The following is a 56,635-nucleotide window of genomic DNA, read 5'->3' as shown; positions in this document are numbered from 1 at the left end:
GGGGCGACGTGGCTGACCAAGGCCCTCTTCCCACGCCGGCTGCACGGCATCAGCGACCCGATGAGCGGCTTCTTCGCGATCCGCCGCAGCGCGGTCACAGCAGAGGTGCTCCAGCCGCTCGGCTACAAGATCCTCCTCGAACTCGCCGTCCGCAGCCGCCCGCGCAACATCACCGAGGTGCCCTTCGTCTTCCAGGACCGGTTCGCGGGGGAGTCCAAGTCGACCACGCGGGAAGGCTTCCGCTTCCTGCGCCACCTGGCCGGGCTGCGCGCCGCCTCACCGGTCGCGCGCATGGTCGGCTTCGGCCTGATCGGGCTCACCGGCTTCCTGCCGAACCTGCTCGGCCTGTGGGCGCTGACCGCCGCCGGCATGCACTACGTACCGGCGGAGATCCTCGCCAACCAGCTCAGTGTCGCCTGGAACTTCGTGCTCATCGAGCACCTGCTGTTCCGCGAGCGGCGCCGGCACCGCCGCTGGTGGGACCGGGCCGGGCGGTTCGCGCTGCTCGCCAACGCCGACCTGGTGCTGCGCATCCCGCTGATCGCCCTGTTCGTCCACCAGTTCCAGCTGGGCGTGCTCTCCGCCACCGCGCTCGCGCTGGTGACGACGTTCGTCCTGCGCTTCGCGGCCACCGAAGCGCTGGTCTACCTGCCGCGCCGGGGCCGGGAGAAGCCCGTGCGCGACAGCCGCACCATGGACCGGAACGGGGACGGGATCGCCTGCGGCAAGGGAGATGTGAGCAAGGGCGTGAGAAGGAGTTAGCCGCCGAACTCGGCGAGGGCGCGCTCCACGATGGCCTCCAGCTGCTCGTGGTGCGCGCCCTTCCAGTACGCCCGGCCGCACGCGGCGCACCGCGCGAACACGTCGTACGTCGCGTGCGTGCCGTGCTTGAGCTGGTCCGCCACCTCGTCCTTGGTCGCCTTGCGCAGCAGCCCGTTGCAGGCCGTGCACCGGGTCCAGGGCCGCAGTTCGGGCTGGAAGCGGTCCAAAACGTCCCGGAGTTGCTCCTCCGGCCGGGTGCTGTAGACGAACGCCCCCGCCCACAGCTCGCGACGCCGCAGCAACCCCCGGTCGCGGCTCAGCATCACCCGCTGCTCCGCCGCCGAACGCGCCGCCAGCGCCGGGTCGCCGATGTCGGTCGACTCGTACGCGGTGTCCACGCCGAGCAGCCGCAGGCGGCGGGCCAGAGTGCCGAGGTGCACGTCGAGGAGGAACCGCAGGGGAGCGCCCGGCACCCGCTGGGGGCGGGCGACGGTCCGTACGGTCACCGACTCGCCGGCCGCCGGGACGTGCGAGACGGGCACCTCGCGGCCGTCCACGACCAGCGCGCCCACCTCCGTCAGCGGTACGCCCAGTGACTCGACGACATGGCCCAGGCTGGAGGCGCCGTCCGTGGTGGCCCGCAGGGTGTCCGCCCGCCGGGCCTGGGGGACGAAGACATGCAGCTCGGGGGCGAACTCGACGCGGATCTCGGGACCGTTCACCCGGTCAGGATGTCACGGGGGCCTCTGCGGCGGGTGGCCGTTTCGGCAGGTCCTTGAGGGTGTCGAGGGTGCGGTCGACCAGGTCCGGCAGGTCGTCCCGGAAGTCCCGTTCGACCCAGTAGATCATCGCCTCCAGCAGGGCGCCCATCAGTCCCATCGCGTAGACCCGCACTTCGAGCTCGTCCTCGTCGCGGCCGCTGCGCTCCGCCAGCGCCCGGCACAGCAGGCGGCCGGTGACGGACATGCTCTCCATCAGCCGCGCGCGCAGCGCGGGCACCTCGACCATCAGCCGGATGCGCAGGATCATCTCGTCCTGCTCGGAGTCCGCGGTGTCGGCCAGGGCCATGGCCATTCCCTGGCGGATCGACCAGCGCAGCGACTCCAGGACCGGTTCGTCCCGGGGCCGTGCCCGCAGCAGGTCCTCCACCAAGGGGTCGTACTCGTCCGTCAGGACGATGTCCTCCTTGGTGGGGAAGTAGCGGAAGACGGTACTCGGCGAGACCTCGGCGCGCTCCGCGATCTGCTCGACCGTGGTGGCCTCGTACCCCTGCTCCTTGATCAGGGCGTACGTGGCGTCCCTGATCGCGATCCGCGTCTTGATCTTCTTGCGCTCCCGCAGGCTCAGATGCCGCGCGGCCTCGGGAACAGGGGTCCGTGCCGTGGTCATACGGCTCATTGTCGGTCATCGGCCTCCAGCCGGGCCACGTCCGGGCCCGGTGCCGGCTCGGCCTGTGGCTTCCCGGGCTCCTCGGGCTCCCATGGCTTCCCGGGGTCCTCGGCCTGTCCGTGCTTCCCGGCCTCCCCAGCTCCTCCGGCCTCCCCGGGCACGCCGAGCTTCCCGGGCCCTCCGGCCTCCCCGGGCCCTCCGGCCTCCCCGGGCCCTCCGGCCTCCCCGGGCCCTCCGGCCTCCCCGGGCACGCCGAGCTTCCCGGGCTGTCCGGCCGGGGCGGCGGCCCGCGGGTCGGGCAGCAGCAGCGCCGTCAGTGCCGCCGTCACCAGGGCCGCGATGCCGCAGACCACGAGGACCGTGGACATGCCGTCCACGTACGCGGCGTCGGCGGAGCGGGCGAGTGCCGGCAGCTCCAGCCGCTCGGCCACGGCGTGGGCCCCGCTGAGCGAGTCGCGGGCCGCGTCCGCCGCCTGCCGGGGCAGTCCGGCGGTGTCGAGCCGGTCGTCGTAGGCGCCCGCGACGAGGCTGCCGAGCAGCGCGATGCCGATGGCGCCGCCCACCTGGCGGAGCGTCATCAGCAGTCCGGAGCCGCTGCCCGCCTCCTCGGCGGGGATGCCGCCGAGCGCCGCGTCCATCGCGGGCACCATCGCCAGGCCGAAGCCCAGGCCCGCGATCGTCAGCCACAGGGCGGTGAAACCGTAGCCGGAGCCGGGTTCCGTGCGGGAGCCGAGCAGCGCGGCGAAGCACAGCACCACCAGGCCCGTGGTGACCACCGGGCGCGGTCCCGCGCGCCGCACCAGCAGGGTGCTCAGCCGCGCGGAGACCATCAGCCCGCCCATCATCGGCAGCAGCCGCAGCCCGGTCCCGAAGGCGTCGCTGCCGCCGACCTCCTGCAGATACGCCGGCAGCATGAACAGCAGCCCGGAGAAGACGAACGTGCCGAGCGTCGCGGCCAGGCTGTTGAAGAGGAACCCCCGGTGGCCGAGCAGTCTCAGGTCCAGCATGGGCCGCACCGCGCGGCGCTCCCGTGCGACGAGGGCGGCGAGCAGCACGGCGGACATCGTGAACGAGCCGAGCACCGGGCCGCTGCCCAGCCGCGCCCGGGCGCCTCGATGATGCCGAAGACCAGGGCGCCGAGCCCCAGCGCGCTGCACGCGGTCGACAGAGCGTCCACCCGGGGTGAGGACGGGTCGCGGGACTCGGGAAGCAGGAGCAGACAGGCGGCGATGCCGATCGCGGCCATGGGGATGTTGATCAGGAAGATCGAGCCCCACCAGTAGTGGTCGAGCAGCAGCCCGCCGACCAGCGGCCCGAGCGGCATCCCCGCGGCCATGGACGCGGTGACGGCGGCGACGGCCTTGCCGCGCTCCTCCTCGCCGAACATCGACGGCAGCACGGACAGGCCGAGCGGAATCACCAGCGCGGCGCCGAGACCCATCAGGGAGCGGGCCGCGATCACCAGCTCCGGGGTGCCGACCACCGTGCCGGCCAGCGACCCGGCGAGGAACACCACCAGGCCCGTGACCAGCATCCGGCGCCGCCCGAACCGGTCGCCGAGCAGTCCGGCGGGCAGCATCAGCGCCGCGAACACCACGACGTAGGAGTCCACGATCCACTGCAGCTCGCCGGTGCTCGCGTCCAACTGCGCGGCCATCGTCGGCAGCGCCACGTTGAGGATCGTCAGATCGAAACCGAGCGCGAGCATGCTCGCGACGAGGGCGCCGAGCGCCCACCACCGGCGGGGGTCCCCGCGCCCCGGGTCCTGCTGAGTGACAGTAGCCATGAAATGAGAGTTACTCTCAAAAAAGTCACGCTGTCAATGTATGAGGACATGAGAAAGGGCCACGGCGTGGAAAGCCGTGGCCCTGTGTGTGGTGCGGCAGCCGCTACGCGTGCTGGTACGCCACCAGCGAGATCCCCACGTAGTGCGCGATGAAGGCCGCCAGGGTCAGGGAGTGGAACACCTCGTGGAAGCCGAACCAGCGCGGGGACGGGTTCGGGCGCTGGATTGCGTAGACCACGCCGCCCGCGCTGTAGAGCAGTCCGCCGACGACGACCAGGACGAGGACGGCGACGCCGCCGGTCCGCATGAAGTCCGGCAGGTAGAAGACGGCCGCCCAGCCCATCGCGATGTAGCACGGCGTGTAGAGCCAGCGCGGGGCGCCGACCCAGAAGACGCGGAAGAGGATGCCCGCCGCCGCGGCGGCCCAGATGCCCCACAGCAGCCACTGCCCCTTCGCGTCCGGCAGGAGCAGCATGGTCAGCGGTGTGTACGTGCCCGCGATGATCAGGAAGATGTTGGCGTGGTCCAGCCGGCGCAGGACACCGTCCATGCGCGGGGTCCAGTCGCCCCGGTGGTACAGCGCGCTCACGCCGAACAGCAGGCAAGCGGTCAGGGCGTAGATGCCGCAGGCGATGCGTCCTCTGGTCGAGTCGGCGAGGGCGGTCAGCACCAGGCCCGCGACCAGGGCGGCCGGGAACATGCCGAGGTGCAGCCAGCCGCGCAGCTTGGGCTTCACCGGGTGTGGCAGGGAGAGCGCCACGGGACCACTGCCGTCGGCCGGCGTGTCCGAGGGCGCGTCGGGGGCGAACGCAGTCATGGCCGAATGGTAGCTACGGAACCATAAGTGACCTATCAGTCCCACGGATTGCCGACGAAGAGTGGCCAGTCTCTCACTCCGGCCGAACGATGGTTACGCAAATGAACGGTCAGGTGAACGCAATGTGCGCGCAAAGCGGATGCGAGAAACCGTGGCGATCCTCACGTTGCTCACTTGTGCGCTCCTCTGGACAGATGGGCGCACGCGTCGGATGATCAAATGAGTGCGGTCGGCACCGGATGAGCGCCAAGGTTCCACCGTGAAGCATCCGGGTCGCAGCCCCCACGGGGCCTCCACATCTAAAAATCCCTCATTTAGGAGCAATCGTGGCGCGCGACATCGCGGCTCCCACCGTTCCCACCACCCATCAGGGGCTGATCTCGTGGGTCGACGAGATCGCAGAACTGACGCAGCCGGACAGCGTGGTCTGGTGTGACGGATCCGAGGCCGAGTACGAGCGACTGTGCGAGGAGCTCGTCCAGAAGGGCACCTTCCGCAAACTCGACCCGATCAAGCGCCCCCACTCCTACTACGCGGCCTCCGACCCCACCGACGTCGCCCGCGTCGAGGACCGGACGTTCATCTGCTCCGAGAAGGAGGAGGACGCGGGCCCGACCAACCACTGGAAGGCCCCCGCCGAGATGCGGGAGATCTTCCGGGGCTCCGGGGGGCAGGGCGGCCTGTTCCGCGGCTCGATGCGCGGCCGGACCATGTACGTCGTGCCCTTCTGCATGGGCCCGCTCGGCTCGCCGCTGTCCGCGCTCGGCGTGGAGATCACCGACTCGGCGTACGTCGCCGTCTCCATGCGCACGATGACGCGCATGGGCCGGGCGGTGCTGGACGAGCTCGGCTCCGACGGCTTCTTCGTCAAGGCCGTGCACACCCTGGGCGCCCCGCTGGAGCCCGGCCAGGAGGACGTCCCCTGGCCCTGCAACCAGACCAAGTACATCTCGCACTTCCCCGAGGACCGCGAGATCTGGTCCTACGGCTCCGGCTACGGCGGCAACGCCCTGCTGGGCAAGAAGTGCTACGCCCTGCGTATCGCCTCCGTCATGGCGCGCGACGAGGGCTGGCTGGCCGAGCACATGCTCGTCCTCAAGCTGACCCCGCCGCGCGGTGAGGCCAAGTACGTCGCCGCCGCCTTCCCGAGCGCCTGCGGCAAGACCAACCTCGCCATGCTGGAGCCGACCATCCCCGGCTGGACCGTCGAGACCATCGGCGACGACATCGCCTGGATGCGCTTCGGCGAGGACGGCCGGCTCTACGCCATCAACCCCGAGGCCGGATTCTTCGGCGTCGCGCCCGGAACCGGCGAGCACACCAACGCCAACGCGATGAAGACGCTGTGGGGCAACTCGGTCTTCACGAACGTCGCCCTCACCGACGACAACGACGTGTGGTGGGAGGGCATGACGGAGGAGTCCCCTGCCCACGTGACGGACTGGAAGGGCAACGACTGGACGCCCGAGTCGGGCGTCCCGGCCGCCCACCCCAACGCCCGCTTCACCGTGCCGGCCTCGCAGTGCCCGATCATCGCGCCGGAGTGGGAGGACCCCAAGGGCGTGCCGATCTCGGCGATCCTCTTCGGCGGGCGCCGCGCCACCGCCGTGCCGCTGGTGACGGAGTCCTTCGACTGGAACCACGGCGTCTTCCTCGGCGCCAACGTGGCCTCCGAGAAGACCGCCGCCGCCGAGGGCAAGGTCGGCGAGCTGCGCCGCGACCCCTTCGCCATGCTGCCGTTCTGCGGCTACAACATGGGCGACTACATGGCCCACTGGGTCGACGTGGCCAAGGACAAGGACCAGTCCAAGCTGCCGAAGATCTACTACGTCAACTGGTTCCGCAAGGACGACGAGGGCAAGTTCGTCTGGCCCGGCTTCGGTGAGAACTCCCGTGTCCTGAAGTGGATCGTGGAGCGCCTGGAAGGCAGGGCCGAGGGCGTCGAGACCCCGATCGGCATCCTGCCGGCCAAGGACGCCCTCGACACGGACGGCCTGGAACTGGCCGACTCCGACCTGGAGTTCCTGCTCACGGTCGACAAGGAGGTCTGGCGCGAGGAGGCCGCCCTGGTCCCCGAGCACCTCAACACCTTCGGCGACCACACGCCCAAGGAGCTGTGGGACCAGTACCGCGCGCTGGTGGAGCGCCTGGGCTGAGCCTCACCCCGAACTCCGCGGCCGGTCAGGACCGGGATGTGCCCTGACCAGCGATCGTCACGTCTGACCGGCCGCGGGACACACCGGCGGGGCCCGCACAACGGCGTGCGGGGTTCCGGGCCGGTCGCCGCCCTCCGTCCGCCCCGACGGGATCCGGCGGCGACAGGCTCATTCCCGCCCGCTTCGGCACGGCCCGCCCCGCGGGCTCACGAACGTGCCGATGGATGACTGAGCGCTCCGGTCGGCTTTTCCGAGCCGACCGGAGCGCTCGGCCTGTACCGGCGCCCGGCCGGCCCTTGTACGGCGGGCCGGTAGACGCGTGCGCCCCCGGCTGCCACTCAGGCTGCGTCGGTGCCGTGAGCGGTGAAGATCACGTGGGGGTCGTCGTTGTCCAGGGCGATGTTCAGCGTCGCGTCCAGAGCCTTAGCCAACTTGGCGAGAAGCGGCAGCGTGGGGACGGTGTCGGAACCCTCGATCCGGGAGATCTTGGCCTGGGTGAGTCCGGCGCGCTCGGCCAGTTCGGTCTGGGTGAGCCCGAGCTCCGTACGCCGGTCGTAGACAGCCTTGGCCAGCACCATGGACAGCCGGATCTCTCGCCGCGCCTCGGTGACGTCGTCGGGCTCGGTGAGGCCCTCCGTGAGCTTCCGTTCGCGCAGGCTCTTCCACTGGCTGTGGCTCATTTCTCCACCTCTCCTTCGTCGATGATGCGAATGAACTCCTCGTGGGCCCGTTCGTGTTCCGCCTCGCAGACCTTCTGCGCGAGTTTCGCGCGCCTGACTTCGGCGTCCTCCCGCATCCTCGTCTTGCGGAAGACGGTCAGCAGGACTGCGGTGCGGCTGGGGGCGAGCCAGTACGTGATGCGTATGGCGGCGCCATCAATCGTCGGGCGCAGCTCCCGGACTCCGTCGCCGAGGTGTCGGGCGTAGGGCTCGCCGAGCTCGGCAGCGTGCTCCGCCAGCAGTCCGACATACTCGTCGATCTTGAGGAAGTGCCTGGCTGGAAGGGCTTCCAGCCAGTCCCGCACTTCGGGTTCGAGCTCGATTGTGAAGAGTGCACCCACGACGCGACGGTATATGTCGCAAACGACATGTGCAAGGCGGGTGCGGTCAGTAGCTGTTCCTCCACGCCGATCGCGGGCGCCGTTCAAACGGACGCCACCGACGCGACACCACAGCCCGGGACGACACTGCCTCGCGGTGACCCCACTCCGAGTTCGCACCACACGGTCTTGCCTGCGGGGCCGTGTGTCACGCCCCGTCTCAGCGCCAGTGCGTCCAGCAGAGCGAGCCCCCGCCCGGGCTCCTCGTCGGCACCCGCCGCCGCGCGCTAAACGGGCAGTGCACGCGCGCCGGGATCGGTGACCTCCAGCCATGTGCGACCGCCGCCGTCGCACCACCCAGTGGTGGCGCGCTGTTCCCGGGAGAGTCGTCCGCGGTGGGCTCGTGGCACCCGGTCCGCGCGTCGCTGCGGGTGCGCGCGGACCGGGGCCGTCAGGGGGAGCCCGGAACGGGCTCAGCGGGGCGCGAGTTCGCGCGGCTCCAGAGCCGCCGTGTGGGCGTCCATCCGCTCGGCGGCCAGGATCGCGGCCGCCGTGTCGGCGCGGGAGGCGGCGACGACCAGCGCGCGGCCCGCCAGGGCGTGCGCCCGCCGGTGCAGGGCCGTGACGCCCCGCTCGCTCCGTGCGCCGCTCATCGGCGCACGCGTCGGAGTGCGTCCCCCGCGCAGCCTGCCGACCTGCTCCGCGAGCCGTTCCGCCGCGGTGTCCAGGTCGGCCGAGGCCCCGGTCGCGCGCAACTCGTCCGTGACGGCGAGCAGGGCGGCGAGATGGCCGGCGAGCTGGATGTCCAGTTCTTCCTCACGGGAGCGGTGGGGAAAGTCCGGGGCGGGGCCGTCCACCGTGCTGTGGACCGACTTGGCGCGGATCGGTTCGTACATGGCAGGGCCTCCTGAGTGCTTACAGGAAACCATCCTAGCTTGGATTTCGTCTAAAGTTGAGTTGTTCACAAGACCGGACCGCTTGTACACATACGGTGAACGCGTGCGGTGATCGGGGCGTCCGGTCAGTGCTGGCCGTAGCCGTCCAGGAAGTGCCCGATCCGGCCCATCGCGTCGCGCAGGTCCCCGGCCGTCGGCAGGGTCACGATCCGGAAGTGGTCCGGCTCCGGCCAGTTGAAGCCGGTGCCCTGGACGACCATGATCTTCTCGCGGCGGAGCAGGTCCAGGACCATCCGCCGGTCGTCCTTGATCTTGAAGACCTTGGGGTCGAGGCGCGGGAAGAGATACAGCGCCCCCTTGGGTTTCACACAGGTCACGCCCGGGATCTGGGTCAGCAGCTCGTACGCCACGTCCCGCTGCTCGCGCAGCCGCCCGCCCGGCAGGACCAGGTCGTTGATCGTCTGCCGCCCGCTGAGCGCGGCGACGACACCGTGCTGCCCCGGCATGTTCGCGCACAGGCGCATGTTCGCCAGGATCGTCAGGCCCTCGATGTAGGAGTCGGCGTGCGCGCGCGGCCCGGAGATCGACATCCAGCCGACCCGGTAACCAGCCACCCGGTACGCCTTCGACATGCCGTTGAAGGTCAGGGTGAGCAGGTCGGGGGCGACGGCGGCGGTCGGGGTGTGCACGGCGTCGTCGTAGAGGATCTTGTCGTAGATCTCGTCGGAGCAGACGAGCAGGTTGTGGCGGCGGGCGATGTCGGTCAGGCCCTTGATCATCGCCTTGTCGTAGACGGCACCCGTCGGGTTGTTCGGGTTGATGATCACGATCGCCTTGGTGCGGTCGGTGACCTTGCGCTCGATGTCGGCGAGGTCCGGCATCCAGTCGGCCTGCTCGTCGCAGCGGTAGTGCACGGCCGTGCCGCCGGACAGGGAGACGGCGGCGGTCCACAGCGGGTAGTCGGGGGCGGGCACCAGGACCTCGTCGCCGTCGTCCAGCAGGCCCTGCATCGCCATCACGATCAGCTCGGAGACGCCGTTGCCGATGAAGACGTGCTCGACGTCGGTCTCGATGCCGAGGGTCTGGTTGTGCATCACGACCGCGCGGCGTGCGGCCAGCAGCCCCTTCGCGTCCCCGTAGCCGTGAGCCGACGAGACGTTGCGGAGGACGTCCTCCAGGATCTCGGGCGGGCACTCGAAGCCGAACGCGGCCGGATTGCCGGTGTTCAGCTTGAGGATCCGATGCCCGGCCGCTTCCAGCCGCATCGCCTCCTCGAGCACCGGTCCCCGGATCTCGTAACAGACGTTGGCGAGCTTGGTCGACTGGATCACCTGCATGTCTGGGAGCTTACGGCCCGGTAATCCGTTCCGGGTCGTGTTTTCCGCCACGTGAGACGCGGCGATTTGGATGGATATCGTCGCCCGCTGTCCCAACAGCCCCTCCGGTACCTAGAATGCGCCGCCATGTCCAAGCCATTCGACTACGCCGACGGAGCGACGGGCGGAGAGCCGCAGGGACCGCCGAGCGTGTACCTGCCGCAGGGCGGCGCGCCTCCGGCGTACGACGCGTACGCGGATCCGGCGGCGGCGCACGGCTGGCAGGACGTGTACGGCGGCACGGACCCGGCGGCCGCCGGGAGCGCCTCGCACCAGGGCGGCGATGCGAACGGCACGGGCGGCGCGGGCGACACTCACGCCCCTGTGTATTCCGGCGCCGTGTATTCCGGCGCCCCCGGCCGCCTGCACCCCGCCGGTACGAGTGGCCCGAGCGGCACCGGCGGCGCGGAGAGCACCGGCGGCGCGGACGGCGCCGGCGAGACCCGCGAGCTGCCGGCGGTACCGGGGCCGAGCCGGTCCGGAGCCGGGCATCGCGCCCGGCGCAAGCCCCGTCGGTGGCAGCCGCGCCGCGTGGCGGTCGCCGCTGGTGCCGTGGGTGCCGCGGCCGCGGCCGTCCTCATCGCCGGGTTCGCCGTTTCGGACTCGTCCTCCGGCGGGACGCAGGACGGCGAGGACGGCCGTACGGGTTCGTCGTCGGATGAGTCGCCGACCGTGCCGCCCGCCGCAACCGGTGAGGAGGAGGCCTCCGGTGCTCCGCTCGCCGGTCGGCCGGAAGAGCGTGACGAGCCGTCCGGCGGCGTCTCCGCGAGCCCGTCCGTCGAGGGGAGCCCGTCCGCCGAGGGGAGCCGGACGCCGTCCCCCTCCGTCACGGACGGCGCGCCGCCCCCGGCCGGCGACTCCACGACCAGCGCCCCGGCGGCCCCCCGCACTCACGACGACGGCGGCACCTCCCGGCCGGGTCAACGGCAAACCCGGACACGGCCCCGGCGGCACCAAGGGGCCCAAGTAACCGGTCCGGAAGGGCCGTTGAGTAGGGTCGGGCGGGGACGCCGAGATTCCGGTTGTGGAACAGGTTCTTGTGCGGGCCGCCTTGCGACGATCACAATGTGCATGACAACCATGCGGCGGCCGGAGGATTTCCGGCCGTCACCGTCGCAAGAGGGGACCCCCCATGAGAAAACCTCTCGCCGCCGCGTTCTGCGCCCTGGCGATAGCCGGGGCCGGCGCGGCCCCCGCGGCCGCTGCCGATGCCGCCCCCACGGGCGTCGGCAAGGTCGCGGACACGGGCTCGGCCACGTCCGCCGTCGCGGACGTCGTCACGTCCGTGGAGCAGACGCTGTCCGGCCTCACCGGCCCGTCGGCCAAGGACGGCGTGAACCTGGCCGGCACCGTCGCGCTCAGCAACTGCTCCGGCTCCGTCGTCCGCATGCCGGACTCCGAGGACAACGACCCGGCGCTCGTGATGACCAACGGCCACTGCCTGGACGGCGGCTTCCCCGCCCCCGGCGAGGTCCGCGTCGACCAGGCCTCCAGGCGCACCTTCAGCCTGCTCAACGCCTCCGGCTCGCGCGTGGCCACCCTGCGCGCCGCCAAGCTCGCGTACGGCACGATGACCGACTCGGACGTCGCGTTCTACCAGCTCACCACCACGTACGCGCAGATCAAGAGCTCGTACGACATCAACGCGCTGACGCTGGACGACACCCGTCCGGCCGCCGGCACCGGCATCGGCATCCCCTCCGGCTACTGGAAGCGCGTCTACAGCTGCGACATCGACGGCTTCGCGCACACCCTGAAGGAGGGCGACTGGACCTGGAAGGACTCGGTCCGCTACACCTCCGCCTGCAACACCATCGGCGGCACCTCCGGCTCGCCCGTCGTCGACCGGGCCACCGGCAAGGTCGTCGCCGTCAACAACACCGGCAACGAGGACGGCGAGCGCTGCACGGTGAACAACCCGTGCGAGGTCGACGCGAGCGGCAACGTGACCGTCCGCAAGGGCATCAACTACGCCCAGCAGACGTACCAGATCCCGGCCTGCTTCGGCATCGACAACAAGCTCGACCTGAGCGCGAGCGGCTGCACCCTGCCCAAGCCGTAAGGCGAGGGCAGGCCCCGGGTCGGGCGGTCACGCGGGAGTCCTGCGCACCGCCCGGCCCGCCAGGGCGTCCGTGCGACGCCCGTCCTCGATCACGAACTGCCCGTCGACCAGCACGTACGGAATGCCCGTCGGGAGCCTGCGCGGTTCCGCGAACCCTCGGCGACCAACGCCGCATCCGCTCCGGCTCGTGCGGTGTGGCCTCGTGGTCCTCCCAGCCGACGGCGAGCGCCCGGACCGTGCCCTGCGGGATCAGGTAGGCCGCGTTCACGGCGATCCCGCGGTCAGCCGGTCCAGGTATCCGCCGACCGAACGCCAGTCGAAGTCGATGTCGTCCCCGGGCCCGTTCCACCCGGCGATCGCCCGGCGCATCTCGCCGAGCGTGCGGTCGTCGACCGGCGCGTACGACAGTCCGTCCTGGCCGACGACTTCCAGGGTCACGCCCTGCGCGGCCTTGGCGCTGTGGTCGGGGTCGCGCAGGAGCGTCAGGTCGCTGTGGGCGTGCATGTCGACGAAGCCGGGGGAGAGGACGAGACCCTCGGCGTCCAGCTCCCGGCGCGCCTTCGGCCGCTGGCAGCCGGCCGCCGCGGCCTCCTTGACGATTCCCGTGATCCGGCCGCCGCCGACCACGGCATCGGCCCGGTACGCGTCCGCACCGGAGCCGTCGACGACGTCCGCGCCCCGGATGACGAGCTCTTCCATCGCTCCTGGCCCCCTAGAAGAACGTACGCACGTAGTCGACGACCGTGCCGTCCGCCTCCGCGACAGGGATCAGTTGCCACTTGTCGAACGAGGTGCACGGATGGGACAGCCCCAGGGCGACCCAGTCACCCACCTCCAGATCCGCCTCCGGGGTGGTGCTCAGCCAGGCGTGCTGGTCGGACAGGGCCGTCACCGACACGCCGGTGGCCGGGCGCTCGGCGCCGTCCCGGCGGATCACCTGGGCGACGGGCAGGCCGAGGTCGTAGGCCGCGTCCCGCTTGCCCGCGTTGACGAAGGCCTGGTCGGCGGAGGGCCGCGACACCACCTGCGTCCACAGCCGGAACGCCGGCTCCAGCGCGCCCTCCTCGGGCACCCGGTTGAACGGTGTCAGCTTGCGGTAGTGGCCGTCGTCGTGCGAGACGTACGCGCCCGAGCGCAGCAACTTCAGCACCGGACGGGAGAGTTCGGGGATCTCCGCGAAGACGTCGGCGACCGCGTCGAACCAGGCGCTGCCGCCCGCGCTGACGATGATCTCGTCCACGTCCGCGAAGCGCCCCGCCTCGTCGAAGGCGACGGCGAGCGCGACCAGCCGCCGCAGCCACGCCGTCACGCGCTCGGTGTCCGCCTTCGGCACCTCGCCCTCGTAGCCCGCCACGCCGGTCAGGCGCAGGGCCCGCGTGCCCGCCACCGCGTCCGCGACCGCCGTGCACTGGGCCTCCGTACGGACCCCGGTACGGGCGCCCTCGCCGGCGGCGAGCTCGACGACCACGTCCACCGGGCGCCCGGCGTCGCGCAGGGCCGCGTCCATCAGCTCGACACCGCGCACGGAGTCGACGTAAGCGACGAGACGGAACTCCGGGTCGGCGTCCAGTTCGGCGGCGATCCAGCGCAGGTCGGCGGCGTCGACCAGCTCGTTCGCGAGGAACACCCGCCGGGTTCCGAACGCCCGCGCCACGCGCACCTGGTGCGGCACCGCCAGCGTGATGCCCCACGCGCCGTGCTCGGTCTGCCGCTGGAACAACTGCGGCGCCATGGAGGTCTTGCCGTGCGGCGCGAACGCCAGGCCGTGCCGGGCCGCATACGTCTCCATGAGCCTCAGGTTGTGCTCCAGGCGCTCGGCGGACAGCGCGAGCACGGGGGTGGTGAAGCCGCCGCTGAAGAGGTTGCGGCGCTGGGCGGCCAGCTCGCCGACCGTCAGGCCCTCGGCGTCCGGCGGGAGGCCCTTGAAACGGTGGTCGACGCGTTCGGCGGCGAGCCGGGCGAGGGACTCGGCGGCGATGTCGGCTGTCATGGAGCCTCCTGGTCAGCAGGGTCGCACTCTCCGCAACCCTCATTGCGTAGGTCGCTGCACGCTGTCTAGCATCTCGCCCACCACCGGCGGGCCACGAGGAGTCCGTCAACCGGTCGCGGTGCCCGTCCGCGGTATCCGTCCGCGGTATCCGTCCGTGGTATCCGTCCGTGGCGCCGACGCCCGGGTCGTCGCCGTGATGCCGGTCTCCGTGCCGGACGTCGCCGTCACCGCCGGCGAACGCCTCACCCTCCTGCCGCTGGTGCGCCCTACGGCGGCCGCCATCAGCGGCGAGTGCTCCGGCAGGACACCGCGTTCTCGGCTGTCCCGGCTTCGCCTCGCGCGTCGACGACGGCGGGTTCCGGCTCGGCCTGTTCGTGTTGGCGTCCGATAACGAAGTGGGGGTCGACTGTGTGCGGCACAGGTTTGTCGACCATACTGCTCCGCTGTGGAGCAGCGCATAGGTTCGAGTAGCCAGCCCCTGGAAGGCGCCGGATTCGACCCGGCCTTCATCCCCGGGCTCACGCCACCCGCGTCCGGACGGACGAAGGACGGCGAGCCGGAGAAGGAGCCCGAGGTCGCCGAGGCCGAGGAGTCCGATGAGGCCATTGAGGCCGGTGAGGACGGTGAGGCCGCACCCGAGTCGGAGGAGACGGCCGAGGCGTCGCCCGCCGAGCCGGAGGAGGACGCCGAGGCCGACGGACCAGTCTTCGAGGCGTCCGACCGCCGTGCGCGGATGGTCGCCGACCGCAGAGGCATACGGCTGTCCCTGGACGACCAGGAGTGCGAGTTCCGCTGGGACGAGATCGGGGCGGTCGAGACGGAGACGGCCCGCTTCGGCAAGCGGTACACCGTCACCGTCCACACCCCTGACCGGCGCTGGTACCCGATCGAGATCGAGGCGCCGGCCAAGAGCCGCTTCAAGGAGTGGGACGAGGAGTTGGACGTGGTCCTCGACGCCTACTTCGAGGAGAGCGCCGACTGACGAGCGCGGCTATCCGCAGTACTGGCTTTCCTTTCCGATCGACCGGTACATGCAGTCCGCGTTCTCCAGCAACTGCAGCACCGCGTCCCGGTTACGAGAGGTCTCCCGCTCGATCACCTCGTCGGGCGGGTAGAACCCCCCGCCCCCGGACCTCGGATACATCTCGAACGTGTAGCCGAAGATCTTGTGCGCGCCCCAGAGGTAGTCGTCGATCGACCCGTCCGTGATGTACAGGTCGCTGGACTGCTTCGCCGTGTACCCGTTGCTGGCGGCCATCTTCTGCCCGACCGTCTTGAACGCGGCGTGATCGTCCGCCGTCATCCCGGTCGTGGTGTCGGAGTACGTGTAGCCGAACGGCCACAGCACCAGCTCGCTGTAGGTGTGGAAGTCGACCCCGGCCCTGATCTGCTGCTTGCCGCCGACGACCCGGCTGCGCACGAAGTCGGCGACGACCTTCACCTCGGGCGCGGACTCCGCCGACCGGCCCCGGTAGGTGTCGGAGGACGTCGAGCCCGAGGAGCCGCCGCAGCAGCCCCAGCGGTAGTTCCAGTTGCGGTTCAGGTCCGTACCCACGTACGACGAACCGGAGTTGGGCTGCCGGTTCTTGCGCCATGAGCGGTAGGAGCCGGTGGCGATGTCGTACTCGCCGCCGTCCGGGTTCATGTCCGGGACGATCCAGATCTCGCGGTTGTTCACCATGCTGGTGACGCGGGAGTCGGAACCGTAGCCGGAGGTCAGCTCGCGCAGCAGGTAGAGCGCCATCTCGACGGTCAGATGCTCACGGGCGTGCTGGTGGTGCGTGAACAGCACCTCCGGCTCGGACTCGTCGGTGCCCACGTTGTCGCTGATCTTGATGGCGACGATGTTCCGGCCCTGGTACGACGTGCCGATCACGCGCTGACTGGCGATGGACGGGTTGGCCGAGACGATCGAGTTGATCTCGCTCGTCATCTCCGCGTAATTGTGGTAGCGCGAGTCGCGCGACGGGAAGTCGAAGACCCGGACGTCGTCCTCGCCGGCGGACCGGTCGGGCACGGCGCCGAGCGGGGTGACCTCGTAGCCCAGTGCGCGCAGCTTCTTGACCTGGTCCGCGCGGCCGGAGACGACGACACCGTGGCTGTGCGCCTCGTCGACGGTGACGCCCGTGCGCTGAAGGGCCGTGCGGTCCTCGGCCGTCGAGTGCAGGTGGATCTCGTACTGGCGGACGTCGTCGGCCGCGGCGGCCCCGGCGGCCGCCTTGGGCGCGCTGTCGGCGGTGGCGTCGGTCGTCGCCGAGGTGAGGGGCGCCGCGAGGGCGAGGGCGAGGAGGGAGGCGAGGGCGGCGGTGCGTCTGCCGGTGCGGGCACCGGAGCCTCGTATGCGAAGTCGCATGAAGTCTCCTTGTGGGAGGTGGGGTTGTTCCGTGCGACGTACGTGGTGCGGGTGGCGCATATCGTCTGCTGATGGCATGTACAGGTCAAGACCGAAAGTGGCCGCGCAGTGTACGCGTGCGGCGCGGAGGCCGGGAGTGGGCGGCCGAAGTGCACCCACGGGTGTGACCTCCGCGTGCGTATACGTACGCGGAGGGGAGAGAGTGAGGATCCGCGCAAGGAGAGCCGGAATATCCGGACCCTCCGGACCACACCCCCAGATGACTGGCTGATCACGGGCGGATCAGTGCCGCGACGGGACCTACCGTCGCCTGCCGGCCGAGACCCGAGGGAACCACGTGAGCACCGCAGAACTCACCCCGTTCGACCACCGCATGGCCGTCTTCGCCTCCGACGACGACTTCCTGGCCGCCGCCCTGCCCTTCCTCGGCGAAGGCCTCGCCGCCCCCGGCGAACCACCGCCCGTCGCCATCGCCGACCCCCGCAACCTGAACCTCCTGCGGGACGCCCTCGGCGGCGGCGCCAAGGACGTCACCTGCGTCCCGCACACCGACTGGTACACCGGCTCCGCCGCCAACGCCGTCGCCCGGGCCGCCGCCCACCTCACCGCCCACGCCGGCCCGGGCGGCCGGATCCACCTGCTCATGGAGCCGGTGTGGAGCGGACGCGCCGGACGCTCGGTCCGCGAGACCACCGAGTGGATCCGCTACGAGGCCCTCGCCAACCTGCTCTTCGCCCCCATGGCCGCGACCGCCCTGTGCGCCTACGACACGCGCACGGCGGGCCCCGCAGTGGTCGCCGCGGCCCGCCGCGCCCACCCCGGCACGGACGTGTACGAGCAGCCGGTGCGGCTCGCCGCCGAACTCGACGCCGCACCCCTGCCGTTGCCCCCGGCCGGTGCTTGGCGCCTGGCCGAGCCGCACCCGGCGGCCGTACGGAGCTGGGCGGAGGGCCGGGGACTGCCCGCCGGGGACGCCGAGTTGTTCGCCACGGCCGTCGCGGAAGCCGCCGCCGCCCTGGCCCCGCTCGGCGGTACCGCCCTGCTGTGGGGCGAGGCGCCCGCCTGCGTCTGCGAACTGCGCTCGGCCCGCCGCGTCGACGACCCGCTCGCCGGCTTCGTCCCGCCCCCCGCCGGCGGCCCGGGGCTGTGGTACGCGCGTCAGGTCTGCGCGTACATGGACATCCGAGACGACGCGGAGGGCGCCACGGTCCGCCTCCAGTACGCATAACCCGCCACCCGCCACCCGCACCAGCGGGCAGGGGGATCGGATCGGGTAGTCCTCCCCCTGCGCCGCACCGCGCCCCGGGGCCACCCCGGACCCATGCCCGGCGGTGTGTACCAGCCGCCGGGGCCCGTCGGGGCCGCAGGCCGTACGCCGTACGGGCATCGAGTGAAGATCCGGTCACGCCCTCTTGTCCCACAGGCACTGTTGGGCTTTCTTGACCTGCATGGCGGACACCACGGGAAACACCACGGAGCACGAGACCTCGCCTCCCCCTTCTATGCGGAAGGCGAGTTGGAAGTACATCGGCCCGGGCATCGTCGTCGCCGCGACCGGCGTCGGCGCCGGTGACCTGGTCGCCACGCTGATCGCGGGCAGCAACTTCGGCTACACCCTCCTGTGGGCCGCGGTCATCGGCTGCCTGGTGAAGATCTCCCTCGCCGAGGCGGCGGGCCGCTGGCATCTGTCCACCGGCCGTACCCTGTTCGACGGCTGGGCGAGCCTCGGCCGCTGGACGACGTGGTTCTTCGGGGTCTACGTCGTCGTCTGGGGCTTCGTCTACGGCGCCGCGGCGATGTCGTCGAGCGCGCTGCCGCTGCAGGCGCTGTTCCCGGACGTGATGGATTTGAAGTGGTGGGGTATCGCCTGCGGTCTGGTCGGGCTGGTCTTCGTCTGGTTCAACAAGTACGCGGTGTTCGAGAAGGTCATGACGATCCTGGTGGGCGTCATGTTCCTGGTGACGGTGTACCTGGCGATCCGCGTCACACCCAACATCGCCGACGCCTTCGCGGGCCTCCTGCCGGTGCTGCCCGACGAGAAGGACTCGATCCTCAACACCCTGGGCCTGATCGGCGGCGTAGGCGGAACGATCACGCTCGCGGCCTACGGCTACTGGGTCAACGCCAAGGGCTGGACCGACACCGGCTGGATGAAGGTCATGCGCCTGGACAACCGGGTCGCCTACATCACGACCGGCATCTTCGTCATCGCCATGCTGTTCGTCGGCGCGGAGCTGCTGCACTCGGCGAACATCGCGATCGCGAGCGGCGACAAGGGCCTCATCCAGCTGGGCGACATCCTGGAGGACGAGTACGGCACGGCGACGGCGACGTTCTTCCTCATCGGCTTCTTCGCCACGTCCTTCACCTCGCTGATCGGCGTCTGGCACGGCGTGAGTCTGATGTTCGCCGACTTCGTGACCCGCCTGTCGGGCAAGGGCCGGGCGGCCAAGGGCGAGGAGGTCGCCTCGGGGACACGCGAACGCTCCTGGCCCTTCCGCGCCTACCTGCTCTGGCTGACCTTCCCGCCCATGATCCTCCTCTTCGAGGGCCAGCCCTTCCGGCTGATCATCATCTACGGCGTCCTCGGCGCCGCCTTCCTGCCCTTCCTCGCCGGCACGCTGATCTGGCTCCTGAACTCCTCCCGTACACCCAGGGAGTGGCGCAACGGCCCGGTCAGCAACACGATGCTCGCCGTCGCGGGCCTGCTGTTCCTGGTCCTGTGCGTGAAGCAGGTCTGGGACCAGCCGTGGGGGCAGTTCTTCTAGGGCCTGTGCGGAAGTGGCGTCTGCCGCGCGACGCCCGGCACGCCCTTCGGGCGACGACGCCACTTCCGCAACAGGCCTTATCCCGCTCGGGCACGGCCGGCCGGTGGGGTGAAGGCGCCGCCCTCACTCCACCGGTGACGTCAGTGATGGCTACGGCGGCTTCACGGCACCCTCCTTGCCCGAGAAAGATGCTCAACCTGCCCCGTTTTGACGCATCTTGTGCAACGGCAGTTGCTCACCAGCTACACAAACGCTGTTCTCCGGCCACAGAGCCGTGGATACAGTGCTGAGGTAGTCACGCAGTGAAGTCGACACGGCGCGCCGGAGTGACACCCGGCGTTCCGACGGGCATGGGGAAACGGGGAGCTGCGCGTGCCAACTGCCATTGCCGTGACCAGCGCCGACATGGCGCTGCCGCCACAGGACGAACGCACCCTGCCCGCCGTCGTGCTCCGGGACGTCGAACGGCGCCCCCTGGAGCAGGCGCTCGCCGACATGCAGGCCTTGGTCGAGCACCACGGGCATGTGATCGTGGTCTGCTCACAGGCCGCGCCCACCGCCCTGTGGCGGCGACTGCACACCCTGCGCTCCCTCATGGAGACCGACCGCATCGCCCTGTTCCGGCCGGATCTGCCGCCCCTCGGACTGGCGGTCCTGGCACGCCAGCTGAGACAGCTCGCGTCCTGCGACATCAGTCCCGGCGTGCTCGCCTCGGCCGGCCGGCTGCTCACCCACTACATCCACGCCGGAGCGCTGCTCAACTCCGTCGCCCGCCTCGACCACGTCCCCGTCGGCCTGAAGTCGCACGCCAAGTCCTGGGTGCCCGGCAGCCAGTTCGGCGTCCTCGCCCACCCCGAGCCCCAGCTGGTCCGGATCACCCCCGAAGCCGCCCTGCCCGGCCCCGAGTTCGGCACCTGGATGCTGGTCGCCAAGGGGCAGCTCCAGTCCGACTGGGTCACCGGCACCCTCGCCCCGTCCTGGAAGGTGCAGGGCCTGCGCGAGATCCCGCTCCCGTCCGAATCACCGGGCTGGTGGGGCACCGGCAAGCTGATCGAGTTCTGCAGCTACCTGCCCGACCTGTCCGTCCTCTACCAGCTGGTCACGTCCGTCCGCCGCAGCCGCTGCCACTGGTGCGGCATCGACGTCATCGGCGACCGCTGCGTGTTCTGCTCGGCCACACCACCCGTCCACGACAGCCCGCCCCCCAAGCAGCTCGAGAGCCGAACGGCCGTCGGATGAGCCCTGACCCCGCTCGTCAGCACTGCTCCGATCCCGCTCGACCGCTATCCCCAACGAGGTTGTACGGTTCATGAACTCCCGTCAGCGCCGCGGCGTGATTCTCCTGCTCCTGTCGGTCGTCTGCGCCCTGGGCGCCTTCGCCGGCGTGCTGTCCGTCATCAGTGACGTGAAGTCCAAGGTGGGCCCTGAGGTCACCGCCTACCGCGTCACAGCCGACGTGCCGCCCTACACCACCCTCAAGACGGGCCAGTTCGAGAAGATCAAGATGCCCGAACGGTGGCTGTCGGACAACGCGGTCACCGACCTGCGCGAGATCCAGGGCAGGATCGCCGTCACCACGCTGCGGGCGGGCTCCCTGCTCCAGTCCGACATGATCGTCCGCCGGCCGGCCCTCCAGCCCGGCCAGCAGGAGGTCGCCATCATGATCGACTCGGCGACCGGCGTCGCCGGCAAGATCACCCCGGGCTCCGCGGTCAACGTCTACGCCACCTTCGAGGGCGAGCGCGAGGGCGACCCCGACCAGTCGAAGATCATCGTGACGAACGCCAAGGTCCTCGACGTCGGCAAACTGACCGCGCTCAGGCCGGACGAGGGCAACCGCACCCAGCAGCCCACCGACGCCGTCCCGATCACCTTCGCGCTCTCCGCCCGGGACGCCCAGCGCATCACCTACGCCGAGTCGTTCGCCAAGCGCGTCCGCCTCGCCCTCGTCGCGCCCGGCAGCGACACCACCGTCCCCGAGCAGGACCGGACGTACGAACTCGCGAAGGACAAGTGAGAGGCTCGCATGCCCACGAGGATCCTCCCGGCAGTCGGTGACGCGGACGCGGTCCGGGCCGTCACGACGCTGCTCAGCCAGCTCCCGGACGCCGAGCCGGTCGCCCCGGTGGTCGACTCCACCCAGCTCGTCGACACCCTCGCCCGCCTGGCCGCCGAGTCCGTCGACGAACTGCCCGAGGTCGTGGTCGTGCACGAGCGCATCGGCCCGGTCCCCGCACTGGAGCTGATCCGCGAGGTCGCCCTGCGCTTCCCGGCCGTCGGCGTCATCCTCGTCACCTCCGACGCGAGCCCCGGCCTCTTCCAGGCCGCCATGGACTACGGCGCCCGCGGCCTGGTCGCCCTGCCCCTCAGCTACGAGGAACTCGCCAGCCGTGTCCAGGCGGTCGCCCAGTGGTCCGCCGGCGTACGACGGCACCTGGGCGCCGGCGGCGACGTCTTCACCGGCGCCGGCGGCACCGTCGTCACCGTCAGCGGCGCCAAGGGCGGGGCGGGAGCCACCCTGACCGCGATCCAGCTGGCCCTGGCCGCCCAGGCCTCCGGCCGCAGCACGGCCCTGGTCGACATGGACCTGCAGACCGGCGACATCGCCTCCTATCTGGACGTCCAGTTCCGCCGCTCCGTCGTCGACCTGGCCGCCATCAACGACATCTCCCCCCGCGTCCTGGCCGACGCCGTCTTCCGCCACGACACCGGCCTCGCCCTGCTGCTCGCCCCGGCCGAAGGGGAACGCGGCGAGGACGTCACCGACCGCGCCGCCCGCCAGATCGTCAGCGCCCTGCGCTCCCGCTACGAGGTCGTCGTCATCGACTGCGGCGCCCAGCTCGGCGGCGCGGGCGCGGCGGCCGTGGAGATGGCCGACCGGGCCCTGCTGATCACCACCCCGGACGTGGTCGCCGTACGGGGTGCCAAGCGGGCCGTGCGGATGTGGGACCGGCTGCAGATCCGCAAGGCCGAGGAGACGACCGTCGTCGTCAACCGGCACACGCGCGGTACGGAGATCCAGCCGCCCCTGATCCAGAAGATCACCGGCACGGCCGTCGCGGCCACCGCGATCCCCGCCAACTTCAAGGAACTGCAGAGCGTCGTGGACGCGGGCCGCGTGCACGAGCTGGAGAGCAAGAGCTCGGTGAAGCAGGCCCTGTGGGGCCTGGCGGGCGAACTGGGCCTGGTCAAAGCCCCCGGCGGCGCCCAGAAGGCGGGCAGGTTCCGGGGCGGCGACCGGGGGTCGGTGAACTTCCGGCGGCGGAGGGAGGGATGAGCGTGCGCTCGGCTTTCGCGCCCCCGGCCTTACGGGACCGGGGCCAGGTCACGATCGAGTTCCTCGGCATGACACCGACGATCATCGTGACGCTGATCGCGCTGTGGCAGGTCGTCCTCGTCGGCTACACCTTCACGCTCGCGGGCAACGCCGCGGACGAGGCGGTACGGGCGGCGACGGCGGCCGAGCCCGGGGCCCGGCAGGGCGCCTGCGAGGCGGCGGGCCTCAAGCACCTGTCGGACGCGTGGCAGGGGAACGCCCAGGTCACCTGCGGCGGCTCCGGCTTCGTGACGGCGGACGTGCGCCTGGAGGTCCCGATCCTCTTCCCGGGCACGCTGTCCTTCCCCTTCCCGGTCCACGGCCACGCCGGCGCGGTCGAGGAGGCGGACTGAGATGCCGAGGACGCGCCGAGACCGCGGCCAGGTCGCCATCGAGTACATCGGCTTCCTGCCGATCCTGCTGATCGTCGCCCTGGCAGCCGTGCAACTCGGCCTGATCGCCTACACGGCCCAGCAGGCGGGCACGGCGGCCCGGACGGGAGCGCGCAGCGCCTCACTGGACGGGCCGTACGAGGCGGACTGCCGCGCGGCGGTGAGCAGCTGGCTGGCCGACCAGACCAGCTGCCCCGCGTCCTTCGGCGCGGACGAGGTCACCGTCACGGCCACCGTGCGGATCCCGTCCCTCGTGCCGGGCTGGGAGTTCGACCCGGCCGTCAAGTCCGCCACGATGCCGCGCGACCACTGAACGGAGCACCGCACTCATGAGCCTGCGAGCACGCATCAACACCCCCGAGGAGAAAGGCAACCGGGGCGAGGACGGCCACATGGTCGCCTCCTACCGGGCCAAGCTCCTGGAGGAGATCGACCTCGCGGAGATGAGTTCGCTGGCCGCCGCCGAGCGCCGGGCCCGGCTGGAGCGGGTGCTCGGGCACATCATCAGCCGCGAGGGCCCCGTCCTGTCGACGGTGGAGCGCTCACAGCTGATCCGCAGGGTGGTCGACGAGGCGCTGGGCCTCGGCATCCTCGAACCACTCCTGGAGGACGCGTCCATCACCGAGATCATGGTGAACGGCCCGGACGCGATCTTCGTGGAGCGCGGCGGCCGGGTCGAGCAACTGCCCCTGCGCTTCGCCTCCAACGACCAGCTCATGCAGACGATCGAGCGGATCGTCTCCACCGTCAACCGCCGCGTGGACGAGTCGAACCCGATGGTCGACGCCCGCCTGCCCTCCGGCGAGCGCGTCAACGTCATCATCCCGCCCCTGTCCCTGACGGGCGCGACCCTCACCATCCGCCGCTTCCCGCGCTCCTTCACTCTCCAGGAACTGATCGGCCTCGGCTCGCTCGACGAGCCCATGCTGTACCTGCTGGCGGGCCTGGTGCAGGCGAAGTTCAACATCATCGTCTCCGGCGCGACCGGCACCGGGAAGACGACCCTGCTGAACGCGCTCTCCGGGCTCATCCCCGAGGGCGAACGCATCATCACGATCGAGGACTCCGCCGAACTCCAGCTCCAGCAGCCCCACGTGATCCGTCTGGAGTCCCGCCCGCCGAACGTCGAGGGCAAGGGCCAGGTCACCATCCGCGACCTCGTCCGCAACTCCCTGCGGATGCGCCCCGACCGGATCGTGGTCGGTGAGGTCCGCGGCGGCGAGTCCCTCGACATGCTCCAGGCGATGTCCACGGGCCACGACGGCTCACTGGCCACCGTCCACGCCAACAGCGCCGAGGACGCGCTGATGCGGCTGCAGACCCTCGCCTCCATGTCGGACGTGGAGATCCCCTTCGTGGCGCTGCACGACCAGATCAACAGCGCGGTCGACGTCATCGTGCAGCTGACCCGGTTCGCGGACGGCGCCCGCCGCATCACCGAGATCGCGCTGATGGACAGCCACGGCAGCGACCCGTACCGCCTGGTCACGGTCGCCCGGTTCACCGCACAGCCGATGACGGCGGACGGCCGCGTCTACGGGGCCTTCGCGTACTTCCCCCTCCCACGCCGCACCGCCGACCGCCTCTACATGGCGAGCCAGCCCATCCCGCAGGCCTTCGGCATCGCCCGGTCCGCGGACCAGCTAGCCACCCGAGAAGCCAGGTAGGACCGACCGATGGATCTGCAATCGCTCATCACGCTCACCACCGGCATCACCCTACTGACGTGCGTCCTCGCGGTCGTCGGCCTGCACTCCTACGCCATGGGCAAGGCACAGCGGCAGGCACTGGTCGACCGCCTGTCCGCCACCGGCCGGATACCGGTCGCCGGCCGGCGCCGCCACTTCCGGGGCATCGACCGCCGCCTGCGGCGCACCAAGCTCGGCAGGAAGCTGGAACTGCGCCTGGCGGCGACCGGCCTGGACATCACCCCGGGTGAGTTCTTCGTCTCCATGCTCGCCACGGTCGCGGGCCTGTGGCTGATCGGCCAGGCGGCCCTGGCCCCGTTCTTCGGCCCCCTGGCGGGCCTCCTGGGCATCGGGGCGGCGGTCCAGTTCCTGAACTGGCAACGCCAGAAACGCATCGAGAAGTTCATCAACCAGCTCCCCGAGATGGCCAGGATCCTCGCCAACGCGACCCAGGCGGGCCTCGCCCTGCGCACCGCCATCGGCATGGCCGCGGAGGAGATGGAGGCCCCCGCGGGCGAGGAACTGGGCAAGGTCTCGGCCCAGCTGGCCGTCGGCGCCTCGATGGACGAGGCGCTGGGCGAACTGGCGGACCGTCTCCCCTCCCGCGAACTGGTCGTCCTGGTCACGACGCTGGTCCTGTCCAACCGGGCGGGCGGCCAGGTGGTCAGCGCGCTGCGCAACCTGACGGAGACGCTGGAGGAACGCAAGGAAACCCGGCGCGAGGTCCGCACCCAGCTCTCCCAGGTCAGCATGACGTCGTACGCGGTCCCGGTCCTGGGCGTCGGCTCGCTCTTCCTCATGAACGGCGTGAAGGACGGCGCCCTGGAGCGCATGACCGGTTCCCCCTTCGGCCAGGCGGCGGTCGTCATCGCCTTCGCCCTCTACGCCGTCGGCTTCGTCCTCATCCGCCGCCTGTCCCGCATCGACGTCTGAGAAGCACGGAGGCAACCATGGGACTGCTTCTCGCCCTGCTGATGGGCATCGGCGTCTGGGGCGTCTTCGCCGGCATCCGCATGTACCGCGCCGAGGCCAAACTCCCCGGCGACCTCGCGCTGGCCCTGGAGGTCGGCTCCACCCGCACCGGCGCCGTCGACTCGCTCATCGACCGCATGGGCATGCGCTACGCCCCCGCCGTGCTGCGCCTGATGGGCCCCAAACAGGTGGCCAGGTACCGCCGCAAGATCGACCTGGCGGGCAACCCGGGCGGCCTGACGATCGACCGCTACGCGGCCCGCCGGGCGGTCTACGGGGCTCTCGGCGCCGTGGGCTTCCTGGTCTTCCTGATGCGGGGTCAACTCCTCGTGGCCCTGCTCCTGCTCGCCTTCGGCGCGTTCTGGACGGAGGTCGGCATCTGGTCGGCCATCCGCATCCGCAAGGACGTCATCGAACGGACCCTGCCGGACTTCCTCGACGTCCTGGCCGTCGTGGTGAGCGCGGGCCTCGGCTTCCGCCAGGCACTGGACCGGGTCGCGTCCCGCTACGAGGGCCCCTGGGCCGACGAACTCCGCATCACGCTCCGCCAGATGGACCTCGGCATGAGCCGCCGCGAGGCCTTCGCGGAACTGCGTCGCCGCAACGACTCGGAGCAGGTCGCCATGTTCGTGACGGCGCTGCAGCAGGGCGAGGAACTGGGCGCCCCGATCGTCGACACGCTGGTGGCCCTCGCCAAGGACATGCGCCGCACGGACGCCCAGAACGCCCGCCGCAAGGCCGCCCGGGCCGTCCCCAAGGCCACCATGATGATCACGACCTTCATGGTCCCGGCCACGATGCTCCTCCTCGGCGCCGGCCTGATCCTCGGCTCGGGCACCGACTTCGGCTCCGTCACGGGCAAGTAGGCGAGGGGGCGACAGCGTGTCGATGACAGGGGAACGCAGCGGACTGCTGGGCCGTCGCCGCCGCCGGGCCGGGCGGACACCGGAGATCACGACGCCCCCGGCGGGCACGGTGCTGCCGCCGCACGTCCGCACGGGCGCACCGGACGTACCGGTGACGTCGGTGACACCCGCGCTGCCGCCGGGGTGGGAGGCGGCGGGGGGTGAGCCGACGCTGCGGACCAAGGGGCGAGACGGCGGGGAGGCGGCGACGCCCCGGGCCCTTACGGCGGTCGGCCCCGCCCGGAGCCTGACGCCGGCGGACGCGGCGGCGGGCCCCGCCCGGAGCCGGACGCCGAGGGACGCGAACGCCGGACCAACCGCGAACGCCGAACCGTCCGGGTGCGTGCCCCGAGGCCCTGCGGAGCACGCGGACGGCGGGTCGGCCACCGATGGTGCTCAGCCCCCACAGGGGCCACCCGCACTCGACGCCGAGAGCCCCACCGGTGGTGCGGCCGGGAACCCGTTCCCGGCCGAAGGCCGGGACGCCACCACTCCCACCACTCCAACCTCTCCCGCCAGCCCCGCCATCGACATCCAGGTCAACGCCCTCCAGGCCCTGTGCCGGCAGGTCTTCGGCTTCCGCCTGGCCATGATCGCCCTCGCCACCCCCACCGCCCTCCTGAACGCAGCCGAAGGCCTCCCGACCCGCCTCGTCGGCGCGGCCGTGGTCGTCACCTTCATGACCTCCTACGTCCTCTTCAGGGACTGGGAGCGCTTCGGCCCCCTCCTCCTGCGCCACCCCACCCTCCTCGCCGCGGACACCCTCTTCGGCGCCCTGCTCCTCATCTCCGCGGGCCCCGGCAGCACCCTCGCCTACGTCAGCGTCTGCACCCCTCTCCTGGCCGGCCTCGTCTACGGCTGGCGAGGCGCCGCCGTCTTCGCCTCCCTCCAAGCGCTCCTCTTCCTCCTCATCCAGGCGGCCCAGGAGAACCCGGCCCCCGGCATCGCCGAGTCCGCCCTCCTGCCCGGCCTCTGCGTCATCGCCGGAGCCGTCGGCTCCAGCCTCCGCAACCTCATGCTCCGCTTCGGCGCCGCCACCCAGGCCCTGACCACCGTCCAGGCCCGCCTCGCCGTGACGGAGGCGGTCAGCGCCGAACGCGCCCGGCTGGCACGCGAGATGCACGACTCGGTCGCCAAGACCCTGCACGGAGTGGCCCTGGCCGCCGACGGCCTGACCGGCACGGCCGGCGCCGACCGGATGGACCCGGTCTTGATCCGGCAACAGGCCGCACTGGTCGCCCGTTCCGCCCGCCGGGCAGCCGCCGAATCCCGCGAACTCCTGGCCGACCTGCGCCGCGAATCCGACCCCGCCCAAGCCACCGATGTCCTGGTCGAACTGGCTGCCCGCACCAGGGACTTCAGCACCCGCACCGGCCTCACCGCCGTCTACCGCCCCACCGGCGACCACGCCGTACCCCCCGTCCCGCCCGCCGTGGCCCGCCAGCTCCTCACCATCGCCTCGGAGGCCATGGAGAACGCCCACCGCCACGCCCACCCCAGCCGCGTCGACGTCCGTGCGGGGGTCCACGGCGACCTGCTCCGCATCAGCGTCCACGACGACGGCCGCGGGCTCCCCCCGGGCACTACCCTCGAACAACTCCGCCGGGCAGGCCACTTCGGGCTCGTCGGCATGATCGAACGGGCCGCCTCGGTAGGCGCCCGCATCCGCATCGGCCGCGGCGGCCATCCGACGGGCACGGAGGTCCGCCTGGAACTTCCCTTGGCGGCCCTGACCACCCTGACCACCCCCACCGTCTGACCACCCCCACGGTCTGACCACCCCCACGGTCTGACCCCGCAACCCTTCTGACTTGACGACCCGTCTGACCCACGACCCGAGAGGAGGCCCCTGATGCCGGACCCCACCACCCCGCCCCCCGGCGCACCCCAGCCGCCGCCCCCACAGCACCCGTTCGCCGCAGCACCGGCCCAACGCCTCCGGGTCGTGGTCGCGGACGACAACCCCGTGGTCCGCGCCGGCCTCACCGCGCTGCTCTCCGGCCGCGCGGACATCGAGGTCGTGGCGGAGGCGGCCGACGGCCGCCAGGCCTGCGAGGCCGCCCACCAGCACCGCCCCGACGTCGTCCTCCTCGACGTCCGCATGCCCGGCGTGGACGGCATCTCGGCCCTGCCGTACCTGGTACGGATCGCGCCGGTCGTGATGCTGACGTACAGCAGGGAGTCGGAGATCGTGCAGGAGGCACTGCGACGGGGGGCGGGCGGCTACCTGGTCCACGGCGAGTTCACGGCCGACCAGCTGGTCGACGCCGTACGGGACATCGAGCAGGGCAGGGCCCACTTCACCCCCACGGCGGCGGGCGCGCTCCTGACCCAGCTCCGCCAGAACCCGACCCCGCCGACGCGGCCCCTCCCCGAGGGCCTGGGGCAATCATCGAGTGCGACTGCATACGGAATTTCCACCTCCGCGCAACCGCATATCGAACCTCAACAACCGCCTGCACCAGCACACTTCTCCTCGTATCCGCTCTCGCCCCCACCTACTTCTCCAAAAAACCTTTCGCAAGTGCAACCAGATGTGGGACAGTCGTCGTCTGGGTGGACGAGTGGCCGTCCGGCCGCTCCCGACAAGTCGCGGTTCCAGCTGAGCACGAGGGAGGCGGAGATCATGGACCTCATCGCGTCCGGCATGAACAACCAGCAGATCGCCGCCACGTGCTTCATCAGCGAGAAGACCGTCAAGAACCACATCAACCGCATCTTCGCCAAGCTCCACAGCACCAGCCGCTCCGAGGCCGCCGCGAAGTGGATCGGCACGGCACCGGACTCACACCGAGGGTTGGGGTGAACTCCGGTGACGGTATGGGGGGAGAACCGGCTGGGCCCGCGCGATTGGGCCCGGAATTGGGCCCTGGGACCCTCTGACGGACGGCCTGTCCTGACGTACGTTCCTAGTGCCGAAAGCGGCACGGCCGAACCCGGAGGGGAACACCATGAGCGACCTGATGCTGAAGACCGCCGTCGCGACCAAGGTCCGCGTGAACGGCTGGAAGAACACGACGGCCGAGGCGATGCGCCGCCGCGCCGGCGACAGGGGACAGACGGCGGTCGAGTACCTGGGCATCATCGCGGTGGTGGTGGCGATCGTGCTGGCGATCACGGGGACGAATATCGGTCAGACGATCCTCACCAAGATTCAGGCACAGATCGCCAAGGTCGCTCCTTGATCCGACCTCGCCGCTACGGCGACGCAGGGCAGGCCTTCCCCATCTACATCACAGTGGTGGGGGGCCTGCTCTTTCTCGCGTTCGCGTACTTCGCGGTCGGCCAAGCCGCGGCGAACAGGAACGGTGCTCAGACAGCCGCCGACGCGGCGGCTCTCGCGGCGGCCCAGGACCGGCGGGATCAACTCGCTGGAGCGTGGGTGACGGACGTGCTCGACCCCACCAAGTGGCGGGCCATCTTCGACGGCACCGCCGAGGGGCTCACCCCTTCGTGCTGGCGCGCGTACGAACTCGCCGCCCAGAACGACGCCCGAGTGAACAGGTGCGATCCACAGGGTCCCCTGCGTTTCACGGTCGAAGTCGAGACCAACAAGTCCGTCGGTGAGTCCATCGTCCCCGGCACGGAGGACCGCAGATCCGATGCGTCCGCCACGGCCGTGATCGAGGCCCGCTGCGACTTCGACCCCCTCGCCGAAGGCGCGGGTCCCGACGTGCTGCCGAAGCTCCTGTGCGAGGACGGGGAGGACTGGGAACTGAAGCCGGATGATCTCGATGTTCTGCCAGAGCCCGAAGACCTCTTCGATGTCCACCTGGCCGACCCGCAAGCGAACGACGAGTGATGAAGGAAGCAGAGAGATGAGCATTCGGTTCACTGCGAAGGCCCGCAGGGGGATGGTCGTGCTGACCCTTGCGGCCGGACTGGCCGTCGGTGTGACCGGCTGTGGCGGTGGTGGAGACAACGATGATAAGTCGAGCCCGTCGGCCTCCTCGCCCAAAGACAGTGGATCCAAGCCGAGTGCTCAGGAAGGGCAGGCGGAGACGCCACTCGCGGAACTCAAAGGTACGGACGGGCTGCTCCTCCAGATCACTTCCGCCCAGAGGGACGCCGGAGGGTTCGTCACGGTGAGCGGCGGCTTGAAGAACGACGGCGACGAGTCGGTAGCCATCCCCGCTCAGACGAGTGGCAACGAGACCGAGGTCATCAAGCACGGTCAGTCGCTCGGAGGTGCCACTCTCGTGGACTCCAAGGGGAAGAAGCGCTACTACGTCCTGCGTGACACCGACGGGCGTCCGCTGACCACAACGGGTCTGACGACCCTGGAGGCCGGGCAGACGCTCCCCGTATTCATGCAGTTCCCCTCCCCGCCGGCCGAAGCAACTGATCTCGCTCTGCAACTGCCCACATTCTCCAGCGGCACCATCAAGATCTCCGGGTGAGGCCGGCCATGACGACCTCCACGCGCCCCCGAACGGCGACGCCACGCCTCGCCCTGGCCCTCACCGCCGCCACCCTCATGGTCGCCACGAACATCTACGGCGCTGTCTCGGCCCACGCCGACGAAACCCCCGTTGCCCCCCCTGGCACCGAGGCCTCCGCCTCCGCCCCCGTCGAGGTCGACTCGAACGATCCCGATCTCAAGCTCCCCGAAGGCGCCACCCTCGCCGCCCCCAAAGTCCTCGACATCAAACAGGTCGTCGAAGACCAGAGCGGTGACGAACGCCGCGAAGACACCAACGCCGACGTCAAGTTCGCCCTTCAGGCCGAGGTGCTCTTCGGTAAGGACAGCGCGAAACTCGGCGCCGAGGCGAAGGCACGCATCTCCGCGATCGCCGAGGAGATCAAGACCCAGAACGCGACGAAGATCCGCGTCTTCGGCTTCACGGACAACCTCGGTTCCTCCGCCCACGGCGACGTCCTGTCCCGGAAGCGCGCCAACGCCGTACAGAACGTCCTGGCCCAGGAACTGACCGACTCCAACGTCACGTACGAGGTACGCGGCTACGGCGAGCAGTACCCCATCGCCGACAACTCCACGGAATCCGGCCGCAAGAAGAACCGCCGGGTCGAGGTCTCCTTCCCCCGCTCGGAGAGCGGGTGAGCGGCGCCTGAAACCCTCAGCGCGCCCGGTGGCCACTCACTTCCAGTGCCCGCCGGATCGTGGCGATCACCGTCGCGGGGGAGTGGAAGACCTCTTCCGCGGTGAACCGCAGAACGGTGCGCACCTCGGCGCACTGCTGGAGGTCGTTGAAGCGGGCGACATCGCGACGGTGGTCTTCGCGCCGCCCGTGGTAGGCGTAGCCCTCGACCTCGACGACGACACCTTCCGCCCGGAACAGAAAGTCACAGCGAAGCCTGCGCCCACCGGCCGTGACCAACTCGGCCTGCGGCTCCGGACGGAGACCGGCGTCGTACATCCGCAGCCGCGCGGCCGTCTCCGCCGGCGAGCCGGACGCGGGGTCGGCGAGGGCGAGCCAGGCACGGCCTCGGGCGCCACCACACGGCCGCCGGCCGAGGGCCGAGGCGAGGGCGCCGATCCGCGTGAGCGGTGCCCGCCGAACACGCCGACCACCGCGGACCGCCACTGTGCGATACGCGAGCGCGGACTCGACGGCGACCAGGGCCTCGTCCCGCGGGCCGGAGACCAGCAGGTCGGCGAGGGTTCGGTCGACGTCAGTGACCTGCAGACCGCCGAACCCGCGCATCTCGACGACCTCCTCCGCACCGAGCGCGCCGCGATGCACCCGCACCCCCGTACGCCGACGCCACTTGCCCGGATCGGTGAACTCGGCCTCGACCTTCAACAACTCGATCCCCCAGGCCCAGGCAGCCGCCCGGTGACTGGCCACGAGCTCCGGCGTGATCAGCTGAACCGCCCGAAGCCGCATGGCGAAGTCGGGCGGAGCACCGGGCTCGGCCCACACACCTCCACCCAGGCGAACCCACCCCTCAGCCTTCAGAACCCGGAAGACCGAGGCCCGAGACCATCCCGCGTCCACAGCCCAGGACGGCACCAGCAACCCGCCCTGGGCGATCTTCTGCAACCCCCGTGAATCCCGCACACACTCACGCTTCCACCCTGCACCGACACAGGGGGTCGAACCTGTGGATACCAACGGGATGTCAGCTTCCGGAGCGGGCATTCGGCGATTGTCGTTTCTGTCTCAGGGCCTGGCCAGGCCCGACGCCGTCACCTGGATCTCTACCGGCCCCGGCTGAGACAGGGTCACCAACAGTGCTGAGACAGGGTCACCAACAAGCGCCCGCAAGCTCACAGCGCGCGGGCCGGCGTGGTGCTCCCGGCCGCAAGCCGCCAGGCCGCCGACGGCCGACCGCCAGGTAGCCACGCCGGGCCCCCAGGGCTTCACCGGTGGCATCAAGATGAACACTGCCGACACTCGGGTCTCGAGCGGTTTCCAGGCGGTTTCCGGGCGAGACGTGACATTCCTTGACGATGGACCGCCTGACCAGGTAGGTCTTCTCCGAGCACCGAACATGTGAACAGGGCCCCGTGCCCCGTCCGAGAGGGCGGTGGCACGGGGCCCTGTCATGCGCGGACGAAGGAGCGAGGGGGCGGGATGGTTGGTTCTCTGGTGTTCGCGGTCTGCGGGGTGCTGTCCGGCGCGCTCACTGCTGCCTGGCTGAACTGGCGCGATCGACCGCTGGCGCGCGAGCCGGGAGCCGGGGAAGCGATCGGGATACGGGCCTGGCTGGGCGGGGACGGGACACACTGGCCGACCCGGCCGGTCAAGGGCGACCTGTGGATACCGAGTGGCGGAGACGGGCCGCTCTACTTCGTGGCCGGCGGTCGTACACCGCTGGTCTGGCGCGCGGCGGCCGGCTGCTGGACGCGGCTCCTCGCCCGCCGAGGGCTTTGGCCCAGGGGCCCTTCACGGGGCCGGAGAGTGTCGTGGCATACGAGCCCCCGGGTGACGGGGGTGGCCGCCCGCTGCGGCTGCGGGTGCCGGAGAACGCCCTGCCGGTCGTGGTCACGGCACTCACAGGGGCGCGATCGTGCCAGGACACGGCCGCCACGGGCGTCGTGCCGACAGCCCCGCTGCCCTCAGGGCCGGTGCCGACGGGGTCCGTGTGGGCGCACGAGGCGTTCCGGGTCTCTCCGCATCGCCGCGTGAGAGTGCCTCGAGCGGCAGCCCTGGCGCTGATGACGGCGCTCGCCCTCGGACTGTTCGGCCTGCACACTTTCGTCCTCGGCGAACAGGTCACCGCGGAGATCACCGGCAAACGCGACGGCGTCTGCTCTGTGCGCTGGCAGGACCCCTGGGGCGGTGGCCCCCAGGACGCCGGGGTCGACTGCTACGGCAATGAGCGCGCCGGTGACCCGATGCGGATCTCCGCCCGGCCCTGGCCGCTGCGTGGCGAGGCGGCCGACCTGCACGACTCGCCGTTCGTGCTGCTGCTCGCCCTGACCGTCACCGGTGCGGCGGGGCTGCTCGGGACTGTCGCCGCCTCGGCCGGCGATGCGGTACGTCGCCGGGCGCTGCTCCGGTATCTGCGTGACGTCGAGACGGGCAGGGGCCCCCAGAGCCGGGAGCCGTCCGTGGCACGGCGAGCGCTGGAGCTGGTGCCGTGGTGGGCGGGGGCGGCCGGGGCACTCGGACTGGCGGGTGCCGGCCTGCTGCTGTGCGCCTACGGACTCGGGACGACGGTACGGGCCACGGTCACCGGCACTGAGGAGTACACCTGCGAGGTGACCTGGACGGACCCCTGGGACGGCACCCGGCAGAGTGCCGGAGTGGACTGCGAGGACCAGGACACCGAGGCCGGACAGAGCGTGGAGATCACCGCGCTGCCCTGGCCGCTGCGCGGCGAGGCCTTCGACCGGGAGTTCACCCCCTGGGCGCTCGGAGTGGGTACCGCCGTATCTCTCACCACCGCCGGGGCGGGCGTCACGGTCCGCGCCCTGTCACGCCGACGCCGCGATGCCGGTACGGGCGCGGCGGCCATGGCTTTTCCCGTACGGCTCGGGAAGACGTCCGCAGAGTCGCTCGAGGCCAGCGCGCCGGCCCGCCCGGACGACGTACTGGACCGTGCCCATCTCACCGCGGTGGCCGAACTGCTGGGCTCGCGCGTGACGAAACCGCACCACTGCGCACCGTTCGAGCCGGACATCCGAGCCGTTGCCTGGTGGCGTTCCCCCCGGCTGCGGCACCTGGCTCTCTCCTCGGGGATCTCCTGGGGCGGCCTGCTCGCCTTGTGTCTGACGGTGGTGCTGTCGAACTGGTTGTGGGTGACGGCGGTACGCCTGTGGGACGCCGGGACGGCGACGGCACGGGCCACCGTGGAGTACCGCTATGACGACTTCCCGGTCAGTCCCTGGCTGGTGCCCGGCGACGCCGAGATCACCTTCCGTACGGCGGACGGCCGCAAGGTCACCACGGACATCGTGCACAGTCGCTCCGGCCTGCGCGAAGGCGACAAGGTCACCGTCGAGTACGCCGTGGACGCACCGTCCGCCGCCCGTGTTGCCGGCGACCCGGGGCAGACCCGCGGACTGCTGCTCAGCGGTGGGGCGGCCGCGCTCGCCCTGACCCGCTGCGCGTGGTGCGCCGTGACCACCACACGCCACACACGCCGGATGCTGGCGGCGGCACGCGGCGCCGAGACCAGGGTGGTCGAGTACGTGCTGCTCGCCGACCCCGAGGATCCGACCTCCTCCCCTCCTCAACTGGTCTGCTTCGACGTGGGCCGGGACCGGCCGTTCGGACTTCTGGATCTGGACGCCGGAGCGCGCCGCAGCCCCCTGGTGACCTGGCTCCCCCGGGAGGGCACCGCCGAACTGCGTTCTCTACCCGGAGCCCCGGAGGCCGTCGTCCCATGGATCGGCGGCCGCCCGGTATGGCCGTGGAGCCCGCTGTTCGACCTGTCGGATCCCGATGAGGCAGAGGACTTCCGGGAGTACGTGGACATGCTCGCGCCGCCCTGGATCGCGTTGCCGGCAGGAGAAGGAACCGGATGAGAGGGAACCAGAGACAGAGGTTGCGCCGGATGCGGAGGCACTGGAGGCGCAAGGAGGCGCACCGTGCGGCCGGGCTGAAGATGGGGTGGCCCGGTGGGGAGGCGCGCCACCAGGCCCGGCTGAAGAGGCGGTGGCGGGAACAAGAGGCGCGTCGCGCGGCACGTATCGCGGGCGAGTGGCGCCTCGCCGAGCTCCTCCCGGGGGCCCGGCCGGCTACGGAGCCGCTGGTGGCGGGGGCCGGTTGGTGCGGTCGGGGGGTGGCCACGGCCATCGCGGGCGGCTACCACCTGTGGGGGAGCGAACCGGACGCCTCCACGTCCGTCGGAGACTGGGTTTCCCTGGTGTGGGGCCTGCTGTTCGGGATCTTCCTCTGCTGTCAGCTGGCCCTGTGGCGGATCGCCGCGGATGCGAGCGGGGTGTGGATACGACGGTTCGGCCGGGTCAGCCGTTTGCCTTGGGACCGCATCCGCACGGCCGAACTGCTCCGTGACGGCACGCTGGAGTTCGCCGCCCCCGGTGACGGCGTGCCCGCGACGGTCCTGGGTGCCTTCGTGCCGCCGCTGCTGCGTCGTCGGCTGCGGATTCCCTCCACCGGCCGGGAGACGGCCGACCGGCTCGCGTTGATGGCCAGCCACCCCCAGCTGCGCCCCATGGGCGAGATCACGGGCAGGGAAGTGGGACTGCCACTGGGGGTGTGGGCCCTGGTGGCCCTGGGAGTGCTGGCCGCGGACTGGTTCCTGCTGGCCTGAGACGGTGAGCCGGGCTTTCGCGTGAGTGCGGAGAAGCAGCCGCGGCTCGGCAGCGCCAGCCGGCCCCGACGGCCGACCGGTGTCGAGGCCAGGCGAACGAGCCGCGATGCGCGGGACATCGGCGCCGATGCGGCGCCTACAGCAGGTGGTCGGCCTTGCCCGCCTTGATGTCCCGAATGAGCGTCCGGAGGGCATCGCGGCTGTCGGTCAGATGGTGCTCCTCCTGCCCGGCGACGGCGATGTAGGCGTTGCCTTCGGCGTCGGTGCCTATGCGGAAGCAGTTGTTGCCCTCGCCGCAGAAGGGCTCTTCCCAGGTGATGTCGGTGGTCATGGTGGCTCCCTCAGAGTTCGCGGGCGATGTTGCGGATGAGGTCGCGGGAGGCCGCCGAACGCAGCGCCGCGTCGTCCATCCAGTCCAGATGGGCACGGTACTTCGTGAGCTGGGCCTCTGCGCCGGTGAATTCCGGCCCGTGGGCGGAGTCCAGTTGCACGGTGTCCAGCTGAGGTGCGGCTCCGTCGGCATACAGCAGGGCGTGCCCGGCCCCTGGAAAGCCGCTCACGCTCGTTGGAACGACCCGCACATCGATGCTGTCGCGTTCGGACTGCGCGGCCAGGTGCTCCAGCTGTCGCCGAGTCGCCTCAGTGTCGCCGTAGGGCATGCGCAGCGCGGCCTCGTGGACGTAGGCGACGTACGGAAGCGGCACGGCCCGGTCGAACACCTGCTGCCGCTCCATACGATGGGCCACTCGCAGTTCGACTTCGAGTCGACTCAGCCGGGGGAGTACGGCGACGAAGACGGCGCGGGCGTACTCCTCGGTCTGCAACAGCCCCGGTACGTGCATGACCTGAGCCGTCCGCACGCGCGTGGCATGCCACTCCAACTCGGCGATGTCCAGCAGTCCGGCGGGCAGCGTGCCTCGGTACTGTTCCCACCACCCCCGCTCCTTGCCCTCGGCCATGGCGACCAGTGCTGAGACGTAAGCCTCGTTCGCGCAGGCATAGTTACAGGCGAGCGTCCGGATGCGTTCGGCCGAGAATGGCCGGATCCCCGACTCCATGTTGGACAGCCGTGTCCGGTCAATGCCGAGCAGACCGGCGGCGTACTCCGTCGTGACACCCGCCGCGAGCCGCATCCTGCGCAACTCCGCACCCAGTCGCTTCTGCCGCTCCGTCGGCGTGCTTCTCGTCCCCATACCGCCCCTTCTCACGTGTGAGTCTCAGTCTGCCGGTGAGCATGGCCTCCTACGCACCAACTTAAGGGGGTAATTATCTCTGAATTGTTGGACACAGTGACTCCATCGCTCCTACAGTCAGTGACGGATCGATCACACCGCTCCACCCGCCGGAAGCGCATCGCGCGAGCCTGCCCGCACTCTCCTGCCCTGGGAGGGCCGGGTTCGCGTCAGGGAGACAAGCCACCGCTCGGATTCGGAGCCGGAGTTCCTCACCATCCACCGGCACGCCAAGGGAGTTGTCACCATGCCCGCACCTTTCACGACCTGCCCGCCCCCGCCCGTCACGGACCTGCCGCCCACCCCGCCCACTCCCGAAACCCTCGCCTACAGCCTCACCCTCCCCGCGGCCCCGCAGAGCCCGTCCATCGCACGCGCCGCAACCAGAACGGTCCTGCGGGCCCACGCCCTCGACGACATGACGGACGCGGCGGTCCAGGTGGTGAGCGAACTGGCGGCCTGCGCCTGCCGTTTCACTCCCGCCGCCGAGGTCTACGTGTCGCTCCGCTACCGGGACGGCGACCTGCGCGTGATCCTCTACGACGGCCACCCCCGCCACCTCAACCCCCGCCTCGCCGCAACCTGCGAATCCCGCCGCCGAGCCGCTCTGCGGGTCCTGTCCTGCGTGGTGAAGTCCTGCCAGGGCGACTGGGGTTTCGGCGAGGCCCGCGAACCGGGCGGCGGCACCCGGATGTGGGCGGTGTTGCCAAGGGAGAGCGCGAGGTCGTACCTGCACGGCTGACTCTCCGCGCCGCCGCAGAGGGCAGGCAGGCCGAATTGGGCCTGAGGTTGGGCCCGTGGGCCCAAGTGGCCTGACGTTGACCCCAAGTTACGCTCTGGACCTGGATTGACGAGGGGGATCGAGGTCATCCGGAGTAGCTGGACGCGGCAGCGGTTCCGCGTTCACGGGCCCACGGAACCGTGGAGCTGGGCCTGTATGACGTATGCGAGTGGGCTCCAGCGCGGACACCGCCACGACTCCACACACAAGCCTCCGCAGCCGCAGCCGCAGCCGCAGCCGCAGCCGCAGTCGCCTCCGCACCATCTCGTGAAGGCGCACCTTACGACCCTCCTTCCCCTGACTCGTCTCCCTGCTCGGCGAGTTGAGGGGTGGCATGTCTGCGTTCGGGGGCGTTCCGGTGTCGGGGGACGGTGGATGGTCGTCGACCGGGAGTGGACGGCGCCGGGAGCTGCCCAGGCCGCTGTCGGCCGCGTTGGTGCTCGTCCACACGCTGTTCGCGTTCACGGTGCTGGGCGGGATCGGGCTGCTGTCGACGGCGGCGTCGTCGGACGCCGTGGACGGCCGGCTGCTGGGTCAGGTGGCGTTCGCGGCGGCGCCCGGCACGATCGGGTGGGTGCTCGCGCGCCGGTCGTGGACGGGCGGGGTGTGGATGTGGCGGGGCCTTCTCGCCGTGCAGGCATGGCTGGTCATCGCCGCTCTGGGAAACGTCGGAGATGGCTCGGGGCGGGGCTTCACGCAACTCCTCTTGCCCATCCTGATCGTCGTGTTCCTGACGCGTCGGGAGAGTCGGGAGTGGTTCGGGCTGCCGGACCCGGAGCGAGTGGATCGTCGCCCGTTCTCGGTGGGCCGGATGATCCGCTGGCGCCGGGACGAGGGCCAGACGGCGGTGGAGTACGCGGGGCTGGTGGCCGTGGTCGCGGCGATCATTGCCGCGCTGGTGGTCAGCGGTCTCGGGACGCAGATCTTCACCGGCATTCAGTCGGCGGTGTGCAAGGTCACCGGTACGGCGTGCCCGGCGGCGACGGGAAACGGCGGCGAGGAGGTCCAAGCCGGGGACGGCGCGGACGGGACTGCCGGTGAAGGGCCCGACGGTTCCGAGGCAGTCGGCCAGGGCCAGGGCGACCAGGGCAACGGCGACCAGGGCGGCGGGGACGGCGGGGCCGCTGACGACGGAGCCGGGAGCGGTGGCAAGGGCAACGGCGGCTCCGGGAGCAGGGAGGTCGGCGGAACCGGGCCCGGCGGAGCCGACTCCGGAGGCCAGGACAACGGCGGATCCGGCTCGGATGACCAGGCCGGCGGCAAAGGTGGAGGAAACGACTCCGCCTCGCAGGGCGGCGGCGCCGATCCCGACGCCGATCCCGGCGCCGATCCCGGCGCCGATCCCGACGGCGATCCCGACGGCGATCCCGACGCCGAATCCGACGCCGATCCCGACGCCGAATCCGACGGCGATCCCGACGCCGATCCCGACGGCGTCCCCGGCGAGGACACCGGCGCTTCGTACACCGAGGAGGCAGACGACGAGAAGAACGACGCAGCGGAGGACGAACCGGGATGGGAGGAGGACGAGCAGGCCGCCGAGGACAGCGCCGACGAAGGTGCTGCCGAGGACGGTGACGAGGGCTGCACCTCCGGCGTAGGGGCCTTCTTCGGCTGTGTCGGGGACCAGCTCAAGCAGGTGGGGCAGGGCCTGTTCGTCGACGGCATCTGGGGTGACGTCACGGGCATCTGGGACACGGTCAGCAACCCGGGCGAGACGTGGGAGGGCCTGAAGGGATACGGCGGCTCGCTGGGCGACCAGTGGTCCGAGGACGCCAGGGACGCGGGCGAGAAGTGGGAGAACGGCGACTACTTCGACGCGCTCACCGACTGGGGCGGCGCGTCGTGGAACACGGGCGTCAAGGTCCTGGACGACGTGTTCGTGGGCGACGAGGTCCGCGACCAGTGGAACAACGGCGAGAAGACCCGCGCGGTCACGAACGTCGCCTGGAACATCGGCTCGCTCTTCATCCCCGGCTACGGCGAAGCCAAGATCGTTCAGAAGCTCGGCAAGCTGGGCAAGCTCGGCAAACTCACCGAGAACGCGGCGAATGCGGCGGAGGACGCCAAGAAGGCGGCCAGAGCCGGTGACGCCGACGCCGCCGAGAAGGCGGCGAAGGAGGCCGACGAGGCGGCGGACGCGGCCGAGGAGAGGGCGAGGAAGTCCGGCTGCGCCATCGCCTCCGCCCCCGGCCGCCGTACCCCGTACGGCGACACCCCGGGCCTGACCGGGTCGGCCGGCAGCGGCACCACCGTCCTCGCCGTCGGCGGGTCCCGCTCCCCGTACGTCGTGCTGGCCGAGGACGGCTGCGACGAAGAGGCGAAGAAGCAGGCCGAGGAGGCCCGCGAGCAGGCGGAGGAGGCCGAGAAGGCCGAGAAGGAAGCGAAGAAGGAGGCAAGCCGCAAGAAGGTCGCCCAGTGGAAGAAGCCGTCCTGGTACAACGAGCTGAAGAACCCGCGGAAGGGCTCCAAGGATGGTGGCGACGGTCAGTGGAAGGCCAAGAAGTCGGTGGCGTACTGGCCGAAGACAGAGGTGTGGATGCGCTACCAGGAGCAGATCTCCAAGGTGAAGCGCGGTAAGGAATACGCTGTCAAGGACCCGAAGACCGGCAGGGACGTCGACTTCGACGGTTGGGACGCGGCACGGCAGACTTACGTCGAGGCGAAGTTCGGCTACGGCGACAAGGTGCGGGCGGACGGCACGCTCGAACCCGCTCAGGCGGACAAGTTCGTCGAGCAGGCGCGGCGGCAGCTGAGCGCGGCGAACGGGAAGCCGGTCGAGTGGAACTTCTCCAACAAGGCGGTGGCCGAGGCAGCGGAGGAAGCCTTCGACGAAGCCGGTATCGGGGTGGTCGTCAAGTACACCCCGTGGGAGAAGTGAAAGACAGGAGTGCGGATCATGAGCGCGGTGACGGTGGCTGTGCACTGGTGGACGAGGCCTGAGACGCCGCAGGAGCAGGCGGAACGCTGGTTGGAACTCCTCACCCGGCTGACGGAGCTGTCTGACGGCGAGCTGGCGGAGTGGCGCTGGGACGTGGACGGCGACGCCCCCGGCCCCCTGGTGCCCCGGAGCACGGGTGAGTTCGCGGCGGCGCTCCAGGCGGCGAACACGCACGACGACGCCGACATCATCGGCTGGACAGCCCACGTGGTCGGCCACCGGCAGGACGGTGGCCACGTCCAGGTGTGGATCTCGGCGGGCGGCACGCACGAGTACAGCCCGTTCTTCGTGATCGTGAAGCTCTTCCCCGGCCCCCGGGCGTCGGCCACTCCGCTCGCGGACCGTCTCGCCGAGACCCTCGCCGCTCTGGCGGGAGCCTGGGACCCGGACACCGGACTTGCCTACGATCGCGAACTGTTCAAGACCGTCAAGACGACCTACGGTCTGGCGGCCCCCGCCCCCCGCTGCGGCTGGTCGGTCTACCTCTCCGGGAACCGCGCCGCGCGCGTCCCCGGCGACTTCCTGGCCCGGCGGCTGCCCACCGAGCACGGCGGCCTCGTCCTGGACCTCGCGGCGAACCCCGGCGAGACCCCGGCCACCGCAACGGTCCTCGCCGCCCACCAGGCCCTCGCCGAGAGCGGTGCCCTGGAACCCATGCCCGTACCCGCGACGGACGCGAAACTGTGACGGTGCGGGAGCCGACCATGAACCGCCGCCCCGCCCTCCTCGCAGCACTCACGCTGACGGCCGTTGCGGCCCTGGCGCTGTCCGCGTGCGGGAGCGGTGACAGCTCCGAGAACAAGGGAAACGACACGTCCCCGGGAGTCGGCACGGGAAGCAAGACCTCGGCGTCCCCCACCGCATCCGACCCGGCCGCCGCTGAACGTCCGAAGATCGACCTGCCGTCCGACCTCTCCTACACCTTCGACTGGCCCAGGACGGGGGACGGAGACAAGGACGCGATCCTGAGCGACAGTGAGCAGTCGATCAAGGCAGTGGACTTGGCGATCGTCAACCAGGACGCACTCGACGAGGCGTACCTCCAGCACTACGAGGGCGAGGCCGCTGCCACCACGCGGAAGTTCATCCAGAACTACGTTGACCACAAGGCCGCCATCACTGGCGCCTACCGCTTCTATGCACCCGAAGTGGCGGTCGACAAGGACGGTACGGCGTCCTTCAGCTACTGCGAGGACCAGGGCAAGGCCTATGTGAAGTACCTCAAGACCAACACGGTCAAGAAGACCCAGGTCACCGAGAAGAGCTACGTCATCTACCGCACGTCACTCAGGAAGAACGACAAGGGCATCTGGGTGGTGCGGAAGGTGACGTCGCAGAGTGGGAGCCCCAAGTGCCAGCCGTAGCAGCAGCGCTCGCAGGCCACGCCTTCGGGAGGGACGAGGAAGACGCGCGGCTCCTCGCAGGAGCCCGCTGCGCTTCCACAACACCGGCCGCCTGAGCGGGCACACCCGGCGCCGGCGTCGTGCGCCTAGCTCCGCGCCACGACAACTTCCACCCGAGCCCCTTTCCGCAGCCCCCATTCACCCATCACCCCGGCCTCCGCCTCCACCACATGCCGGGCACGTAGCCGAGGCATCCCCAGCCGTCCCGGCCGCATGGTGCACACGTCGATGACGCGCAGGCCGCGATCGAGATAGGCCACGTCGATCGGCATGCGCATACGAAAGGTGTGCACGCTGCTCGCGGGGGAGAGCAGGAGCGCCCCACAGACGGAGTCCCGCCCCAACAGCCCTTTCGTCCGGGCCCGATAGGAGGTCGCGATCTCCAACGGAACCCGCACAACCGACCCCTCACCACCCCCTACGACGACCAGTTCCCCACGCCCGTCCCGCCACCGCCGCCCCATCCGGGCCCACCTCCGACCGTGCCCCTGCCAACGACTCTCCGAGCCCGAACGTATCCACAGCGGAGCAGGCCCTCACATGGGCCCACGGGCCCATGCCACGACCACCGCGCACGCCATACGTTCCCCGAGTGGGTCTGACTCCTCGCCTGACTGACGCTCGCACCGCACTTTGCGCAGGAGACGCCAGCTCTTCGGGGTGGCCGTGGCCTGTTCGCCGACGGCGCGGATGCGCGCGTGGGCGACATTGACGGCCTGCTGACCGACGGAGAGGTCGCGGTGTTTGCCACGGAAGGGCCCCCGTACGCTGCCGCCAGCGCCCTGGTAGCCCTTGTCGCCGTAGCCAACCAGGCCGACCTCGGCCAAGGCCTCGATGACGCCGTGGCTGCGGGCCGCCTTGATGTCGTGCACGGTGCAGGGCGGCGCGGCGGAGGTCCACAGCAGGCGGCCGTGCGACCAGGGTGCAGCCCACCTCACCTCAGTCGGCGCCAGGTTGGATGACGCGTGTTTCGGTCAATCCTTGTTGGGCCGCCACAACCAGCGCAGAGCGTCCGGTAGCAGGACGCCGCCGTGGTTGGGGCTGTGTCCGCCGTCTCCCAGGACGAGGCGGAAGTCGTAGCCCGCTTCAGCGAGAGCGGCTGCCACCCGCAGGTTTTCGGCGAGCCAGTTCCACTGTGGCTCATTCCAGTGCAGGTCGCGGTGGCCGCCTTGCATGAAGATGCGCAGCGGCTTGCGGGGGACGCGGGAGATGAGGTCTGGGTAGGGGTTGCCGTCCGGCATCTGCGCGAAGCTGGACAGGTATCCGATGACGCGGCGGAACTTGTCCGGACGCAGCCACGCGGCGGTAAAGGCGCAGTTGCCGCCGCTGCTCCCGCCGCAGACGCCCCACCTTTCGGGCGACTGAGCGATGGTATAGCGCTCCGCAACCTGCGGGATGATCTCGGTGAGGAGGAAGGTGACGTACCGGTCGTCGAAGGCGTCGTACTCGTTGTTGCGGTTCTTCGGGTTCTCCGCATCGGGGAAGACGCCCGGATCGACGAACACGCCGATGGTGACGGGGATGTCGCCGCGGTGCATGAGGTTGTCCAGGACGATCGCGCCGCGTACCTCCCCTGCGGGGTCCAGATACCACCATCCGTCCTGGAACACCATCAGGGACGCCGGTTCCGCTGGGTCGTACTGTGCAGGCACATGTACCCAGAACTTCCGGAAGGTTCCCGGGTAGACCTCGCTGCCCCTCCACTCGAACGCGACCGTCTCACCAGCGGGCACCCCCGGCTGTAGAACGGAATCGGGTCCGTGCGTGTAGCGCACGTCGGACTGGTCGATCGGAAGTGGCTGGAAGGGCACCTCGATGGTCATGGGGAGCCACCGTAGAGCGATCACCACCCTTTGCCGCAACGGATTTTCGTCCAGACGCTCCACCTCGCAGCTTCAGTGCGGGGTTGGAAAAGGCTCACTGTCCGGGCGAGACACCGGCATTCCCAAGAGCGGGGACGACCCGGTCGAGTCGGTCCGGGTCCTGCGGATCGCGCGCCGCAACGCCGTCAAGGCCCGCACCCAGGCGATGAACCAGATCCGCGGCCTGCTCGTCTCGGCCCCCGCGATGCTGCGTGAACAGGTGGCAGGGCTGGAGAGGGCGGCCCTGATACGCGCCCTGGCCCGGCTGCGGCCCGGCGACGACCTGTCCCGAGCCCCTGGCCGCGACCCGGGCGGCGCTGCGTCGCATCGCCCGCCGCCACCAAGCGCTCGACGAGGAAAACGCCGAGCTGGACGCCGAGATCGGCCCGCTGGTCAAGCAAGCCGCACCCCCGGCTGCTGGAGCTGTTCGGCGTCGGCCCCGAACCGCCGGCCAGCTGCCGGCCTCGGCCGGGGACGACCCTGAACGAATGCGCTCGGAAGCCGCGCTCGCACACCTGTCCGGAGCCGCGCCGATCCCGGCCTCTTCCGGACGCACCCACCCCCACCGCCTCAACCGCGGCGGCGACCGGGGTCGCCCACAACGCCCTGCACCCGATTCCTCCCCATGCGCCCCGCCGGTCGGCAACCTTGACCCTGGTGTGGCTCGCTCCATGCCGCTGGATAGCTTTGGGTCGCTCAAGAGAAGTTTCGCCTGTGACCGGGAGCCGACCGTGAACCGCTGCCCCGCCCTCCTCGCAGCGCTCACGCTGACCGCTGCTGCGGCCCTGACGCTGTCCGCGTGCGGGAGCGATGACAGCTCCAAGGCCAAGGACAACGACAAGATCGCCGGGGCCGACACGGGGAGCAAGGCGTCTGCCTCTCCCAGTCCCAGCGACGTAGGCTCGGGCAATCGGCCGAAGATCGAGCTGCCGTCGGACGTGACGTACGAGTTCGAGTGGAAGAAGACCGGCGACGCCCAGAAGGACGCCGTGCTCAATGATGCCCAGCAGCGCATCAAGGCCGTCGACATGGCGATCGCCAGGCAGGATCCACTCGACAAGGCTTACCGCTTCTACTCGGAAGGCACGGCAGCCGCCGAGAGCCAGAAATACATCCAGGACTTCGTCGATCACAAAGCTCGCACGACCGGTCTGACCCGCTACTACAACGAGAACGTGGCCATCAAGGACGACGGCACGGCCGCACTCGTGTACTGCGAGGACCAGAGCAAGGCGTTCAACAAGTTCCTGAAAGCCAACAAGACCGATGTCACGCCGGTGACAAAGGACAGCTATGTCGTTTATGCCGGCACCCTGCGCAAGAACGACAACGGCATCTGGGTCACCGAGCGGCTGATCTCGCAGCGGGGGAGCGCGAAGTGTCAGCCTTGATCCGCACCAAAAGCGCTGCTGGATGGCAGCTAGCGGAAGGCGGCTGTAGTTTCCGGTAAGACCTCGACGGAGGCCCGTTGCTGCTCAACCTGAAGAATGCCGCGCACTCCATCCGGAAGGCTGCACGGAAGCTGTATCGCCGGGAGGTGAGCTGGAGGAGTTCCAGCGCCGCGCCAGCGTCTTGTCAGGGGGCGAAGCTTCCCGGAACCCTTTGCCGGTTCGTGACTGAAACGCCGTGCAAGACACCGCAGTTGACGGACGGAGCGGCACGTTATGCAACCGTTACGGCTCGGACGGGTCGACGAATCGCCGATTCCTCCCCATACAGACCGCCGGTCGACACCCTTCACCCTGGTGTGGCTCCACCCGGCTGGATAGCTTTGGTTCGCTCAAGAGACGCCTCGCCTGTGACCGGGAGCCGACTGTGAACCGCCGCCCCATCCTCCTCGCAGCGCTCACGCTGACCACCGCTGCGGCCCTGACGCTGTCCGCGTGCGGGAGCGATGACAGCTCCAAGGCCAAGGAAAACGACAAGATCGCGGGAGCTGACACGGGGAGCAAGGCCTCGACCTCCCCGAGCCCGAGCGATGCTGACTCGGCCGGTCGTCCGGAGATCAGCTTCCCCTCCGACGCCAAGAACGTCTTCGAGTACCAGAAGACCGGCGACGCCGCCAAGGACGCGGTCCTGAAGGACAGCACGCTGAGCGTCAACTCGGTGGACGAGGCCATCCTCAAGGGGAGCACCGACACCAAGGCTCTCGGCTTCTACAACGTAGGCAAGGCCCTGGAGTCGTCGATCACGTACGCCCAGCGATATATCGACGGTGGCGACACCTGGATCGGGACGACGCGCTACTTCAACTACAAGGTGAGCCTGACCGGGGAAGACAAGGCCTACGTCACCTACTGCTCCGACGAGAGCAAGTCCTACATCAAGAACAGGAAGACCAAGAAGGTCGACAGGTCGCCTGCAAGCTCCAACTCCTACGTGCTGTACAACACCAGCCTGACCAAGAACGCCGAGGGAGTCTGGCAGACCTCCAACATCGGCTCGAACAGGGGGGACAAGGCGTGCCAGTCGTAGGGAACTCGGCGCGAGCCCTGACGGTTCTGACGCTGGTGTGCTTCTCCGTCTTCGCCTCGCAGACGGCTTTCGCCGAGCGCGGCAAGTACGGAAGCAACGGCGATGACACACAGCAGGCCAACGCCGACAAAGACGGCACCGTCTCCGTGACCGTGGGCGGCGTCGTCTTCGACCGCTCCAAGAACGGCAGCGGTAACTCCGCCGGTGCGCTGACGTCGGCCACCTCCTGGACGCCGCCACCGTGCTGGTACGCCCCGAAGTACACCCCGGAACAGTTGCAGAAGTACCTGGAGCCGACCTGGGAGGCAGGCTCGACGGGTTACGAGTGGGACGCCGAGCAGCGGGACCGTTACGTCAACGGGCATCCCTATAAGGACTTCAACAAGGACAAGGCGGGCGAGGGCTACTTCTGGGACTCCTTCGTCAACAGGGATTTCCCCCCGGGCTGGGACTCCTGCGAAGAACCCATTTTCTGGGTGGACGAGGGCGACCCGCCGCCCGCGAACATCGAGAATGCCGTCACCCCGGAGGTCCTCGCCGAACTCGCCTACGCCGAGATCCGAGTCCCCAGCACCAAGGTGACCCTGGCCCCCGCAGCCCAGACCAAGGTCAACCTCCCGACCTGGGCCTGGCTGGACGCCGCCGACTTCAAGCCGGTCTCGGTCACCGCGTCCGTACCGGTGATCGGCATCGCGGCGACCGCGACGGCGGAACCGAAGTCTCTCAGGATCGAACCCGGCACCAAGGACGCCGTGACCTACCCGGCTTCCGGCGTCTGCGAGATCAACAACGGCCGCATCGGCGAGCCCTACGCCAAGGGCAAGGCGAACCAGACCCCGCCCTGCGGAGTGAAATACCTGCGCTCATCGGGCGACGGCACGTACCCCCTCCAGGCCACCGTCACCTGGGAAATCGAGTGGACCGGCACCGGCGGCGCAGGCGGTGACCTCCCCGACGGCACGTTCGGCGCCACCCAGGACGTCGTGGTGCAGGAGATCCAGGCCGTCAACCGCTGAGCAGGGCAGCGGATCCGACAGGGCGGGTGATCACCTTCACCGTGTTCACCCCGCCCGTCTCACCGACGGATGCCTTGTTGAGCGGACAGCGAGGTGGGTAAGAAGGCCCTCATGACCACACTCGGCGCCGTCTTCCGTCCCCAACTCGCCCCCGAGCGACTGCGGTCCGTCTGTGAAGTGGCGGAGAGTTCCGGGCTCGAAGAGCTGTGGCTCTGGGAGGACTGCTTCCTGGAAGGCGGGATCTCCACCGCCGCCGCTGCCCTCGCCTGGACCGAGCGCGTGCGGGTCGGGGTCGGGCTGTTGCCCGTGCCGTTGCGGAACGTGGCCGTCACGGCCATGGAGGTCGCCTCGCTGCACCGGATGTTCCCGGGGCGGGCGATCGTCGGGGTGGGGCATGGCGTACAGGACTGGATGGGGCAGGTGGGGGCTCGGGCCGAGTCGCCGGTCACGCTGTTGCGGGAGTATCTCGTCGCGCTGCGAGCGCTGTTGGGCGGGGAGCGGGTGACGACCGACGGGCGGTACGTCACGCTTGACGACGTCGCCCTCGACTGGCCGCCGGAGGGAACTCAGGGCGGGGTGCTGGCGGGGGCCACCGGGCCGCGGTCGTTGCGGCTCACCGGAGAGGCCGCCGACGGGACCATTCTCACCGCCGCCACCCATGCCGAGGGCGTGCGCACGGCGCGGCAGCTGATCGAGGAGGGGCGGGAGGCCGGCGGTCGCGGGGGAGAGCCGCACGCCGTGGTCGTGTACCTGCTCACCGCCACCGGGGGTGACGCCGCCGAGCGGCTGCGTGCCGAACTGGCTGCCGAGGGGCTTGAGTCCGTGCCGGACCTGGGCGTCGCAGGGGACGCCGGGGCCGTTGCCAAGGCGGTCGGGCGGCTGGTCGAGGCGGGGGCCGACAGCGTCGTACTGCAGCCGACGGGCGACGAGCCCGACCCGGAGGGGTTCGTGCGGTTCGTGGCGGAGGAAGTGCGTCCCCTGGTTCCTTGAGGGGGCCCGGCAGCCGGGCCGTTCTGTTCCCCGCGTGCCCCGCCCGTTGTCAGCGGCGGCTGCCACACTCCGGGCATGAGCAGCGATGACCACGTGGCCGCCGTACGTCTGCGCGACGTGGTGGAAGCGGCACCGTGCGGTACGGATACGACGAGCACGTCCTGTTCGTTCTGACGTGACAGGCACAGGCGAGAGGCACCATGGCAGAGCATCACGAGCGGCACCGACCGCACCCCACCTTCGAAGCCCTCGTCGCCGAAGCCGCCGCCTCCACCGAAGGCTGGGACTTCTCCTGGTTCGAGGGCCGGGCGACCGAGCAACGCCCCTCCTGGGGATACGCCGTGTCGATGGCCGAGCGGCTGGGCCGGGCCGACGCGGTGCTCGATGTGCAGACCGGGGGAGGAGAGGTGCTGGACTTCGCCCTGGCCAGGGCTCCGAAGCCGCCGCTGCTCGCCGTCGCCACCGAGGGCTGGCCGCCGAACGTGGCCAAGGCGACCGCCCTGCTGCGTCCGCGTGGCGTCGCCGTCGTCGCCGCTGCCGAGGACGATCCGCTGCCCTTCGCCGACGGTGCCTTCGACCTGGTCGTGAGCCGGCACCCCGTACGTCCGCACTGGGCCGAGATCGCCCGGGTCCTGCGCCCCGGAGGGACCTACTTCGCGCAGCATGTGGGACCGAGCAGCGTCTTCGAGATCGTCGAGTACTTCCTCGGGCCCCAGCCGGACGATGTGCGCGGCGGCCGCCGTCCCGACCGCGAGCGCGCCGACGCCGAGGCCGCCGGGCTGGACGTCGTAGAGCTGCGGGCGGAGCGGCTGCGGATGGAGTTCCACGACATCGGCGCGGTCGTGCACTTCCTGCGCAAGGTGGTGTGGATGGTCCCCGGCTTCACCGTCGAGGCGTACGAGCCGCAGCTCCGCGCACTGCACGAGCGGATCCGGGCCGAGGGGCCCTTCGTCGCCCACAGCACCCGCCATCTCTTCGACGCACGCAAGCCGGGCACACCCGCGCCGAGCTGATGATCACGCGTGCGGTCCCACCGAGACCCTCCCCACCACCAACTCCGCCACCGCCACCGCCTCCAGCGCCTCACCCACTCGCTCCACCTGCTCGCCCAGCTCCCGTTCCTGCTGTGTCGTCAGCCGGCCGAGCCGCTCGACCGTGACGGTCGTACGGCTGCCCCGGTGTTCCGGCCGGTTCCCTCGACCGCGCGGGTCACTCGTTTCACTCAATCCGCTTGCGCATCTTCCGGCGAGGGTTTTCACATCGTTATCGTCCGAGGCTCGCCTCCGTGCCGCCGCTCGCGTAGGTTCGTACCAAGGTAATTCGCGTGAGCAAAGCTGCGCGGGCGGTACCGCGCAGTGGAGGGGGCTGCGCGGTGCCAGAACCTCACCGCCGAGTCCGTATCGCCAGGGCGGACCGGGGTGACTCCGGGGTCAAGCGGGCGTTCGCGGCCCCGTTCACCCGTCGGGGGGATGCCGGGACAACTCGTCCGAGCGGACCCCAAGGTGCGGCAAATCCTCCGGATCTTGCCCCAGGGTGGCCCGAATCGCCTGCACAGAGGCCCTCTTCCGGCCAGGCGTGAGCCCTGAACGAGGGCTTCCGCGGGCACCGCCGCGTCGCCGGGCGACTCCGGAGAGTAGTTGTGGCGCGCCGATGCGCGCAGCATCACTTACGAAGGGTTATGGTGGAAACCCCCCCTCGGGCCGGTCCGTCTCCCCCCCACGGACCGGCCCGTTTTTTGTGCCCGGTGGGGCGGTTCGAATCAGCGGCCGGAATTGTTCGTTCCGTATCCGTAGGTGATCCGTAGACGATCCGTAGACGTCCGTGGACGGCCCACGGTGGCGGCGGGGGTAGGCTTCGCCTCCGGGGACCGCCATACGGGCAGGGACCGCCCGCGGCCACGACCGGGCCGCACGCCGCGGCCTGTCCGATCCGTACGGAGGGGCTGACAATCACGTGAACCTGCGCGACAAGCTGCGTGGCCTGCTGGTCAGGCTGTACGCGCGCCGGGTGGAAGGCCACCTGGACCACGCTCAGGTGCCCAAGCACATCGGCGTCATCATGGACGGCAACCGGCGCTGGGCGAAGGCCGCCGGATCCAGCACCGTCCACGGCCACCGGGCCGGCGCCGAGAAGATCGAGGAGTTCCTCGGCTGGTGCAGTGAGACCGACGTCGAGGTCGTGACCCTCTGGCTCCTGTCCACGGACAACTTCGACCGGCCACAGGACGAGCTCGTCCCGCTGCTCGGCATCATCGAGGACGTCGTCCGCACCCTGGCCGCCGACGGCCGCTGGCGCGTGCACCACGTGGGCACGCCCGACCTGCTGCCCTCCGGGATGCAGACGGTCCTCAAGGAGGCCGAGGAGACCACCGCGCACAACGACGGGATACTGGTCAACGTCGCCATCGGCTACGGCGGCCGCCAGGAGATCGCCGACGCCGTACGGTCGATGCTGCTCGACGCGCAGGACAAGGGCACCTCGGTGGAGGAGCTCGCCGAGGCCGTCGACACCGACATGATCGGGCGTCACCTCTACACCAGCGACCAGCCCGACCCCGACCTGGTGATCCGTACCAGCGGCGAGCAGCGGCTGTCCGGATTCATGCTCTGGCAGACCGCGCACTCCGAGTACTACTTCTGTGACGTGTTCTGGCCGGCCTTCCGCAAGGTCGACTTCCTGCGCGCGATGCGCGACTACGCCGCCCGCCACCGGCGCTTCGGCGGCTGACACACAGGTCGCGACCCTTCCGGGTACCCCGCCGAAGACGGGCGTCACACGGAGTTCACCGGCTCGCCGTCATATGCCGTGGCATGGCGACGCCCGTTCGAGGGCATAACCCAGTCAGGTCGATGCCCGAATCACGGGTGTCGGATCTCAGCGGACGGCACGGGGCCGTCCGCCCGGGAGGCCCTTTGCACCAGCCCGATCGTGCGGTCACCGCACGGACGAAGCGGCGGGAGGGCCGGTTCTCGGCCCGCGCAGGGCGGCCGACGACCGGTCGGGATTTTTCCCACCCCTCCCGGTCCAGCTTCCACTCCGTCGCTCCCCGACCTCATCCGAGGGGGTACGTCCTTCCGTGGTGACCAGCGCAAAGCGCCACAAGCCAGACCGGCGCACCTATGTTCTCGACACCAGCGTCCTGCTGGCCGACCCGAACGCCCTGAACCGCTTCGACGAGCACGAGGTCGTGCTCCCCATCGTCGTGGTGACGGAGTTGGAGGCCAAGCGGCACCATCCCGAACTCGGCTACTTCGCCCGGCAGGCGTTGCGTCTGCTCGACGAGTTCCGCGTCCGGTACGGCCGTCTCGACGCGCCCATCCCCACCGGAGACCTGGGCGGGACCGTCCGTGTCGAGCTCAACCACTCGGACCCCAGCGTGCTGCCCAGCGGCTACCGCCTGGGGGACAACGACTCCCGCATCCTCGCGGTCGCCCGCAACCTGCAGGCCGAGGGGTTCGACGTCACCGTCGTCTCGAAGGACCTGCCGCTCAGGATCAAGGCGTCCTCCGTCGGGCTCCTCGCCGAGGAGTACCGCGCGGAGCTCGCCATCACGGACTCCTCCGGCTGGACCGGAATGTCCGAACTGACCCTGCCCGGCGAGCAGGTGGACATCCTCTTCGAGGAAGGGCACGTCTACGCCCCCGAGGCCGCCGGCCTGCCGGTGCACACGGGCCTGATGATCCAGTCGGAGCGCGGCAAGGCGCTCGGACGGGTCACGCCCGAGGGCAACATCCGGGTCGTGCGCGGGGATCGTGAGGCGTTCGGCATCAAGGGCCGCAGCGCCGAGCAGCGGATCGCGCTCGACCTGCTGCTCGATCCGGACGTCGGGATCGTGTCGATGGGCGGCCGGGCCGGCACCGGCAAGTCGGCGCTGGCCCTGTGCGCGGGTCTGGAGGCGGTCCTGGAGCGCCGTCAGCACCAGAAGGTGATGGTCTTCCGTCCGCTGTACGCGGTGGGCGGGCAGGAACTGGGCTATCTGCCGGGCTCCGAGGCCGAGAAGATGAGCCCCTGGGCGCAGGCGGTCTTCGACACCCTCTCGGCGGTCACGTCCCGCGAGGTCATCGAGGAGGTCACCGCGCGCGGGATGCTGGAGGTCCTGCCGCTCACCCACATCCGCGGCCGCTCGCTGCACGACGCGTTCGTCATCGTGGACGAGGCCCAGTCGCTGGAAAGGAACGTACTTCTCACCGTTCTGTCCCGGATCGGAGCCAATTCGCGGGTGGTTCTCACCCATGACGTTGCCCAGCGGGACAACCTGAGGGTCGGCCGCTACGACGGTGTCGTCGCTGTCGTCGAGAAGCTGAAGGGGCATCCGCTCTTCGCGCACGTGACCCTCACCCGGTCCGAGAGGTCCCAGATCGCCGCACTGGTGACCGAAATGCTCGAAGACGGACATATCTGACCGTCCTGCCTCAAACGGAGGCGATTGCGTACAAGTTGGCGCCGTCGGGAAAGGCGAAGAGCCTAGCCGGGCGGCGCCTTCGTGTGTGGGCCTTTGTGTGAATCTCCAGCGCCGAACGGGATGTGAGCTTTCACACGCAACTCGGAATTGCCTTGCCCCGTCGTGTTACGGCAGAGTCTCACTCCTGTCAGGCCCCGCATACGACACACCTGTACCCCCAGCGGTACGGCACCACAAAAGCAACAGCATCAACTGCATAGCGATGTCGTATGCCGCCCGAGCATCACGCGGCGCTCCCTGCGGGGAGTTGCCCACCGGGCCCGCGCCTCCCGTGACCCCGCAGTTGGGGAGGCCAGTGCCAGGGGCACGATTGCGTCCGCGAGGGTCACCGAAGCGGGCGATGCTGGAAGGAAACCCGTGTGAGCCGGATCTCGGTCCGGGGATTCGCAGTGGCCTCGGCCACGGCGGTCACCGCTGTCGGAAGCGTTGTCGGCGTTGCCTCGGGCAGCACCGCGCAGAACAACGACGCCGAAGCGACGGCAAGCGGCGCCACGCTGCTCGCGGACATCCCCGCGGGCCAGCAGGCCCAGGTGCAGACCGCGTCCCTGACGCAGCAGGCCGACGCACAGGCCATCGCGGCGGACACGAGCGCGAAGAAGGACGCCGAGGAGGCCGCCCGCAAGGCCGCCGCCGAGACGGCCATCGCGAAGAAGGAAGCCGCCAAGGAGGCAGCCGAGAAGGCCGCCAAGGAGGCCAAGGAGCGTGCGGAGGCCAAGGCGGCCGCCAGCCGCTCCAAGGACAGCTCCGACTTCCCCGTCGCGACCTCCTACACCATCGCGCAGCTTCAGGCGATGGCGCGGCAGATGGTGCCGGCGGGTCAGTTCCAGTGCTTCAGCAACATCGTGGACCACGAGTCTGACTGGAACTACAAGGCGGTCAACCCCTCCTCCGGCGCCTACGGCATGTTCCAGGCCCTCCCCGGCACCAAGATGGCGTCCGCCGGTGCCGACTGGCGGACCAACCCGGCCACCCAGATCAAGTGGGGCCTGAACTACATGAACGAGCGTTACGGCAGTCCCTGTGACGCCTGGTCGTTCTGGCAGGCCAACAACTGGTACTGAGTCGACCGGCCCACGGCCGACCCGACCCTTCGCGCGAGCCCCGCACCGGACAACGGTGCGGGGCTCGCGCCATGTACGGTCGGACGCGAACGACTCCCGGGGGGAGTGGTGCGCAGAGACGGGGGAAGAGGACGAATCATGTCGCGGGTGCCAGGGTGGCTCGGCCGGCTCGGTGCCGGACTGACCGAGATCAACGAGCGGTACAACCAACGCCTCGCCGAGGCCGAACGGGAGCGGGACGCCTCCGAGTCCGGCCCGCAGGCCGACGAGCACGTCCCGCCGCCCCCTGACCAGGCGCCCGACGTTCCGGCCCGGCCCGATCCCGCGGTCGCCGTGCCCTGGGGCGTGCGGGTCGCGGCGGAGGCCGGCTGGCGGTTGCTCGTCCTCGCCGGCACGGTGTGGGTGCTGATGCGAGTCATCAGCGCCGTCCAGCTCGTGGTGCTCTCGTTCGTGATCGCGCTGCTCATCACGGCCATGCTGCAGCCGACGGTGGCGCGGCTGCGGCGGCACGGCGTACCGCGCGGGCCCGCCACCGCGCTGACGGCGATCCTGGGGTTCGTCGTCATAGGCCTCATCGGCTGGTTCGTGACCTGGCAGGTCATGGAGAACGCCGACCACCTCTCGGGCCAGATCCAGGACGGCATCGACGAGTTGCGGAACTGGCTGCTGAACAGCCCCTTCCACGTCACCGACAAGCAGATCAACGAGATCGCGACGAATCTGCGCGAGGCGGTCGGGGCGAACACCGAGCAGATCACCTCGGCGGGCCTGGAGGGCGTGACGGTCGTCGTCGAGGCGCTGGCCGGGATCCTGCTGGCCGTGTTCTGCACGCTGTTCCTGCTCTACGACGGCAAGCGGATCTGGGAGTGGACGCTGAAGCTGGTGCCGGCGGCGGCGCGGCCGGGGGTGGCCGGGGCCGGGCCGGCGGCGTGGCGGACGCTGACGGCGTATGTGCGCGGCACGGTGATCGTCGCCATGATCGACGCGATCTTCATCGGGCTCGGGATCTACTTCCTCGATGTGCCGATGGCCGTGCCGCTGGCGGTGTTCATCTTCCTGGGCGCGTTCATCCCGCTGGTGGGTGCGGTGGTGTCCGGGGCGCTGGCGATGGTCGTCGCGCTGGTCACGCAAGGGGTGTTCACCGCTGTCATGACGCTGGTGGTGGTGCTGGCGGTGCAGCAGATCGAGGGGCACATCCTGCAGCCGTTCATTCTGGGGCGGGCTGTGCGGGTGCATCCGCTGGCGGTGGTGCTGTCGGTGGCGTCCGGGGGGATGGTGGCCGGGATCGGGGGCGCGGTGGTCGCCGTGCCGCTGGTGGCCGTGACGAACACGGTCGCCGGCTATCTGCGGGCGTACTCGCGGCAGTCGGCGGTGCGTCATGCCGTGCGGCCGCGCGGTGCTACGGCGGTGAGCGCGGAGCCCGAGCGCGAGGCGCCGCCGAAGTAGAGACGCAACAGCAGTCCCCCGCCCACCGGTCAGGATGCTGTTGGCGAACCCCGCGCGGCGGGAGCCGAGTGTCCGTACCGTCTCAGCGACACGCCGCGTGCACGGCGTGTCGCTGAGACTCTCGCACCACTTGTCGGCCGTCCGCCGAATTCGCCAACGGCATCCGGTCAGGTGGGCGGGGCCCTGCGCTGCGGGGCGTGCGGCCGAGGGTTACTCGGACAGCACCGCCTCGGCATCCAGCGTCACACCGACCGCCTGGACCACGGACGCGATCTTGAACGCCTCCTGGACGACCTCGCGGTCGAGGCCGGCCTTGCGGAGGACCTGCTCGTGCGAGTCGAGGCACATGCCGCAGCCGTTGATGGCGGAGACGGCGAAGGACCACAGCTCGAAGTCGACCTTGTCGACGCCCGGGTTGCCGATGACGTTCATCCGCAGACCCGCGCGCAGGTTGCCGTACTCGTGGTCCGAGAGCAGGTGACGCGTGCGGTAGAAGACGTTGTTCATCGCCATCACCGCGGCCGCCGACTTGGCGGCCGTGTACGCCTCCGGCGACAGGTTCGCCTTGGCCTCGGGCTCCAGCTCGCGCAGCACGATCGGGGAGCGCGAGGC

Annotated in this window: 51 protein-coding genes and 4 pseudogenes (2 of these 55 only partly in view); 36 read left to right on the top strand and 19 right to left on the bottom strand. The window is 70.3% G+C overall.

The features are described from left to right. Positions 1-762: the 3' portion of a glycosyltransferase gene (locus ACZ5TL_RS23125; RefSeq protein ID WP_468592039.1), read on the top strand. 483 nt of this gene lie to the left of the window's left edge; 762 of the gene's 1,245 nt are visible here — the last part of the coding sequence; its start codon lies beyond the left edge, outside the window; its stop codon occupies positions 760-762. On the opposite strand, the gene ACZ5TL_RS23120 is transcribed toward ACZ5TL_RS23125, so the two are convergent. From ACZ5TL_RS23120 to trhA, 4 genes and pseudogenes are all read right to left on the bottom strand, one after another. After that, on the bottom strand, positions 759-1,484 hold the full coding sequence (locus tag ACZ5TL_RS23120; RefSeq protein WP_468592038.1) for a Mut7-C RNAse domain-containing protein: 726 nt from the start codon (positions 1,482-1,484) through the stop codon (positions 759-761). The two genes, ACZ5TL_RS23125 and ACZ5TL_RS23120, sit on opposite strands and share 4 nt — an antisense overlap. Before the next feature lie 4 nt (positions 1,485-1,488). Next, positions 1,489-2,151 carry a TetR/AcrR family transcriptional regulator gene (locus ACZ5TL_RS23115; RefSeq protein ID WP_468592036.1) on the bottom strand — a complete coding sequence of 221 codons (663 nt, stop codon included), beginning with the start codon at positions 2,149-2,151 and terminating at the stop codon, positions 1,489-1,491. Positions 2,152-2,416: 265 nt separating this feature from the next. After that, a pseudogene (locus ACZ5TL_RS23110) lies at positions 2,417-3,937 on the bottom strand (DHA2 family efflux MFS transporter permease subunit); the annotation flags it as partial. Positions 3,938-4,040: 103 nt separating this feature from the next. After that, positions 4,041-4,754, bottom strand: a complete 714-nt coding sequence (gene trhA, locus ACZ5TL_RS23105) for a PAQR family membrane homeostasis protein TrhA (protein ID WP_468592035.1) — start codon at positions 4,752-4,754, stop codon at positions 4,041-4,043. A gap of 326 nt (positions 4,755-5,080) precedes the next feature. On the opposite strand from trhA, the gene ACZ5TL_RS23100 reads away from it, so the two are divergent. Continuing rightward, a complete protein-coding gene (locus ACZ5TL_RS23100) occupies positions 5,081-6,910 on the top strand; it encodes a phosphoenolpyruvate carboxykinase (GTP) (protein WP_468592033.1) in 1,830 nt (609 codons plus the stop codon). Between the two features lie 338 nt (positions 6,911-7,248). Here ACZ5TL_RS23100 and ACZ5TL_RS23095 read toward each other — a convergent pair whose 3' ends face one another. The 4 genes from ACZ5TL_RS23095 to ACZ5TL_RS23080 form a co-directional block, all read right to left on the bottom strand. Continuing rightward, positions 7,249-7,590: a helix-turn-helix domain-containing protein gene (locus tag ACZ5TL_RS23095; protein WP_468592032.1), complete on the bottom strand. Its 342-nt coding sequence runs from the start codon at positions 7,588-7,590 to the stop codon at positions 7,249-7,251. Next, positions 7,587-7,970 carry a type II toxin-antitoxin system RelE/ParE family toxin gene (locus ACZ5TL_RS23090; protein ID WP_468592031.1) on the bottom strand — a complete coding sequence of 128 codons (384 nt, stop codon included), beginning with the start codon at positions 7,968-7,970 and terminating at the stop codon, positions 7,587-7,589. Before ACZ5TL_RS23090 ends, ACZ5TL_RS23095 begins: the two co-directional genes overlap by 4 nt. A gap of 452 nt (positions 7,971-8,422) precedes the next feature. Next, positions 8,423-8,845: an SCO4983 family protein gene (locus ACZ5TL_RS23085; RefSeq protein WP_468592030.1), complete on the bottom strand. Its 423-nt coding sequence runs from the start codon at positions 8,843-8,845 to the stop codon at positions 8,423-8,425. Between the two features lie 125 nt (positions 8,846-8,970). Further along, positions 8,971-10,182, bottom strand: coding sequence for a pyridoxal phosphate-dependent aminotransferase (locus ACZ5TL_RS23080; RefSeq protein ID WP_468592028.1), 1,212 nt, complete (start codon positions 10,180-10,182; stop codon positions 8,971-8,973). Between the two features lie 1,171 nt (positions 10,183-11,353). On the opposite strand from ACZ5TL_RS23080, the gene ACZ5TL_RS23075 reads away from it, so the two are divergent. Then, positions 11,354-12,283: a S1 family peptidase gene (locus ACZ5TL_RS23075; RefSeq protein ID WP_468592027.1), complete on the top strand. Its 930-nt coding sequence runs from the start codon at positions 11,354-11,356 to the stop codon at positions 12,281-12,283. Between the two features lie 166 nt (positions 12,284-12,449). Here the strand turns inward: ACZ5TL_RS23075 and ACZ5TL_RS23070 are convergent. Together ACZ5TL_RS23070 and ACZ5TL_RS23065 are read right to left on the bottom strand one after the other, a co-directional pair. Then, positions 12,450-12,982, bottom strand: a pseudogene (locus ACZ5TL_RS23070) (amidohydrolase family protein); the annotation flags it as partial. A gap of 13 nt (positions 12,983-12,995) precedes the next feature. Beyond that, positions 12,996-14,273 (bottom strand): amino acid deaminase, encoded by a 1,278-nt coding sequence (locus ACZ5TL_RS23065; protein WP_468592026.1) that lies wholly within the window; start codon positions 14,271-14,273, stop codon positions 12,996-12,998. Positions 14,274-14,362: 89 nt separating this feature from the next. Between ACZ5TL_RS23065 and ACZ5TL_RS23060 the strand changes: the two are divergent. Both ACZ5TL_RS23060 and ACZ5TL_RS23055 read left to right on the top strand, forming a co-directional pair. After that, a pseudogene (locus ACZ5TL_RS23060) lies at positions 14,363-14,664 on the top strand (hypothetical protein); the annotation flags it as partial. Positions 14,665-14,718: 54 nt separating this feature from the next. Then, a complete protein-coding gene (locus tag ACZ5TL_RS23055; RefSeq protein WP_468592024.1) occupies positions 14,719-15,255 on the top strand; it encodes a hypothetical protein in 537 nt (178 codons plus the stop codon). Between the two features lie 9 nt (positions 15,256-15,264). Here the strand turns inward: ACZ5TL_RS23055 and ACZ5TL_RS23050 are convergent, their stop codons facing one another. Then, positions 15,265-16,626 (bottom strand): M14 family metallopeptidase, encoded by a 1,362-nt coding sequence (locus ACZ5TL_RS23050; protein WP_468592023.1) that lies wholly within the window; start codon positions 16,624-16,626, stop codon positions 15,265-15,267. A 337-nt stretch (positions 16,627-16,963) separates the two neighbouring features. Here ACZ5TL_RS23050 and ACZ5TL_RS23045 point away from each other — a divergent pair, with 337 nt between their 5' ends. From ACZ5TL_RS23045 to ACZ5TL_RS22970, 16 genes are all read left to right on the top strand, one after another. Beyond that, a complete protein-coding gene (locus ACZ5TL_RS23045; RefSeq protein ID WP_468592022.1) occupies positions 16,964-17,854 on the top strand; it encodes an anti-sigma factor RsbA family regulatory protein in 891 nt (296 codons plus the stop codon). A 220-nt stretch (positions 17,855-18,074) separates the two neighbouring features. Further along, entirely contained in the window at positions 18,075-19,394 is a 1,320-nt protein-coding gene (locus ACZ5TL_RS23040; RefSeq protein ID WP_468592021.1) for an Nramp family divalent metal transporter, read from the top strand. 405 nt (positions 19,395-19,799) lie between these two features. Beyond that, positions 19,800-20,633, top strand: a complete 834-nt coding sequence (locus ACZ5TL_RS23035) for a hypothetical protein (RefSeq protein ID WP_468592092.1) — start codon at positions 19,800-19,802, stop codon at positions 20,631-20,633. 70 nt (positions 20,634-20,703) lie between these two features. Beyond that, on the top strand, positions 20,704-21,411 hold the full coding sequence (gene cpaB, locus ACZ5TL_RS23030; RefSeq protein WP_468592019.1) for a Flp pilus assembly protein CpaB: 708 nt from the start codon (positions 20,704-20,706) through the stop codon (positions 21,409-21,411). Between the two features lie 9 nt (positions 21,412-21,420). After that, positions 21,421-22,671 carry an AAA family ATPase gene (locus tag ACZ5TL_RS23025; RefSeq protein ID WP_468592018.1) on the top strand — a complete coding sequence of 417 codons (1,251 nt, stop codon included), beginning with the start codon at positions 21,421-21,423 and terminating at the stop codon, positions 22,669-22,671. Next, positions 22,668-23,063, top strand: coding sequence for a pilus assembly protein (locus tag ACZ5TL_RS23020; RefSeq protein ID WP_468592017.1), 396 nt, complete (start codon positions 22,668-22,670; stop codon positions 23,061-23,063). The genes ACZ5TL_RS23025 and ACZ5TL_RS23020 overlap by 4 nt, the downstream gene beginning before the upstream one ends. A 1-nt stretch (position 23,064) precedes the next feature. Further along, entirely contained in the window at positions 23,065-23,415 is a 351-nt protein-coding gene (locus ACZ5TL_RS23015; protein ID WP_468592016.1) for a TadE/TadG family type IV pilus assembly protein, read from the top strand. Positions 23,416-23,431: 16 nt separating this feature from the next. After that, complete coding sequence (locus ACZ5TL_RS23010; protein ID WP_468592015.1) at positions 23,432-24,769, top strand: CpaF family protein; 1,338 nt, start codon at positions 23,432-23,434, stop codon at positions 24,767-24,769. Between the two features lie 9 nt (positions 24,770-24,778). Further along, a complete protein-coding gene (locus ACZ5TL_RS23005; RefSeq protein WP_468592014.1) occupies positions 24,779-25,723 on the top strand; it encodes a type II secretion system F family protein in 945 nt (314 codons plus the stop codon). 17 nt (positions 25,724-25,740) lie between these two features. Continuing rightward, positions 25,741-26,628 (top strand): DUF5936 domain-containing protein, encoded by an 888-nt coding sequence (locus ACZ5TL_RS23000; protein WP_468592012.1) that lies wholly within the window; start codon positions 25,741-25,743, stop codon positions 26,626-26,628. Positions 26,629-26,650: 22 nt separating this feature from the next. Beyond that, entirely contained in the window at positions 26,651-28,426 is a 1,776-nt protein-coding gene (locus tag ACZ5TL_RS22995) for a sensor histidine kinase (RefSeq protein ID WP_468592091.1), read from the top strand. A gap of 93 nt (positions 28,427-28,519) precedes the next feature. After that, positions 28,520-29,473: a response regulator gene (locus ACZ5TL_RS22990; protein ID WP_468592011.1), complete on the top strand. Its 954-nt coding sequence runs from the start codon at positions 28,520-28,522 to the stop codon at positions 29,471-29,473. A 145-nt stretch (positions 29,474-29,618) separates the two neighbouring features. After that, positions 29,619-29,852, top strand: a complete 234-nt coding sequence (locus ACZ5TL_RS22985) for a hypothetical protein (RefSeq protein WP_031106911.1) — start codon at positions 29,619-29,621, stop codon at positions 29,850-29,852. Then, positions 29,852-30,469: a pilus assembly protein TadG-related protein gene (locus tag ACZ5TL_RS22980; RefSeq protein ID WP_468592089.1), complete on the top strand. Its 618-nt coding sequence runs from the start codon at positions 29,852-29,854 to the stop codon at positions 30,467-30,469. Before ACZ5TL_RS22985 ends, ACZ5TL_RS22980 begins: the two co-directional genes overlap by 1 nt. A 16-nt stretch (positions 30,470-30,485) precedes the next feature. Further along, positions 30,486-31,067 carry a hypothetical protein gene (locus ACZ5TL_RS22975; RefSeq protein WP_468592009.1) on the top strand — a complete coding sequence of 194 codons (582 nt, stop codon included), beginning with the start codon at positions 30,486-30,488 and terminating at the stop codon, positions 31,065-31,067. 8 nt (positions 31,068-31,075) lie between these two features. After that, entirely contained in the window at positions 31,076-31,729 is a 654-nt protein-coding gene (locus ACZ5TL_RS22970) for an OmpA family protein (protein WP_468592007.1), read from the top strand. 16 nt (positions 31,730-31,745) lie between these two features. On the opposite strand, the gene ACZ5TL_RS22965 is transcribed toward ACZ5TL_RS22970, so the two are convergent. Next, positions 31,746-32,477 carry an endonuclease domain-containing protein gene (locus ACZ5TL_RS22965; RefSeq protein WP_468592005.1) on the bottom strand — a complete coding sequence of 244 codons (732 nt, stop codon included), beginning with the start codon at positions 32,475-32,477 and terminating at the stop codon, positions 31,746-31,748. Between the two features lie 1,280 nt (positions 32,478-33,757). On the opposite strand from ACZ5TL_RS22965, the gene ACZ5TL_RS22960 reads away from it, so the two are divergent. Then, positions 33,758-35,605 carry a hypothetical protein gene (locus ACZ5TL_RS22960; RefSeq protein WP_468592003.1) on the top strand — a complete coding sequence of 616 codons (1,848 nt, stop codon included), beginning with the start codon at positions 33,758-33,760 and terminating at the stop codon, positions 35,603-35,605. 257 nt (positions 35,606-35,862) lie between these two features. Beyond that, entirely contained in the window at positions 35,863-36,354 is a 492-nt protein-coding gene (locus ACZ5TL_RS22955) for a hypothetical protein (RefSeq protein ID WP_468592002.1), read from the top strand. Positions 36,355-36,490: 136 nt separating this feature from the next. Here the strand turns inward: ACZ5TL_RS22955 and ACZ5TL_RS22950 are convergent, their stop codons facing one another. Both ACZ5TL_RS22950 and ACZ5TL_RS22945 read right to left on the bottom strand, forming a co-directional pair. Then, positions 36,491-36,685 (bottom strand): hypothetical protein, encoded by a 195-nt coding sequence (locus ACZ5TL_RS22950; protein ID WP_468592001.1) that lies wholly within the window; start codon positions 36,683-36,685, stop codon positions 36,491-36,493. Between the two features lie 10 nt (positions 36,686-36,695). After that, on the bottom strand, positions 36,696-37,547 hold the full coding sequence (locus tag ACZ5TL_RS22945; protein ID WP_468592000.1) for a helix-turn-helix domain-containing protein: 852 nt from the start codon (positions 37,545-37,547) through the stop codon (positions 36,696-36,698). A gap of 286 nt (positions 37,548-37,833) precedes the next feature. On the opposite strand from ACZ5TL_RS22945, the gene ACZ5TL_RS22940 reads away from it, so the two are divergent. From ACZ5TL_RS22940 to ACZ5TL_RS22925, 4 genes are all read left to right on the top strand, one after another. Continuing rightward, positions 37,834-38,328 (top strand): ATP-binding protein, encoded by a 495-nt coding sequence (locus ACZ5TL_RS22940; protein ID WP_468591999.1) that lies wholly within the window; start codon positions 37,834-37,836, stop codon positions 38,326-38,328. 373 nt (positions 38,329-38,701) lie between these two features. After that, positions 38,702-41,248, top strand: a complete 2,547-nt coding sequence (locus ACZ5TL_RS22935) for a Tox-REase-5 domain-containing protein (protein ID WP_468591998.1) — start codon at positions 38,702-38,704, stop codon at positions 41,246-41,248. Between the two features lie 18 nt (positions 41,249-41,266). Beyond that, positions 41,267-41,995, top strand: a complete 729-nt coding sequence (locus ACZ5TL_RS22930; RefSeq protein WP_468591997.1) for a hypothetical protein — start codon at positions 41,267-41,269, stop codon at positions 41,993-41,995. A gap of 17 nt (positions 41,996-42,012) precedes the next feature. Then, on the top strand, positions 42,013-42,672 hold the full coding sequence (locus ACZ5TL_RS22925; protein WP_468591996.1) for a hypothetical protein: 660 nt from the start codon (positions 42,013-42,015) through the stop codon (positions 42,670-42,672). A 125-nt stretch (positions 42,673-42,797) separates the two neighbouring features. On the opposite strand, the gene ACZ5TL_RS22920 is transcribed toward ACZ5TL_RS22925, so the two are convergent. From ACZ5TL_RS22920 to ACZ5TL_RS22910, 3 genes and pseudogenes are all read right to left on the bottom strand, one after another. Next, a complete protein-coding gene (locus ACZ5TL_RS22920) occupies positions 42,798-43,175 on the bottom strand; it encodes a DUF192 domain-containing protein (protein ID WP_468591994.1) in 378 nt (125 codons plus the stop codon). Positions 43,176-43,334: 159 nt separating this feature from the next. Continuing rightward, positions 43,335-43,622, bottom strand: a pseudogene (locus ACZ5TL_RS22915) (transposase family protein); the annotation flags it as partial. 63 nt (positions 43,623-43,685) lie between these two features. Continuing rightward, complete coding sequence (locus ACZ5TL_RS22910) at positions 43,686-44,534, bottom strand: alpha/beta hydrolase (RefSeq protein WP_468591993.1); 849 nt, start codon at positions 44,532-44,534, stop codon at positions 43,686-43,688. A gap of 527 nt (positions 44,535-45,061) precedes the next feature. Between ACZ5TL_RS22910 and ACZ5TL_RS22905 the strand changes: the two genes are divergently transcribed. The 5 genes from ACZ5TL_RS22905 to ACZ5TL_RS22885 all read left to right on the top strand — a co-directional run bounded on the left by ACZ5TL_RS22905 (position 45,062) and on the right by ACZ5TL_RS22885 (position 50,067). After that, positions 45,062-45,964: a hypothetical protein gene (locus tag ACZ5TL_RS22905; protein WP_468591991.1), complete on the top strand. Its 903-nt coding sequence runs from the start codon at positions 45,062-45,064 to the stop codon at positions 45,962-45,964. A 424-nt stretch (positions 45,965-46,388) separates the two neighbouring features. After that, entirely contained in the window at positions 46,389-47,048 is a 660-nt protein-coding gene (locus tag ACZ5TL_RS22900) for a hypothetical protein (RefSeq protein ID WP_468591989.1), read from the top strand. Next, entirely contained in the window at positions 47,036-48,064 is a 1,029-nt protein-coding gene (locus ACZ5TL_RS22895) for a hypothetical protein (RefSeq protein WP_468591987.1), read from the top strand. The genes ACZ5TL_RS22900 and ACZ5TL_RS22895 overlap by 13 nt, the downstream gene beginning before the upstream one ends. 111 nt (positions 48,065-48,175) lie before the next feature. Then, positions 48,176-49,054, top strand: a complete 879-nt coding sequence (locus tag ACZ5TL_RS22890) for an LLM class flavin-dependent oxidoreductase (RefSeq protein ID WP_468591985.1) — start codon at positions 48,176-48,178, stop codon at positions 49,052-49,054. Between the two features lie 200 nt (positions 49,055-49,254). Further along, positions 49,255-50,067 carry a class I SAM-dependent methyltransferase gene (locus tag ACZ5TL_RS22885; RefSeq protein WP_468591983.1) on the top strand — a complete coding sequence of 271 codons (813 nt, stop codon included), beginning with the start codon at positions 49,255-49,257 and terminating at the stop codon, positions 50,065-50,067. Between the two features lie 3 nt (positions 50,068-50,070). Here ACZ5TL_RS22885 and ACZ5TL_RS22880 read toward each other — a convergent pair whose 3' ends face one another. Continuing rightward, positions 50,071-50,280 (bottom strand): hypothetical protein, encoded by a 210-nt coding sequence (locus tag ACZ5TL_RS22880; protein ID WP_468591982.1) that lies wholly within the window; start codon positions 50,278-50,280, stop codon positions 50,071-50,073. A gap of 727 nt (positions 50,281-51,007) precedes the next feature. Between ACZ5TL_RS22880 and ACZ5TL_RS22875 the strand changes: the two genes are divergently transcribed. From ACZ5TL_RS22875 to ACZ5TL_RS22860, 4 genes are all read left to right on the top strand, one after another. Next, the gene (locus ACZ5TL_RS22875; RefSeq protein ID WP_468591980.1) at positions 51,008-51,781 is read left to right on the top strand and encodes an isoprenyl transferase; all 774 of its coding nucleotides are present in this window, start codon (positions 51,008-51,010) and stop codon (positions 51,779-51,781) included. A 349-nt stretch (positions 51,782-52,130) separates the two neighbouring features. After that, positions 52,131-53,456, top strand: a complete 1,326-nt coding sequence (locus ACZ5TL_RS22870) for a PhoH family protein (protein WP_468591979.1) — start codon at positions 52,131-52,133, stop codon at positions 53,454-53,456. Positions 53,457-53,875: 419 nt separating this feature from the next. Continuing rightward, positions 53,876-54,577, top strand: coding sequence for an aggregation-promoting factor C-terminal-like domain-containing protein (locus ACZ5TL_RS22865; RefSeq protein WP_468591978.1), 702 nt, complete (start codon positions 53,876-53,878; stop codon positions 54,575-54,577). Between the two features lie 138 nt (positions 54,578-54,715). Next, positions 54,716-56,023, top strand: coding sequence for an AI-2E family transporter (locus ACZ5TL_RS22860; RefSeq protein ID WP_468591977.1), 1,308 nt, complete (start codon positions 54,716-54,718; stop codon positions 56,021-56,023). Positions 56,024-56,233: 210 nt separating this feature from the next. On the opposite strand, the gene ACZ5TL_RS22855 is transcribed toward ACZ5TL_RS22860, so the two are convergent. Next, a protein-coding gene (locus ACZ5TL_RS22855; RefSeq protein WP_468591975.1) for an alkyl hydroperoxide reductase crosses the window boundary here: on the bottom strand, positions 56,234-56,635 show its 3' portion. It continues 132 nt past the right edge of the window; 402 of the gene's 534 nt are visible here — the last part of the coding sequence; the start codon falls outside the window, past its right edge; it ends in the stop codon at positions 56,234-56,236.

This window comes from Streptomyces sp. NPDC033136 (assembly GCF_055578235.1).
The sequence above is the reverse complement of the archived record's forward strand: the minus strand, read 5'-3'. Positions and strand labels throughout refer to the sequence as shown.

Excerpts from the sequence above, each read along its gene's own strand:
- ACZ5TL_RS23115 (WP_468592036.1), bottom strand. The coding sequence starts at position 2,151 with ATGACCACGGCACGGACCCCTGTTCCCGAGGCCGCGCGGCATCTGAGC.
- ACZ5TL_RS22950 (WP_468592001.1), bottom strand. The coding sequence starts at position 36,685 with ATGACCACCGACATCACCTGGGAAGAGCCCTTCTGCGGCGAGGGCAAC.
- ACZ5TL_RS23095 (WP_468592032.1), bottom strand. The coding sequence starts at position 7,590 with ATGAGCCACAGCCAGTGGAAGAGCCTGCGCGAACGGAAGCTCACGGAG.
- ACZ5TL_RS23005 (WP_468592014.1), top strand. The coding sequence starts at position 24,779 with ATGGATCTGCAATCGCTCATCACGCTCACCACCGGCATCACCCTACTG.
- ACZ5TL_RS22990 (WP_468592011.1), top strand. The coding sequence starts at position 28,520 with ATGCCGGACCCCACCACCCCGCCCCCCGGCGCACCCCAGCCGCCGCCC.
- ACZ5TL_RS22890 (WP_468591985.1), top strand. The coding sequence starts at position 48,176 with ATGACCACACTCGGCGCCGTCTTCCGTCCCCAACTCGCCCCCGAGCGA.
- ACZ5TL_RS22885 (WP_468591983.1), top strand. The coding sequence starts at position 49,255 with ATGGCAGAGCATCACGAGCGGCACCGACCGCACCCCACCTTCGAAGCC.
- ACZ5TL_RS22985 (WP_031106911.1), top strand. The coding sequence starts at position 29,619 with ATGAGCGACCTGATGCTGAAGACCGCCGTCGCGACCAAGGTCCGCGTG.
- ACZ5TL_RS23000 (WP_468592012.1), top strand. The coding sequence starts at position 25,741 with ATGGGACTGCTTCTCGCCCTGCTGATGGGCATCGGCGTCTGGGGCGTC.
- ACZ5TL_RS22925 (WP_468591996.1), top strand. The coding sequence starts at position 42,013 with ATGAACCGCCGCCCCGCCCTCCTCGCAGCACTCACGCTGACGGCCGTT.
- ACZ5TL_RS23050 (WP_468592023.1), bottom strand. The coding sequence starts at position 16,626 with ATGCGACTTCGCATACGAGGCTCCGGTGCCCGCACCGGCAGACGCACC.
- trhA (WP_468592035.1), bottom strand. The coding sequence starts at position 4,754 with ATGACTGCGTTCGCCCCCGACGCGCCCTCGGACACGCCGGCCGACGGC.
- ACZ5TL_RS23075 (WP_468592027.1), top strand. The coding sequence starts at position 11,354 with ATGAGAAAACCTCTCGCCGCCGCGTTCTGCGCCCTGGCGATAGCCGGG.
- ACZ5TL_RS22945 (WP_468592000.1), bottom strand. The coding sequence starts at position 37,547 with ATGGGGACGAGAAGCACGCCGACGGAGCGGCAGAAGCGACTGGGTGCG.
- ACZ5TL_RS23020 (WP_468592017.1), top strand. The coding sequence starts at position 22,668 with ATGAGCGTGCGCTCGGCTTTCGCGCCCCCGGCCTTACGGGACCGGGGC.
- ACZ5TL_RS23010 (WP_468592015.1), top strand. The coding sequence starts at position 23,432 with ATGAGCCTGCGAGCACGCATCAACACCCCCGAGGAGAAAGGCAACCGG.
- ACZ5TL_RS23035 (WP_468592092.1), top strand. The coding sequence starts at position 19,800 with ATGGCGCTGCCGCCACAGGACGAACGCACCCTGCCCGCCGTCGTGCTC.
- ACZ5TL_RS22940 (WP_468591999.1), top strand. The coding sequence starts at position 37,834 with ATGCCCGCACCTTTCACGACCTGCCCGCCCCCGCCCGTCACGGACCTG.
- ACZ5TL_RS23025 (WP_468592018.1), top strand. The coding sequence starts at position 21,421 with ATGCCCACGAGGATCCTCCCGGCAGTCGGTGACGCGGACGCGGTCCGG.
- ACZ5TL_RS23040 (WP_468592021.1), top strand. The coding sequence starts at position 18,075 with ATGGCGGACACCACGGGAAACACCACGGAGCACGAGACCTCGCCTCCC.
- ACZ5TL_RS22905 (WP_468591991.1), top strand. The coding sequence starts at position 45,062 with ATGCGCTCGGAAGCCGCGCTCGCACACCTGTCCGGAGCCGCGCCGATC.
- ACZ5TL_RS22860 (WP_468591977.1), top strand. The coding sequence starts at position 54,716 with ATGTCGCGGGTGCCAGGGTGGCTCGGCCGGCTCGGTGCCGGACTGACC.
- ACZ5TL_RS22970 (WP_468592007.1), top strand. The coding sequence starts at position 31,076 with ATGACGACCTCCACGCGCCCCCGAACGGCGACGCCACGCCTCGCCCTG.
- ACZ5TL_RS22935 (WP_468591998.1), top strand. The coding sequence starts at position 38,702 with ATGTCTGCGTTCGGGGGCGTTCCGGTGTCGGGGGACGGTGGATGGTCG.
- ACZ5TL_RS23015 (WP_468592016.1), top strand. The coding sequence starts at position 23,065 with ATGCCGAGGACGCGCCGAGACCGCGGCCAGGTCGCCATCGAGTACATC.
- ACZ5TL_RS22920 (WP_468591994.1), bottom strand. The coding sequence starts at position 43,175 with ATGGGGCGGCGGTGGCGGGACGGGCGTGGGGAACTGGTCGTCGTAGGG.
- ACZ5TL_RS23080 (WP_468592028.1), bottom strand. The coding sequence starts at position 10,182 with ATGCAGGTGATCCAGTCGACCAAGCTCGCCAACGTCTGTTACGAGATC.
- cpaB (WP_468592019.1), top strand. The coding sequence starts at position 20,704 with ATGAACTCCCGTCAGCGCCGCGGCGTGATTCTCCTGCTCCTGTCGGTC.
- ACZ5TL_RS22975 (WP_468592009.1), top strand. The coding sequence starts at position 30,486 with ATGAGCATTCGGTTCACTGCGAAGGCCCGCAGGGGGATGGTCGTGCTG.
- ACZ5TL_RS22910 (WP_468591993.1), bottom strand. The coding sequence starts at position 44,534 with ATGACCATCGAGGTGCCCTTCCAGCCACTTCCGATCGACCAGTCCGAC.
- ACZ5TL_RS23085 (WP_468592030.1), bottom strand. The coding sequence starts at position 8,845 with ATGTACGAACCGATCCGCGCCAAGTCGGTCCACAGCACGGTGGACGGC.
- ACZ5TL_RS22995 (WP_468592091.1), top strand. The coding sequence starts at position 26,651 with ATGACAGGGGAACGCAGCGGACTGCTGGGCCGTCGCCGCCGCCGGGCC.
- ACZ5TL_RS23065 (WP_468592026.1), bottom strand. The coding sequence starts at position 14,273 with ATGACAGCCGACATCGCCGCCGAGTCCCTCGCCCGGCTCGCCGCCGAA.
- ACZ5TL_RS22930 (WP_468591997.1), top strand. The coding sequence starts at position 41,267 with ATGAGCGCGGTGACGGTGGCTGTGCACTGGTGGACGAGGCCTGAGACG.